The sequence below is a fragment of the Streptomyces sp. NPDC102451 genome (genome assembly GCF_044765485.1).
Classification (GTDB): Bacteria; Actinomycetota; Actinomycetes; order Streptomycetales; family Streptomycetaceae; genus Streptomyces.
Window position 1 is genome coordinate 1 of the sequence record NZ_JBIWKD010000027.1, and the last position, 56,471, is coordinate 56,471.

The window sequence follows — 56,471 nt, forward strand, 5'->3', positions numbered from 1 at the left end:
ACGCCAACCCCGCAACTACCTGGCCTTTCTCGGCCTCGCCGCCGCCCTTTGCTGCTACAAGCGACTCCTCCGACTCACCACATAGGACACGGTCTTAGTTATTTGGCTGGTTAACGACAAGGCGAGGTGGCCGGTCGTTGCTCGCCCTGCGCGCCCGCCCCTGGTGAACTGCGCGCCGGCGTCGACGCCCGCGCCGGCCGGGCCGACCTGGCTGCGTACAGCACCGCGAAGGCCGGACTCCTGGGCCCCACACGATCCGTCGCCCGCGAACGCTGCGGCGACCCACACTTCTCTGCTCGACAACGACCGTGTGAACATCGGGAAGTAGTCCTGTGCCCGCTGCTGCGGCGGGAACGGCGCCTGGTTCGGCCCAGGGCGAGCAGGGCCTGTCGCGAGGCGGGAAGGCGTCGCCACCGAGTCCCGATCTTCCGCCGCTTGGCTGTCAGCTGTCCGGTTAGGAACCGCAAGGTGCGGCTGGACAGATCAATCGAGGGCGGGTGGACAAGCACGCGAAGCTCCTCGTGGACGCGAGTGATCTTGGTCGAGAACCCGTCTGCCAGGAGCTTCGTCGTTGCGCAGGACTGCCCAACTCGCGGTCAGCACCACCAGCTTGTAAACAGCTCACTTGTGCCGCCCGGGGAAGTCAAACGCTCTGCTGTCCTGGGCGCATCTGGCGACGGTCTTTCAGGCGTTCTGCTGTCGGGCGAAGGGCCCGTGCAGGGCTGCCCATTGCAGGAGCAGGCAGGTCTTGCCGTCGGTGATGCGTCCGTCGCGGGTCATGGTGAGGGCCTCGTCAAAGGGAAGTTCGAGGACTTCGATGTCCTCGCCCTCTTCCTCGAGTCCTCCGCCCGTGCCGGTCCGGTCGGCTGGGGTGTAGGGGGCGGCGAAGAAGTGGAGGCGCTCGGTGACGGAGCCCGGGCTCATGTATGCGTCGAGAACGTGGGTGAGCGGGCCGAGTCTGATGCCGAGTTCTTCGGCGCTTTCGCGGCGGATCGCGGTGTGCGGGTCCTGCGAGTCGAGCAGTCCGGCCGCTGCTTCGATGAGCATGCCGTCGGGGTGGCCGTTCACGTAGGCCGGGTAGCGGAACTGGCGGGTGAGCAGGACGCGGCTGCGTTCGGTGTCGTAGGGCAGGACAACGGCGCCATTGCCACGGTCGTAGGTTTCGCGCTGCTGGGTCTCCCACCGTCCGTCGCGGCGCCGGTAGTCGAAGGTGGTGCGGCGCAGGACGTGCCAGCCCTGGGAGGTGAGTTCGACGTCGCGTATCCGGACGTTGGGGTTGCGGTCGAGGTCGCGTCCGGCGAGGTGGAGACCGGTGCGCCCGCGGTGATCGGGGGTGTCGGCACCAGGGCTGTTCGTCACATGCTCTCCTGCGGGGTGCGGCGCGGGATGTCGGCGACGTCGTTGTAGACGGGGAGGCCGCGGCGGCGAGCGGTGGCGACGTCCTGATCGGCGCCGGCGGATTCGCCCGGCAGGCGCAGTACGGCGTCGCAATGGGCGAGCAGCCGGTCTGCGGTCGGGTAGAGAACCTGGTCGGCCAGGGGGGCGGTGGGGCCCGCACCGGCGGAGCGGAGGACAGGCAGGGCGATCCACTCGCCGATCACCGGGAGATGTCCGGCCGCGAAGACGGGCCAGGCCGCGGTTTCCAGGCGGGCGAGGTTGGCGGCCATGGCTTGCGGGTCGCCGTCAGTGCCGGAGCGGTAGGGGCCTGCGATGAGAATGAGCATCGGCTTGTCGGTCATGACGGCTAAGATACATGCAGAATCGTGCAGAAACATGAAGGAACGTGAGACGTGCATGCTGGCTGCTGAACGACGCGAGCACTTGCTCAACCTGCTCGCACGCACGGGAAAGGTCGTGGCCAAGGACGTCGCCGTCGAACTGGGCATTTCTGAGGACAGCGTGCGGCGTGACCTTCGCGATCTCGCCGCCGAGGGATTGTGCCAGAGGGTGTACGGTGGCGCGCTGCCCGCGTCTCCCGCAGTGGCGGGCTACGACACCCGGCAGACGGTGGCCCCGGACGGCAAGCGGAAGGTCGCCTCAATGGCCGCCGCGCTGGTGCGGCCGGGCGGCTCGGTGATCCTGGACGGCGGCACCACCGCCCTTGCTGTGGCGCGGGCCTTCCCGAAGGACCTCGTCTGCACGGTGATCACTCACAGCCCGACGATCGCCACGGCTCTGATCGACCACCCAGGGGCGGATCTCTTCCTCCTCGGCGGGCGCGTCTTCAAGCACTCGGCGGTCACCTGCGGCGCTGCTGCGGTCGAGGCCGCGCAGAACGTCTCCGCCGACTTGTGTCTGCTGGGCGTCACCGGCGTCCACCCCGAGGCGGGACTGACCACGGGGGACGCCGAGGAGGCTGCGATGAAGCGGGCCCTGTCCGCGCGGGCCGCGGACACCTACGTCCTCGCCTCCCGCGAGAAGATCGGTACCGCCTCGCCGTACCGCGTCCTGCCGTGGGACAAGATCACCGGGCTGATCACCGACGCCGACCCTCACAACGCGGTCATCGAGCAGCTCAAGACACTCGGCGTGGAGATCCTCGTGGCCTGATCAGAGCCGCATTCGGCATCCCGGACGACCGGCAGGAGCGTCCGCTGAAGTGCTGGGACCGTAGCCGTCCGCTCACGCACCGCTCACGCAAACGGCCCCGGACGAGAAGTCCGAGGCCGAGTTAGACGCCTCCCTGGGGGATAAACCCCAGGTCAGAGCGGTAACGCGTTGTGCCCCCGGCAGGATTCGAACCTGCGACACCCGCTTTAGGAGAGCGGTGCTCTATCCCCTGAGCTACGAAGGCGGGGCTTGCCGAAACCTTGCCGGAAACCCCGTGGGGAACTCCGGGCGGAGTGCGACGAGCGCCCTGGTCAAGCGGCCTTCTGGCGGTGACGGGGCAGGGGTCCGGAGGGACACCTTCCCGAGCAGGCGCACTGGCAGGTCGACTGACCGCTGACAGCGTAGCTGATGGGGGTCGCGGAGGTCGCCCCCGTTGTCGCCATGCGCGGCCGTGGGTTCATGGCATGACTTCTGAACTGGGACGTTCTCCATGGGGCATGCAGGGCTGGAGCGGGACTCGCAAGGTGAGCGGTGCTCGTGGACGCGCCCGGCTTCCCGCCCGCGTGGATGATCAGCGGCGCGGCGGCGTCGTCCGGCGGGGCAATCGCGGAGATGGATCGTAGGGCGCCGTCGGCCCGACCCCTCAGTGGCCGCGGCCGGAGGCCTTCTCCTCCGTGGTGTCGAACTCCTGCCGTGCCTGCTCGACGCGCGGCAGGTTGTCGGCGGACCAGTCGGCGAGGTGCGCGAAGAGCGGCGCCAGGCTGCTCCCGAGCTCGCTGATCTCGTACTCCACCCTGGGGGGCACCTCGGGGTGGTAGGTGCGCAGGACCAGCCCGTCGCGCTCCATCTGCCGCAGGCGCTGGGTGAGCACCTTCGGGGTGATCGTGCCGATGTTGCGCTGCAGTACGACGAAGCGCTGGCGGCCGAAGGCGTGGAGCGTCCACAGGATCGGCGTCGTCCACCGGCTGAAGACGATGTCGAGCACCGGGGCGATTGGGCACGCCTGCACCGAGGACACCCCGTGCGCGGGGGCGGTCCCGGGGGTGCCCGGCAGTGCGGTGCTGGTGTTCATGCGAGCCCTTCGGATAGTCACTTTCCTCTAGGTACCTACTTTACTCAGGATGCTAGCTTCCTGGAAGACGCCACAGAGCACCGCCGTCGTCACCGACAGTCAGCCATGCCGTTCTCTCCGCGCCACCGGGCTCCGCCCCGGCTCCACCGCTCCGGGCACCACCCGGGACCACCGGTTCCACCCGGTCCACAGGCTTCCTCCGCTCTCTGCGTCCGTCCCCTCATCCGTTCCGCGTTCTCGTAGGAGTTGTCATGTCAGTCCAAGAGTCCCCGAGCACATCCGCAGTGAAGCCGGACGGAGGGCCCGCCCACCGCCCCGGCCTCATCCTGGCCTTCCTCTGCCTGGCCGGCTTCATGACGTTCCTCGACGTGTCGATCGTGAACGTCGCCCTCCCCACCATCGAGGACGAGCTCCACATCTCCCAGACGGCTCTGCAGTACGTCGTCACCACGTACGGCATGCTCCTCGGCGGTTTCCTGCTGCTGACCGGCCGGCTCGCCGACACCCTCGGCCGCCGCCGGATGCTCCGGACCGGTCTGGTCCTCTTCGCCGTGTCCTCACTGCTCGCGGGCCTGGCGCAGAACTCCGCCATGCTGATCGGCGCCCGTGCCGGGCAGGGTCTGGCCGCAGCCTTCATGGCCACCGCCGCACTCAGCCTGCTGACGAACAACTTCGAGGAGGGCCCGGCGCGCAACAAGGCGCTCGGTGTGTGGGGCGCGCTCAGCGGGGTCGCCGCCGTCGCCGGTGTCACCCTGGGCGGGCTGCTCACCGACGGGCCTGGCTGGCGCTGGATCTTCTTCATCAATGTGCCGATCGGTATCGTCGGCGCCGTCATCGCCCCGATGATCGTCGGTGAGAGCCGCTCCGCCGAGCGCACCCGCAGCTTCGACGTCGCGGGCGCCGTCGTCCTCACCGCCGGTCTGATCCTGCTGATCTTTACTCTCGGCCAGACCGTCGACGACTCCGACGTCCCCATGGCCCGTATCTACGGCGGGTTCGCCCTCTCCGCACTGTTGCTGGTCGGCTTCCTGCTCATCGAGCGCCGCGCGGCCGCCCCGCTGATGCCGCTCGGTGTCTTCCGCCGCCCGTCCCTGCGCGCCGCCAACATCATCGCGATCCTGCTCCTGGGCACCTGTGTCAGCCTGTTCTTCTTCGCCAGCCTCTTCATGCAGCAGGTGCTCGACTACTCGGCCGTCACCACCGGTCTCGCGTACGTCCCCCTCGCCCTGACCACCGCGGTCGGCGCGGGCATCGCCTCCCAGGTCGTCACCAAGGTCGCCGCCAAGCCGGTCCTGATGACCGGTCTGACGCTGGTCGGCACCGGCATGCTCCTGCTGTGGAGGGCACCGTCCGACGCGGCCTACCTCGTCGACCTGCTGCCCGCGTTCATCATCTGCGGCCTCGGTCTGGGCGCCTCCTTCGTGCCGCTCCAGATCTCCGCCTTCGCCGGCTCCGAGGAGCACGAGTCGGGTCTGGCCGCCGGCCTCATCAACACCTCCCAGGAGATCGGCGGCGCCCTCGGCCTCGCCGTCGCCGCCACCTACGCCTTCCGCCGGATCGACGAGCTGGAGGCACAGAGCAAGGGCGTCCCCGAGCTGGTCGACCAGGCCCGCACCACGGTCTTCCACGACGCTTTCCTCATCAGCGCCGGATTCGCAGCGGCCGGCCTCCTGGTCACCCTGGTGCTGCTGCCGCTGACCAGGGCCAAGGACCTGCCCGCCGGCGCCCCGGTCGCCTGAGGAACGGAACATGCCATGACGCAGGCACAGACACAGACACAGACACCAGCACTGTCCGCCGAGGCGCAGGCGTTCCTGACGGAGAGCCACCTGTGCACCTTCACCACCCTCCGCCCCGACGGCAGCCCGCACACGGCGCCGGTCCGCTTCACCTGGGACAAGGACACGGGCCTGGCCCGGGTCATGACCACGGTGGCGCGGCGCAAGGCCAGGAACGTGCTGGCCCGGCCGGGCGGCCGGGTCTCGGTCTGCCAGACGGCCGGCTGGCGCTGGATCACGCTGGAGGGCACGGCGACGGTCTCCACCGACCCGGCCCGTGTGGCGGAGGGCGTACGCCTCTACACCCGGCGGTTCTGGTCGCCGCCGCCCCGGCCGCCGGGCCTCGCGGTCATCGAGATCCGGGTCGACCGGGTGCTCGGCGGCTGATCCGGGAGACGAGGGCGCCGCCTGCCACCCACACCGGTGATCCGGCCCGGTCGGAACAGGCGAAGGGGCCGCCGTCCCAGGACGGCGGCCCCTCCCTTCCGGCGTGTCAGGGACGGCGGCCGTACCAGCCGACCAGCCTGTCGATGGCGGGAGCGTCCTCGGGCACCTCGACCACCGGTCCGAACGGGACCTGGCCACCACGCGGTTCGGCCGGCACGGCACGGCGCATCACCGCCAGCGGCGCGGCGAGCAGCTCCGGGGTCCACAGCGGGCTCTGGCCCGTGGCCTCGGCGATGTCCCAGGTGTGCAGCACGAACTCGTTCGTGTAGATCACCGAGGCGACCGCGCCGGGGACCGGACCCCACGGCAGGGCGATCTGCCGGTCCAGGACCGCCGGGTCGGACCACACGGCGTCGAACTCCTTGGCCGCCGCGGTCCAGGCCTCGGCCCACGCGCCGTCGGCGACGTCGGGGGCGAGGTTCGGGACGCTCATGAAGGAGCCGCCGCTGCCGAGCACGGTGACGCGCCGCAGGACCGAGACCAGGTGGTTGGCGAGGTCGCGGACCGAGTACTCGGGACAGGGCGTGCCCTGGTCGTACTGGTCGGGGCGGATGGCGGCGAGGACTCCGGTGGCCAGCTCGACTGCCTTGAAGAGGCCGCCGCGGGGGTCGGCGGGCGGACGGGTGTCGGAAGCATGCGCGGTATCAGTCATCACTTCATCTTCCTTATGAAACAGGTCATCTCATGGCCTATTAGAAAGAGCTGGACAGAATGAAGGCAGACCGTCTGGTGGCGACCCTGCTCTTCCTCCAGGCCCGTGGACGCGTGACGGTGCGTCAGGTGGCGGAGGAGCTCGAGGTCTCCGAGCGCACGGCCCGGCGTGACCTGGAGGCGCTGTCCGCCGCCGGTGTCCCCGTCTACTCGCAGCGCGGACGCGGCGGGGGATGGAGCCTGGTGGGTGGCGCCCGTACCGATCTCACCGGCTTCACCCAGCGGGAGATCGGGGCACTGTTCCTGGCGGCGGGCCCGCTGTCCGCCTCGCCCGAACTCCGCGCCGCTCTGCGGAAGCTGGTGCAGGCCGTGCCCGCCCCGATGCGGACGCACGCCGAGGCGGCGTCCAAGGCGCTGGTCGTCGACGGTCTCGACTGGTCGCGGGCGGCGGTGCGGACCGCGGGCGGACCGCACCACCACGCCCTGGAGCAGGCGGTGCTGGACCGGGTGCGCATCACCGTCGGGTACGCGGACGAGGGCGCCCCGGGCCAGGAGCGGACCGTCGATCCGCTGGGCCTGGTCTGCAAGGCCGGCCGCTGGTACACGGTGGCCGCCGACGGGGAGGGGCTGCGCTCCTTCCTGCACACCCGGGTCACCTCCGTCACCGTCACGGGCGAGCCCGCCCGGCGGCCGGAGGGCTTCGACCTGGCCGAGGCCTGGCATGAGCTCGCGGCCGAGGCCGAGCGCCGGCTGCGCGCCACCACCGTGCGCGCCGCCGCCGAGCCCGCCGCCGTGCCGGGGCTGCGTGAGCTGCTGGGCGACCGGCTCCGTACGGGGGAATCACGCCCCGACGGGCGGTGTGACATCGAGGCCTACGGTCCGTCCGTCGAGACCCTGGTCGCGCAGCTGGCGGGCGCCGGAGCGGGCGTCGAGGTGCTCGGACCGCCCGAGGCGCGCGCCCGTCTGGCGAGGCTCGGGCAGGAGCTCGCCGCCGCCCACGGCAGGGGGCCGGCCGGCGCGATGCCGGCAGGCGGTGAGAGTGCGGATCACCGCCCGGGCCGAGCGCGGCCTGCCGGCCTTCCGGTGGGGGAACGTCCGTACGAGGGACGGTGGCCGCACTCTCCGGGGGCCGCGGCCACCGGCCCGTTCCCGCTCCCGTCGCCGGTTGACGGGGCCGGGGTGCGGGCATAGCGTCGCCGGGTCCCTGAGCCAGTCCGCAGTGCGTGGGAGGCCGTTCGTGCCGCACATCGACCCGAGCAGTTCACCCGACCCGGCGGCCCTCGCCCGTATCGAGGCATCACTGACCGCCCCCGGGGCACCCTTCGCCGTGGTGCGGGCGGAGCACGGCCCCCTCATCTACGCGAACGGCCCCCGCACCCTGCGGGAGTTCGTGGAGACCACCTGGGCCTTCGGTGACCAGCCGTTCCTGATCTCGGGCGAACGGACCTGCTCGTACGGCGAGTTCTTCGCGGCCGCGTCCTCGCTGGCCCGCCGGCTCACCGAGTCGTACGGGCTGCGCCCGGGGGAGCGGGCCGTGGTGGCGATGCGCAACCACCCCGAGTGGCAGATCGCCTTCTGGGCGGCCCAGCTGGCCGGGCTCGTCGCCGTACCGCTCAACACCTGGTGGGCCGAGGGGGAGTTCGGCTACGCCCTCGACGACTGCGAGCCGTCGGTGCTGCTGGTCGACGGGGAGCAGCTGCCGAAGGTGGCGGGCTGGGCCGGTAAGGCGGGGGTGCGCCTCGTCGCCTTCCATGCCGAGGGTGAGCTGCCGGCCGGGGCCGAGCGGTACGCGGATCTGCCGGAGCCCGATCCGTACGCCGCGCCGCCCGAGGCGGAGATCAGGCCCGAGGACGACGCCACGATCATCTACACCTCGGGCACCACCGGCCGGCCCAAGGGCGCCGTGGCCACCCATCTCGCGCAGGCGGGCGCGGCGCTCAACCCGCGCTACCAGGCCGCCGCCTCGGCGCTGGGCCGTGGGGTCGTCCCGGGCCAGGGGCCGTCGCCGGTCACCCTGATGACGTTCCCGTTCTTCCACGTCGCGGCGTTCACCAGCCTGTACGCGGCGATGGCGGCGGGCGGCACCCTCGTCCTGATGCCGAAGTGGGACGCCGACGAGGCCCTGCGGCTGATCCGCAGGCACGGGGTCACCCACTACGCGGGCGTTCCGGCCACCGCGCTCCAGCTGCTCGCGGCGGCGGACCGCGCGGACGACGGTCTGGAGAGCCTGAAGGGGCTGAACACCGGTGGCGCGGCGGCTCCGCCGGACCTGGTCGCCCAGCTCACGGCGCGGCACGGCGAGCGGATCGAGCCGCGCAACGGCTACGGCCTGACCGAGACCAGCGGCGGGGTGCTGGCCGCCTTCGGCGCCGCGTACCGGGCGCACCCGGACTCCGTCGGCACCCCGACTCCGGTCACCGAGGTACGGATCGCGGGCACGGCGGGCGAGGCGCTCCCGGACGGCGAGCCCGGCGAGCTGTGGTTGCGCGGGCAGTCCCTGGTCCGCGGCTACTGGCGCGACGAGGAGGCGACGGCAGAGGCGTTCACCGGCGGCTGGTTCCGTACGGGCGATCTCGCCGTGGTCCGGGACGGCCGGGTGGCGGTCGTGGACCGGATCAAGGACCTGGTGATCAGGGGCGGCGAGAACGTCTACTGCGTGGAGGTCGAGGCCGCCCTGCACGACCACCCGGACGTCGAGGACGCGGCGGTGCTCGGCGTCCCGCATCCGGTGCTGGGCGAGGAGGTCGCCGCGGTCGTCCGGGTCCGCCCGGACTCCGCCGTCACGGCGGACGCGCTGCGGGCGCACGTGGGCCGGGGTCTGGCCGCGTTCAAGGTCCCGGCCCATGTGCTGGTGACCCGGGAGCCGCTGCCGCGGAACGCCACGGGGAAGATCCTCAAGCGGGAGCTGCGCGGCGTGGTCGAGCAGTACGCGCGAGACGGCCTCACTGCCGGGTGATCCGCACCCGGTAGTTCCCGTCCGCGTCCTTCTCCAGCACGGAGACGCGTATGCCGTCGGCCCGGTCGGTGAACGTCTCACCGGGTTCGAACGGGGCGTCGGAGAGCTCGGCGTGGACGTTCGGCCGGCGGGTGCAGCCGCCGCTGTCCTCGGTGCTGTCCTCGACGGAGACCGGGCCCTGCCCGGTGTCCACGTCGGAGGTCACCTTGTAGATGAGGACGCCGGGCCGGCAGACCGCGTCGTCGTTGCCCCCGGCGGTCCGTACCTCGATCGCGTAGCCGGACTCGGCGCTCACCGGCACGAAGACCAGCTTCGGGCCGCCCGCCGTGGCCAGCGGTCCGAGGGTGTGCTCGCTGGTGCCGGGCATGGCGGCGCAGCTGATCTGGTCGTTGTCCAACCAGCCGAGCTTCCACTTGTGCCAGCCCAGGAGGTCGTTGTTGGCCCCCCAGTCCTCGGACATGATGTCCCAGTGCCCCACGGAGCCGCCGCCCTCCATCGTGTAGAGGTCGGGCAGCCCGAAGACGTGGCCGTTCTCGTGGGGCAGGACCCGGTAGCCGGTCTCCGCGTACGATCCCGAGCCGTCGTCCTGGCGGCTGTAGACGAAGGACGTGTTGGCGAGCGGGGTGCCGTCGGCGAACGGGGCGTCGTCGTTGCCGGAGAAGGTCACGGACAGGACGGTGTCCAGCGCTGAGGGTCCGGCGTTCGGGGTGACCAGCACGTTGACCAGGTCGTACGCCGAGAAGTCGACCTTCGGATCGGCGACGGTCACCAGGTCCTTGACCATCTTGCGGTAGCCCGGTTCGTACGGTGAGCCGCGCTCGATGCCGTACTCGGAGAACGGCAGCGGCATCCGCAGCCAGTCCTTCACGGGCGCTTCGGGCAGATAGGTCAGGCGGCCGTAGGAGCTCGTACGGAACCAGTCGGAGGTCTGCGGGAAGAACTCCGCGAGCCGGTCCGCCGCCGGTTCCGTGGCCTGCGCGTCGGGGAAGTCGATCATCAGGTTGAGGGCTCTGACCCGGCCGGTGGAGCGTGCGTAGCCGGGCGGGGTCGGCATGCCCTCCGACATCTGTACGCCCATGGCCGTGGGTATTCGGCACGGCGCGAGCCCGGTTCCGCGCGGGGCGGCCGGCCCGGCGGAGGCGCGGCTGGCGATGGGGAGGGTGGAGCTGGCCGAGGCCATCGTCGCGATGACCAGGGCCGTCGCTCCGGCGAGTGCGAGGGGCCGGCGGCATCCGCGTATCCGGTGGCGGGGCTGCTGCATAGGGCTCGCCTTCGGTCCGCGGCAGCCGGCCGGCCCTGACTGCGCTCTGGCGATCAGCCTCTTCCGGGTGGTGGGGGACCGCTCGCTGGGTGCGCCGATGGAGGGTTTCCGCCGCCCGGATGTTGTGATGCAGGTCACATAAGCGGGGGAAATATCCGGGGAGCCTCTCCCCGTTTGCATCTGTGTCCCCATGAAACGGGGATGCGGTCCCCGGTTCGCCGGAGGGCCGGTCACACACCGGAAGGGAAGCCGTGAAGTCCGTCGCCGACATCGCCGCCTGCGCCGCACAGCGCCGTACGTCCCGCCCGCGGGCCGACGCGCTGCGCAACCGGGAGCGGATCGTGACGGCCGCGCGCGAGATGTTCGTCGAGTTCGGGCCGGACGTGCCGCTCGACGAGATCGCGCGCAGGGCCGGGGTCGGCAACGCCACGCTCTACCGGAACTTCCCCGACCGTGCGGCTCTGGTCCATGAGGTCGTCCTCGCCGTCACCTCCCGCACCACCGACCGGGTGGAGGAGGCCGTCGCGGCCGAGTCCGACCCGTTCGCCGCCCTCAGTCGCTTCGTGCACGCGGCGGCCGACGAACGGATCGGTGCCCTGTGCCCGATGCTGTCCGGCGGCTTCGACACCGACCACCCCGAACTGCTCAGCGAGCGCCGTCGCCTCGAAGAGGCCGTCGAAGGGCTCGTGGAGCGTGCCATGTCCGCAGGGAGGCTGCGCACCGACATCGCCGTCGGTGACGTACTCGTCGCCCTCTCCCAGCTCACCCGGCCGCTGCCCGGCATCGCCTGCCTGGACATAGACCGGTTCACCCACCGCCATCTGCAGCTCTTCCTGGACGGCCTGGAGGCCCCGGCCCGCTCCGAGCTGCCCGGATCGGCGGCGACCTTGGAGGACCTGCGCAGCGGGCGCTGACGTCCGCGCACCGGAGAAACGACCCACAGACCTTCAGCGGGCAGCCCTCGGCGGCCCCACCACAGCCCTGAAGCCGGCCCGGACCTGACGCGTCCGGCCGTCGGCACCGTTCGCCCTTTCCCGGTTCCGCGGACGGGTCCTTCCACGGCCCGTTCACCGAACTCGCAACTCTTCGTGTCCTTAGGTGGCTACTCCCATGTCGAAAACAGCCGGCACCCTTCCGGATCCCAGCCGCTGGAAAGCGCTGGCGTTCATCGCCCTCGCCCAGCTGATGGTCGTGCTCGACGCGACCATCGTGAACATCGCCCTGCCCTCCGCCCAGACCGACCTGGGCATCTCCGACGGCAACAAGCAGTGGGTCATCACGGCCTACGCCCTCGCGTTCGGCGGGCTCCTGCTCTTCGGCGGACGCATCGCCGACCTGTGGGGCCGCAAGCGCACCTTCGTCGTGGGCCTGCTCGGCTTCGCCGCGGCCTCCGCGCTCGGCGGCGCGGCCCAGGGCGAGGCGATGATGTTCGGCTCCCGCGCCCTGCAGGGTGTCTTCGGCGCGCTGCTCGCGCCGGCGGCCCTCTCCCTGCTCGCCGTGATGTTCACGGACGCCAAGGAGCGCGCCAAGGCCTTCGGCATCTACGGGGCCATCGCCGGTGGCGGTGGCGCGGTCGGCCTGATCCTGGGCGGATTCCTGACCGAGTACCTGAACTGGCGCTGGACCTTCTTCGTCAACATCCCGTTCGCGATCATCGCCGCCGCGGGTGCCTACTTCGTCATCCGTGAGCCGGCCGGCGGCCGCAACCGCTCGCCGCTCGACATCCCCGGTGTCGTCCTGTCCACGCTGGGCCTGGTCTCGCTGGTCTACGGCTTCACCCGCGCCGAGTCGGCCGGCTGGTCGGACTCCCTGACCATCGGCATGTTCGTCGCGGCGGCCGTGCTGCTGCTGGCCTTCGTGGTCACCGAGTCGCGCGTGAAGTCGCCGCTGCTGCCGCTGCGCGTCCTGACCGAGCGCAACCGTGGCGGGGTCTACCTCTCGCTGGGTCTCGCGATCATCGCGATGTTCGGGCTCTTCCTCTTCCTGACGTACTACCTCCAGGTCGTGAAGGGCTACACGCCGGTCAAGACCGGCTTCGCGTTCATGCCGATGATCGTGGGCATGATCACCGGCTCCACGCAGATCGGTGCCCGGCTGATGACCCGGGTCCCGCCGAGGCTGCTGATGGGCCCCGGCTTCCTGGTGGCGGCCGTCGGCATGCTGCTGCTGACCCAGCTGGACATCGACACCTCGTACGCGGCCGTCATCCTGCCGGGTCAGCTGCTGCTCGGCCTGGGCATGGGTACTGCGTTCATGCCGGCCATGTCGCTGGCGACGCACGGCATCGAACCGCGTGACGCGGGTGTGGCCTCCGCGATGGTGAACACCTCGCAGCAGGTCGGCGGGGCCATCGGTACGGCGCTGCTCAACACCATCGCCGCCGGTGCCACCACCGCGTACATCGCCGACCACGTGGCCGGTGCGAGCGACCCGAAGCTGCTCCAGCTGCAGGCCATGGTCGCCGGTTTCGCGAGCGCCATCTGGTGGGCGGTCGGCATCCTGGTCGCCGCCTCGGCGATCGCGATGACCCTGATCAACACGGGCCGTCCGGGCTCCGGCGCCGTCAGCGGCTCGGGGGACCTGGCGGACGGGGCCGAGGACGAGTTCAAGATCCCGGTCGTCGCCCACTGAGCGGAGCGCCGGGCCGTCCGGTGCGACACGCACCCGGCCCGGCGCCGAGCCGCCCGAAGGCCCGCGAAGGGTTCTTCTTCTCTGCCCTGGTTCCGCTCAGCGGAGCCAGGGCAGATCCGCGTCCGTACCCTCCGGCTGCAGGCCGGCGGCGATGACCCGCATGATCTCGCCGAGGCTCTGCACCTGCTGGGGGCTGAGCCGGGCGAACATCGCCTGGCGCACGGCCTCGACGTGCCCCGGTGCGGACCGCGCCAGCATGGCGTGGCCCTCGTCGGTGAGGATCGCGTTCTGGCCGCGCTTGTCGGAGGGACAGTCCTCGCGGCGTACCCAGCCGTTCTTCTCCAGCCGGGCGACGGCGTGCGAGAGGCGGGAGCGGGTGATCTTGGCGTCCTTGGCCAGCTCGGTCATGCGCTTCCGCCGCCGGGGCGCCTGGGAGAGGTGGACGAGCAGCCCGTAGTAGACGTGCGGCATGCCGGCATCGCGCTGCAACTGGCGGTCGAGGTGGTCCTCCAGGAGCGTGGTGGCGTGGAGGTACGCGCCCCACACGCTCTGTTCTTCGTCGGTGAGCCACCGGGGCCCGCCGGGGGATGCCGTGGTCATGTACTCCACTGTACGACCTTTTCTTGAAAGTTGAACTAGATAGAGCTAAGGTCTCCGGTAGTTGGAACTTGAAGATTCAAGGACCTGTGTCCGAAGAGCCGGTCCGCCGAATTGCCTGTGCTCACGCAGGTGCCGTTCCCGGTACCTGTACAGAACACACATACCTTGATCGGCGGAGGAATGGGAGCGTCATGACAGTCACCGCGGAACGCATGCCCGCCCTCTACCTGTCCCACGGCGCGCCGCCGCTCGCGGACGACCCGGTCTGGCCCGGGGAGCTGGCCGCCTGGTCGGCGGGGCTGCCGCGCCCCAAGGCGATCCTGATGGTCTCCGCGCACTGGGAGGAGGCCCCGCTCGCCCTGGGCGCCACCGAGACAGTGCCGCTCGTGTACGACTTCTGGGGCTTCCCGGAGCACTACTACGCCGTGCGGTACGCCGCCCCGGGCGCCCCGCAGCTCGCGGACGACGTGCGCAAGCTGCTGCGCGGCGCCGGGACCCCGGTCCAGGACATCCCCGACCGGGGCCTGGACCACGGGGCGTACGTGCCGCTGGTCGAGATGTTCCCGGCCGCCGACATCCCCGTCCTCCAGATCTCGATGCCGACGCTCGACCCGCAGAAGCTGATGGCCATAGGGCGCAAGCTCGCCCCCCTGCGCGACGAGGGCGTGCTGATCGTCGGGAGCGGCTTCTTCACGCACAACCTGGCGGCGCTGCGGCACGCCGGCCCGGCTGCGCCCGGCTGGTCGTCGGAGTTCGACGACTGGGGGCACCGCGCGCTCCAGGCCCAGGACATCGACGCCCTGCTGGACTTCGAGCACGCGTCACCGGCGGGCAAGCTGGCGCATCCCCGTACCGAGCACTTCGCACCGCTGTTCGTCACTCTCGGCGCGGCCGAGGGCGAGCTGGATCAGGGGCGCAGTGTCATCGACGGCTTCTGGATGGGTCTGGCGAAGCGCTCGGTGCAGTTCGGCTGAGCAGCGGCTTCTCGTACCAGGACACGTCCCAGTACCGGCCGAACTTCCGGCCCACCTCCGTGTACGTGCCGACGTGCCGGAAGCCGAACGCGTCGTGCAGCCGGACCGACGGCTCGTTCGGCAGGGCGATCGCGGCGTAGGCGCGGTGGAGGTCCTCGCCGGCCAGCGCCTCGAACAGCTCCTTGTAGAGCAGCGTGCCGATGCCGCGGCCGGTCGTGCCGGGGGCGCAGTACACGCTCACCTCGACCGACGTGCCGTAGGCCGCCTTGGGGCGGTAGGGGCTGCTGGTGGCATAGCCGAGGACATGCGGGGCGTTGTCCCGGGTACCAGGGTCCAGAGCAACCAGGAGCCGGTGGGGGCCGTCCTCCGGATGGGAGCGCAACCAGGGGAGGCGCTGGTCGCGGGTGAAGGCAACCGTGTCGAAGGTGAGCGCGGTCTCACGGACGTAATGGTTGTAGATGTCCGTCAACGCCTCCAGGTCGGCCTCCGTGCCCGGCCTGACCTGCACTTCTGTGGGTATCTGCACCTTGTGTCCTCGTCTTGCGGGCGACAGGGTACTGCATGATCTCAAAAGTGAATGGTCCCCGTGGGAATTCTGTCCGGATTCCAGTCGTTGTTTCCATCGGATGCAGGGCACCCGGGAGGGTGTCGCGACCTACTCAGCAAGGGAGCACGCATGGCAACCCGTGCCGTCGCCCGTCGTTCGTCCGCCAGCACCGGCGGGACCGACCGGGCAAACAGTGTTCGCGCCGTGGGCGGGGAGATCGCCGATCGCGACCTGGTCGGCATGTACCTGGACGAGATCGCTCGCACACCGCTGCTCGACGCCGCGAAGGAGGTCGAGCTGTCCCAGACGATAGAGGCGGGCGTCTACGCCCAGCAGATCCTCGCGGGCGAGGTGGAGAGCGAAGCCGGCGGAGCGAAGCGTGAGGAGCTGGAGGCGCTGGTCGCCGAGAGCGAGCGCGCCAAGGACATATTCATCCGCTCCAACCTCCGCCTCGTCGTTGCCGTGGCCAGGCGCTACCCGAGGGCGGGCCTGCCCCTGCTCGACCTGATCCAGGAGGGGAACGCGGGCCTGGTGCGCGCGGTCGAGAAGTTCGACTACGCCAAGGGCTTCAAGTTCTCGACGTACGCCACCTGGTGGATCCGGCAGGCCATCACCCGTTCCATCGCCGACCAGTCCCGCACGATCCGGCTCCCCGTGCACCTCGTGGAGGAGCTCGGCAGGATCAGGCGTGTGCAGCGCGAGTTCAACCGTGAGCACGGGCGCGACCCGGACCACACGGAGATCGCCTCCGAGCTCGACTCCAACGCCGAGCGCGTCGGCAACGTCCTGGACTGGGCCCGTGACCCGGTCAGCCTGAACATGTCCGTGGACGACGACGGCGACACGCAGTTCGGGGACCTCCTGGAGGACACCTCCGCCGTCTCGCCCGAGCAGTCCGTGATGACTCTGCTGCGCAGCGAGGAGCTGGAGGACCTGATCGGCAAGCTCGACAACCGCACCGCCTCCATCATCAAGATGCGGTACGGCATCGAGGACGGCCGTGAGCGGACCCTCACCGAGGTGGGCAAGCAGCACGGTCTGACACGGGAGCGGATCCGCCAGATCGAGAAGCACGCACTGCTCGAATTGAAGCGAATGGCTCACGACACGGGCTTTGACGCTGCGGCGTGAGCGAATAACCCGTAATCTCCCCATCAAGCCGGTTCGCACCGGCCCGACGACCGGTCTCCTTCCGGTCCCCTGAGCTGAGTCCCGGCGCCCACCCCCCCCCGGCGCCGGGGCTCATTCATGTCCGCTCCTCCACCGGCCCCGGCGAAGCGGCGCGCGTCAGGCGCGCGCCCAGGGCGCTGAGGTGCTCCACCAGGTGGGCGGGCCCGTGCACCTCGAACTCGCAGTCCACGAGCGCCAGCCGCAGTGCGACCCACTCCAGCGAGTCCACGGAGACCGTGCGCAGCCGGCAGCTCTGCTCGCCCGTCGGCTCCACCGCGCCGAGCGCCGCCGGCAGTCGTGCCGTCACGAAGCCCGCCGGGGCCCGGAAGGTCACATCGAGGCGCAGCTCGGGCTGCGTGCGCGACATCGACCGGGTGAAGAACTCCGCGGCGTCCCCGCTCCCGGTGGGCAGCTCGCGCGGGGTGAAACGGGATCCGGTGGCGAGCGGGTCGCTCACCCGGTCCACCCGGAAGGTCCGCCAGTCCTCGCGGTCCAGGTCGTACGCCACGAGGTACCAGCGGCTTCCCGTGCTCACCAGCCGGTACGGCTCGGCCTGCCGCTTGGAGGCGGTGCCGTCCCCCGAGCGGTAGGCGAAGCGCAGCCGTTCCCGCCCGGTGACCGCCGAGGCGATCGCCGTGAGCGTGCGGGGGTCGATGGTCGAACCGTCGCCGCGGGTGAGCGGCACGGTGGCGTTCTGCAGGGAGGAGACCCTGTGCCGCAGCCGCGACGGAAGCACCTGCTCCAGCTTGGCCAGGGCCCGTACGGACGCCTCGTCGACGCCCTCGATGGCGTGACCGGCCCCGGCCCGCAGCCCCACCGCGATGGCCACCGCCTCCTCGTCGTCCAGGAGGAGCGGCGGCATGGCGGAGCCCGCGACCAGGCGGTAGCCGCCGACCGAACCGCGCGACGCCTCGACCGGATAGCCGAGGTCACGCAGCCGGTCGATGTCGCGGCGGATGGTGCGCGGGGTGACGTCGAGCCGGCCGGCGAGCTCGCTGCCCGGCCACTCGCGCGGCGTCTGGAGGAGCGACAGCAGTTTCAGCAGTCGTGCCGGGGTGTCGGTCATGGGTCCAGGATGCCCGCCCATTAGGTCATTAACTGACCTGTTGGACCTCTAGCTTCCTCCCATGACTTCATCCGAATCCCTGCCGGGCACGGCAGCCGCCCGCACGGCACCGACCGGGCCGGCCACGCCGCAGGACCCGGCGGACCGGCGCCGCTGGTTCGCGCTCGCGATCGTGATGACCGCGGCCTTCATGGACCTGGTCGACGTCACGATCGTCAACATCGCCATCCCGAGCATCACGCGGGACACCGGCGCCTCGTTCACCTCGATCCAGTGGATCACCGCCGGATACGCGCTGGCCTTCGCCGCCGGGCTGATCACGGGCGGCCGGCTCGGTGACATCCACGGCCGCAAGCGGCTCTTCCTGATCGGCATCGCAGGCTTCACGGTCGCCTCCGCCCTCTGCGGCTTTGCCGTGAACCCGGAGATGCTGGTCGCCTCGCGCATCCTTCAGGGGGCGATGGCCGCGCTGATGGTGCCGCAGGTGCTGTCGATCGTGCACGCCACCTTCCCGGCGCACGAGCGCGGCAAGGTCTTCGGTCTCTTCGGGGCGATCGTCGGGCTCGGTGCGGTGTCCGGGCCGCTGCTGGGCGCGCTGCTCACCGAGTGGAACCTCTTCGGTCTCGAATGGCGGCCGATCTTCCTGATCAACCTCCCGGTCGGCATCGCCGGACTGCTGCTCGGCCGGAAGTTCATCAGCGAGTCCAAGGCCCCGAAGGCACTCCGGCTGGACCTGGCCGGTGTGGCCCTGGTGACCCTCGGCCTGCTCATGCTGCTCTACCCGCTGACCCGGGGGCGCGAGCTGGGCTGGCCGCTGTGGGGGCACCTGTCGATGGCCGCCAGTCTCCTGGTGTTCGCCGCGCTCGTCGTGTTCGAGCGCCGGAAGGCGGACCGGGACGGCTCCCCGCTCATCGAACTGTCGCTGTTCAGGGTGAAGAGCTTCGCGGCCGGCACCGCCGTGCAGCTGACCTTCGGTATCGCCCTGGGGATCTTCTTCCTGGTCTGGACGCTCTACCTGCAGATGGGGCTCGGCTGGAGCGCGCTGCGGGCCGGTTCGACGGGCATCCCGTTCTCGATCGCCGTCTCGGGCGCCGCCGGCATCTCCGTGCAGAAGCTGGTGCCCCGCTTCGGCCGCAAGGTGCTGCAGGCGGGCGCCCTGCTGATGATCGCCGGGCTGCTGCTCTACATCTGGGAGGCCGGACGGTACGGACTGGGGATCAGCCCCTGGCAGATGGCACTCCCGCTGGTCGTCATGGGCGTGGGCATGGGGCTGATCGTGGCTCCGCTGACCGACGCGGTGCTCTCCGGAGTGCCGAAGGAGCACTCCGGCTCGGCATCCGGGCTGATCAACACCGTCCAGCAAATGGGTACGGCACTGGGGCTCGGCCTCGTCTCGGTCGTCTTCTTCGGCGCGATCGGCGACCGGCTGCCGCAGGAAGCGATGGGCGCGGCGTTCGTGGACGCGTTCCAGCAGTCGCTGTGGTGGGTGGCCGGGGTGCTCGCGGTGATCTTCCTCGTGATGTTCGCCCTGCCGGCCCGGCCCCGGGTGCATCTGGAGGGCGGCGGCGAGGACGACGCGGCCCCCGGGGAGCCGCAGGACGACGGGACCCGCAAGGAGCCCGCACTGACGGGCTGACTCGCCGACGGGCTGAACCGCACGGCTGGGCCGGACCGGACGGCCGGGTCAGCAGATCCGGGTGCGGTCCTCCATGGCCAGACGCGCGGCCTGCTCGTCGTCGTACACCTCGCACATGTGACGGCCGTCGGGTGTGGCCGTGTGTTCGACCTCCCACAGGCTGGTCTCGCTGCCGTCCAGCAGGAGGAAGGCGTGCTCGTACAGCGTGAACCCGGCGTCCCGTCCGTCCACGTGGTACTGGCGGCCGAAGACCTGGGTGATGTGGTGGGCGAAGGCGGCCCGGAGGAGCCCGGCCGTCGCTGCGCCCGGCCGGTCGCCGTTCTCCGCGCGGCGCAGGACGCGGCGGGCGTGGTCCGCCGAATTGTCCGGGGCGTACATGCGGGGCAGCGGGGCCGGGGGGACGCTCATCAGCAGGGTGAGCGCCTCCAGGTCCTCCCGCAGGCTGTCGTCACCGAGGGCCGGGGTGTCCCAGAAGCTGCCCGCGAGGCGGGCGGCGGCGAGCTGTGCGTCGCCCTCGTCGTCGTACAGCTCGTGACGGCGAGGGGCCGGGACGTCCCTGCCGCCGCCGTGGATCAGCTCCCACAGGGTGAGCGTGGTCCCGTCGGAGAGCAGGTAGGTGTGCCGGTAGGTCTCGCGGTGCAGTACGGAACTGTGGTGGGACGAGTGCAGGGCGGAGCTGTGTGCCAGCGCCGTCCCGAGCCGGCCGACCGTGCTGTCGGAAAGGTCGAAGGAGTTCAGGGCGCATCGCAGGAGTCGCTCGAGGTGCTGCTCGGTTGTCTCGTACGGATCGCTCAAGGTGCTGTCTCCAGGCCGTCGCCGCGTGTTACCTGATGCGTGCATAACGTAGTCCCTGGGTCTGACATCGTGACCGGGGTTCGCAAAAAACGTACCGCGCACGCAGAAAGTTCCCCGGCTCTCCGGGACAGGACGCAAGAGGTTCCCGGCCTCTTCAGGATGCGCCGTAGAGCTCGCTGTACGAGGGGAACGTGCCTCCGGGGCCGTCGGCGCCCCGGGCCGCCCTGACGGCCTTCACGATGGCGCGGGCCAGGGCGTCCGCCCCTGCCGCCAGGACGGCGTTGAGCGCGGCGGTGGGTTCCGCGGGCAGGGGCAGCCGGCCGGTGGAGAGGGCGAAGACGGTGTCCCCGTCGGTGAGCAGGTGAACCGGCCGGACGGCGCGCGCCAGCCCGTCGTGCGCCGTGCCCGCGAGCTTCTGCGCCTGGGCGCGGGTGAGGGCGGCGTCGGTGGCGACGACGGCGATCGTGGTGTTGAAGACCCCGCCGGCCTCTTCCTCCCGGCTTCCCCGTGCGCCCCGGATCCCGGCCAGCCGCCGGCGCGCGGCCTCGTGCACCGCGGGCGCGGGGTGCGCGGGCGGCTCTCCCGCGCCGTACTCCCCGTACAGCACCCCGGTCACCGGATCGAGGACGGAGCCCGCCGCGTTGACGACGACGAGCGCGGCGACCGTGGCCCCGGAGGGCAGGCGCACGCTCGCCGTACCGACACCGCCCTTGAGCTGCCCGGCCACCGCTCCCGTACCGGCGCCCACCGAGCCCTCGGGGACCTGTGCGCCCGGCTCGGAAGCGGCTGCGGCCGCCACGGCGGCACGGCCGGTCGAGGCGTCGGGGCGGGCCCGCCAGTCGCCGCCGCGGCCCAGGTCGAAGAGGCAGGCCGCAGGCACCACCGGCACCACCTGGGAGGGGTCCGGGCCGACCTGGACGCCGCGCCCCTGCTCCTCCAGCCAGGCCATCACGCCGGAGGCCGCGTCGAGTCCGTACGCGCTGCCGCCGGTCAGGACGACCGCGTCGATCCGCTGCACCAGATTGCGAGGGTCGAGTGCGTCCGTCTCCCTGGTGCCGGGGCCGCCCCCGCGTACGTCGACGGCGGCCACGGCCCCGCCTTCGGGGGCGAGGACCACGGTGGTCCCGCTCAGCGCGCCCTCGCCCGGCACCCGGGCGTGCCCGACGCGGATCCCGGCCACGTCCGTCAGCGCGTCCAGCGGTCCCTGGCCCGGCAGTTCCTCGGTCATGGCGAGCTCCTCGTGAGTGCGGGGGTGCCGTGCACCGCGAACGTACAGGTGCAGGCGGGGGAAGTGGGGCGGGCCGGGAACGCACCACGCGGGCGCTCCCCGAACCGCTCGCCCGTCCGTCGCGGCCCGTGGGCCTCCCGGTCCGACGGGGGTCCCGGATAGACTCGCCCGTATGGTCCGACCGTCCCGTGGCGACGCGCGCCCCGGGATGTGGAGGCGCGAGGCGGGCACTGTCGTGCGCCGGGTGGAGCCGCTCGCCGAGGAGGCCACGGCACCTTTCGCCATCATCGCGGGGCTGCGGATACCCCCTGTTCCCACCGAGTGGGCACCCCACGCGCACGCCCTCCACGAGCTCGTCTGGGTACGCGGGGGGACGCTGACGTCCCGCGTGGAGGACCGCGTCTTCACCGTGTCCGAGGGGCACGGGCTGTGGATGCCCGCGGGGCTGGTGCACGGCGGCAGGGCGACGGCCGGCGCCGAGTTCCACGACGCGTTCTTCGTCCCCGGCCGTGTGCCGATCGCGTTCGAGGAGCCGCAGGCGATCGCGATGACGCCGCTGCTGGAGTCACTCCTGTCGCATCTGTCCCGTACGGACCTCGACGAGGCGGCCAGGACGCGGGCCGAGTCGGTCGTGTTCGACGTGCTCCAGCCCTCGGAGCGCCAGTTCGTGCTGCCGCTGCCCGGCGACGCCCGGATCGACGCCATCGCGGAAGCCCTGCTGGACGATCCCGCCGACTGCCGCTCGCTGGAGGAGTGGGCGCGGCGGCTGGGGGTGAGCGAACGCACGATCACCCGCGCGTTCCGCCATGCGACGGGCCTGTCCTTCGCGCAGTGGCGGCAGGTGCTGCGGGTGCACCGGGCGCTGACGCTCCTCTCCGAGGGGTTCGACGTGACGAACGTCTCCGAGATGCTCGGCTATGCGCAGCCCAGCACCTTCATCGCCTCTTTCCGGCGGGTCATGGGCACCACACCGGGCGCTTACTTCGAGACGGCCGACGGTTCTCCCGAGGATGTCCGGAATCCCGTATTGCCTGTCCAAAACTCCTGATTGCCGACAGGACAAGCGGAACATACCCTTCTCGGAGTTAGGCAACCCTTAGTTCTTGCTCGCCGTGCGTGGTTCTCCGTTTCTCCGTGCGTGGAGGAGTCCGCTGCCCGGCCGGTGAAAGCCGGACGGAGGGTGCCCGCAGTCCCTGCCCCTCCGAGCGTCCGGACCCACCGATGTTCACAAGCACCTCCCGGCGAGCCGGTCGCCCCGCGGCCGACCCCGCCACGCCGGTGGCCGCCCTCAACGGGCACGACCTGGTCCTGCGGTACAACGGCACACCGGTCGTCCACGGCGTCTCGATCGCCCTGGAGCCAGGCCGGGCGACCGCTCTGGTGGGGCCGAACGGCAGCGGGAAGTCCACGCTGCTGCGCGCGCTCTCCCGCCTGCACCGGGTGGACGGCGGCCGGGTGACGCTCGGTACCCCCGGCGAATCCTCCGAGCGTGACGCGGCCCTGCTCAGCGCCCGTCACTTCGCCCGCGAGGTCACGCTGTTCTCCCAGTCGAGGCCGTCGCCCCAAGGGCTGACGGTCGCGGAGGTCGTGGCGTTCGGACGCCACCCGTACCGGCGGGGCTTCGCCGGACCGACCGCCGAGGACCGGAGCGCCGTCGACCGCGCCATGGGCGTGACCGGCGTGCGGGACATGGCCGGCCGGCCGGTCGGGGAACTCTCCGGCGGGGAGATGCAGCGCGTCTGGCTCGCGGCCTGCCTGGCCCAGGACACCGGCGTCGTACTGCTCGACGAACCGACCAACCACCTGGACCTGCGCTACCAGATCGAGACGCTCGACCTGGTGCGCGATCTCGTCGAGGAGCACGGCATCGCGGTCGGGATCGTGCTGCACGACCTCGACCAGGCGTCCCGCGTCGCGGACACGCTGGTCCTGATGCGCTCCGGCCGTGTGCACGCGGCGGGCGCACCCGCCGACGTCCTCACCGCGCAGAACATCGGCGACGTCTACGACATCCGCGTCGAGGTCGGCGTCGATCCCCGTACGGGCCGCCTCCGCATCGACCCGATCGGGCGCCACCCCGGCTGAACCGGTCGTACGGCGCCCCGCGCAACGCACTCCAACGCATGTCAATGCATCTCGACGCATCTCGATACTTCGCTTCGCATCGTAAGAAAGAGGATCCTCCATGAACCGTGCCCATCGCCTGGCGGCGTCAGCCTCCACAGGGCTCATAGTCCTCGCCGCAACGGCCTGCGGCACGACCACCGTCGACAAGGCCGGAGCCGGCAGCAGCGCCAGCGCGTCGCCCGCCTCGGAGAGCTGCGCCGACGACACCACGACCACCTCGACGAAGCCGGTCTCCTTCAAGGACGGCGTGGGCCGACAGGTGAAGCTCGACAAGCCCGCCAAGCGGATCGCAGTCCTGGAGTGGCAGCAGGTCGAGGACGCGCTGACGCTGTGCGTCACCCCGACCGCGGTCTCCGACGCGAAGGGATACAGCACCTGGGTCAGCGCGGAGAAGCTGCCCGGTGGCGTGACCGACATCGGCACCCGTGAGGAGCCCGATCTCGACACCCTCTACGCGGCGAACCCCGACCTCATCGTCGTGGAGGCGTTCGACGCCGACGACGAGACCCTCGCCAAGCTGGAGAAGCGAGGCGTCCCCGTGATGGCCACGCGGGGCGCGAACCCGAAGGACCCGATCGGGAACATGCGCGAGGTGTTCAGCATGATCGGTGAGGCGACGGGACGCACCGAGCGGGCCGACCAGGTGCTCAAGGAGTTCGACGACCACCTCGCGACGGCGAAGAAGCAGGTCACCGACGCCCAACTGCCGACGAAGGACTTCCTGTTCTTCGACGGATGGCTGGAGGGCGGCAACCTCACCGTCCGCCCCTACAGCAAGGGCGCCCTGTTCACCGAGATCGGTGAAGAGCTCGGCATGAAGTCCGCGTGGACCGACGACGTCAACAAGGCCCACGGTGACGGGGGCGTCGATCCCTCCTACGGCCTCGCGCAGACCGACGTCGAGGGACTCACCTCGGTGGGCGACGCCAACCTCTTCTACGCCAACGACGAAGGCGCCGGCGGGTACGTCGCCGCGATGGAGAAGAACCCGCTCTGGAAGAGCATGCCGGCCGTGAAGGAAGGCCGCGCGCACGCGTTCCCGGCACGGGTGTGGGGCGCCGGCGGTCCGCGCTCCTGCGAGCAGGCGATCGACGCGTACGTCGACGTACTCGACAAGAAGTGAGCAACAAGAAGTGAGCACAGCGCGGACATCGGCACTCCGAGGGCAAGCGCTGCCGCGCGCCGGGAGCGGCGGCGGCCCCACCGGAGTGGCCGTCCTGGCCCTCCTTCTCGTCGCCACCGTCCTGGTGGGCATGTGGCACCTGACGCAGGGGACATCCGGTGTCGGCGTCGGTGACCTGGTGCGGTACCTCGGCGGGGAGCGGGAGAGCACCGGTGGGGCGCCGGTCGGTGAGATCCTCACCGGCTCGCGCCTGCCGCGCCTGTTCGCGGGGGTGGCGGTGGGCATCGCCCTCGGCGCGGCCGGGGCGCTGCTCCAGTCCGTCACGCACAACGCGCTCGCCTCCCCCGACACCCTCGCGGTCACGGCCGGGGCCTACTTCACGCTCTCGCTCGTCGCCGCCTTCGGCCTCGCCGTGCCGCTCTGGGCGTCGGGCGCCGTCGCCTTCGCCGGCGGCCTGGCGGCGGCCGCGCTCGTGCTGCTCCTCGCGGGCCGCGCCGCCGGCACCACGGGCACCCGCCTGATCCTCGCCGGATCGGCGACGGCGTTGGCCCTGGACGCTGCGACCGCGATGGTCCTCATCCTGTTCAAGGAGAACACCACCGGTCTCTTCGCCTGGGGGAGCGGTTCGCTCGCCCAGATCAACATCGACGCGTCGATGCGCGCCTTCCCCCTCGTGGCCGTGGTGCTGTGCGCCGCCCTGGCGCTGTCCCGCAGGCTCGATGTGATGAACCTCGGCGACGACGCCGCGTCCACCCTCGGTGTGCCGATCCGGGCCACCCGTGTGATCGCCGTGATCTGCGCGGTGGTCCTGACCGGCACGGCCGTGACTCTCGCGGGCCCGATCGCCTTCGTCGGCCTCGGTGCCCCGGTGTTCGCCCGGCTGATCGCGGGACGGGTCCGGGCGCTGCGCCGGCACATCTTCCTGGTGCCCGCGGCCGGGCTGCTCGGCGCGCTGCTCATCCTGCTCGCGGACGCCTCGCTGCGCGCGGTGCAGGGCGCGGACGGGGCCGCGTCCATCCCCACCGGTGTGCCGACCGCGCTGCTTGGCTCCGTCGTGATCGTGATCCTCGCGCTCCGCCTCCGTGACACGGGCCGGCTGCGGCAACCACCGCACGCCCGGGTCGCCGCACGGTCCCGCCGCGCCTTCCTGCTCGTCGTGTTCGGCGCGGTGGCACTCCTGGCCGCGGCCGCCCTCGTGGCGGTCCTGGCGGGAAGCCTCTGGCTGCGGACGGGGGACATCGCGCTCTGGGTCCAGGGCACCGCCCCGGGCCTCATCGGGCAGGCGCTCGACGACCGGGTCCCGCGCGTGCTCGCCGCGATCCTCGCCGGGGCGGCCCTCGGCCTGGCCGGATGCGTCGTACAGGGTGCGGTACGCAATCCGCTGGCGGAGCCGGGCGTGCTCGGCATCACCGCGGGCGCCGGGCTGGGTGCGGTGGCCATCGTCACCTCGGACCTGCCCGGCGGGCGGCCGCTGCTCATCGCGGCCGCCGTCGTGACGGGACTCGCCACGTTCGGGCTGATCGCCCTGCTGTCCTGGCGCGGCGGCTTCCTGCCCGACCGGTTCGTACTGATCGGCATCGGCTGCGGGTACGGCATCAGCTCCATCACCACCTTCCTCCTGCTGCGCGCCGACCCGTGGAACACGCCCCGGATCTTCACCTGGCTCTCCGGCACGACCTACGGGCGTACGTTCCCCGACGTCGTACCGGTCGCGGTGGCCCTGGCGCTCGCGCTTCCCGTGCTGCTCGCCATGCGCAGCCACCTCGACCTGCTCGCCGTCGACGAGGACACCCCGCGCGTCGTCGGCGTCAGGCCGGAACGCACGCGTTTCGCCGCGCTGGCCATCGCCGCGGTGCTAGCGGCACTCAGCGTGATCGCTGTCGGGGTCGTCGGCTTCGTGGGGCTCGTCGCCCCGCACCTCGCACGGTCGCTGGTGGGCGCTCGGCACGGGCGGTCGATCCCGGTCGCGATGCTGCTCGGCGGGGTGCTGGTCTGTGTGGCCGACGCCCTCGGCCGCACGCTCGTCGCACCTGCCCAGGTGCCCGCGGGCCTCATGATCGCCCTGGTCGGCGCCCCGTACTTCGTCTGGGTGCTCCGGCGGTCCCGCGCATGACGCCGGACGCCGGCGCGCCCACGCCGGGCGGCGTCCCCTCCCTCACCCCTCCGACCCGTAAGGAGCGCCCCAGAATGCCCTCACCGCAGTCACCGCAGTCACCGCAGTCACCGCAGTCCTCGTCGTCTCCGCGGTCCCGGCAGGAAACGGCCGTGACGAGCGTCGTCGTCCCGTTCGAGCCCGACACGTCGCCGACCTCGCTGGGGCGGCTCGGGCGGCTGGGGCGCGAGGTGCCGGAGCGCTGGCACACGGTCGACCGCTCCGCCCACGCCCCCCACATCGTGGTCGTTCCGGGTGACGACGGCGCGGACCCGGTCGCTGCCGCGCTCGTGACGGCGCGCCCGCACACGGCCTATCTCAAGATCGTCGACGCGGTCGGTGATGTGCCGGCAGCCGTCCGGGCCGTCGTCGCGCACGCACGTGACCGAGGGCTCGTGCAGGTCAAGTGGGAGGGATGGACGGCGACCCCGGAGGCCGCCGCTGCCGCCGGCTTCGCCCCGATGCGTCCTCCGCTCGCACCGGCGGAGGACGGGGCGGGGCCCGATGCCGGTTACGTTCGCTGGCTGGGCGAGGGCCCCGGCACCGAGCCCCCGTACTACGGGCAGACCACGCACTTCACCTGCGGCGCCGTCACCGCTCTGGTCGCGCAGGCGCACGCGGGGGCCCTTCCGCGGGAGGCGCTCGACCGTGAGGCGGAGCTGACGCTGTGGCGTGACGCGACCAACTTCCCGTCGTGCGAACCGGTCGGACTGGGCGTCGCCGTGCGCCGGGCGTGGCCGTCGTCGCCCGTCACGGTCCACCTCGACACGGACCGGCCGGTCCTGCTCGACCACTTCCCGGAGAAGGAACAGGAGTGGCGTGCCCTGCTCCAGCGCACGTCGCGTACGGAGGCCGGACGGACCGGCGTCCCGGTCGACCCGGGACATCTCTCCCTGGCCGCGATCCGGAGCGCGCTCGACCGGCGGGAGCACGTGCTGCTCCTGGTCTCGCTCGCCGGGATGCTGGGGTTCGACGTGCCGCACTGGGTGCTCTGCCACGGCGTCGTGCCGGGCGCCGTCGTGATCGAGGACCCGTGGGCCCAAACGGTCGCCGGGGACACCTGGGTCGACGCCCATCTGCTGCCGGTCACCGACTCGTCGCTCGACACGATGTCGGTCCTCTCGGCGGACCGCTTCCGCGGCGCCGTGGTGGTCGGCCGCCCGCAGTGACGCGCCGCGACCCCGGCCGTGGCCGGACCGGTCGACGCGTAGCCTCCGCGACCCGGGCCCGTAGCCGCTGCGGCCCGGGGCCGCCGCGGCCTCGGCCCGACCGAGCCGGTGGCGCGGGCCACCTGGGCGACGCGCTCACACCATAGAGGCATATAACGGGACCAAACGCCTATCGCGGCCCTACGGTGGCCGGGTGACCGAGCCACCAGAACCCGCCGCAGCCGAGCAGCCCGAGACCGATGCCCGCACCGGCACGACCGGTGGGACGGCCGGCCGGCCGACCGGACAGGGGCCCAACGTCGTCGCGAGGGCCGCCGGGCGCCTCCCGCGCTCCGTCTCCGGACGCGCGGCCCTGGCCGGTGCCGTCGTCTCCTGCCTGCTGATCCTCGCGATCGTGTTCGGCAGCCGCCTGCTGCACGACTTCGACTCGGCGCTGCTGCCGTACGCCGTCGCCACCGTCTTCCTCGCCTTCGGGGTCGCCTACCGCTACACGGTCTGGGTCTCGGCCCCCGGGGCCCGACGGCTCTTCAAGAACGGCTGGCGCAGCCTGTTCTCGACCGAGAACTTCCGCAGGACTCCCACCGCCCTGCCGAAGATGATCGCGACCTATCTGGGCTTCCAGAAATTCCTCGGCGCCCGCTCCCACGCCCGCTGGGCCGCCCACCAGCTGATCTTCTGGGGCTGCATCCTCGCCGCGCTGATCACCTTCCCGCTGACCTGGGGCTGGTTCACCTTCACCTCCGACAGCGGCGCGGGGCCCGGCTACGCGATGCGCATCTGGGGCATCAAGGTCCTCGGCTTCGACTCGCTGAGCTTCATCGGCTGGGTGATGTTCCACGGCCTGGACCTCGCGGCCGTACTCGTCATCCCCGGCGCGGGGTACTTCCTCTGGCGCCGCATGAAGGACCGCGGGGCCATCACCGGACAGCGGTTCGCCTACGACATGGTGCCGCTGCTCGCACTGATCGTCATCTCCGTGACCGGTCTGCTGCTCACCTTCTCCTCGATCTTCCTGCACGGCGGAGGCTACGAGTTCCTGGCGATCCTGCACATGGTGTCGGTGGTCTTCACCCTCATCTACATCCCGTTCGGGAAGTTCTTCCACATCGTGCAGAGACCGGCGGCGGTCGGCATGCAGCTCTTCAAGTACACCGGGCGCCAGGACGACGAGATCTTCGCCTGCCGCCGCTGCGGGGAAGCCATCGACACCGGCCCGTACGTCGAGAACCTGCGCGGCACCATGCGTGACCTCGACCTCGGCTTCGACGCCTGGGCCGAGTACTGCCCGCGCTGCAAGCGGGTCCTGCGCGGCAACGCCTATCTCACCCAGGTCAAGAAGGGTTTCAAGTGACCGCGGACCCACGCGCAGCCGACGGCCGTACCGTCGTCCCCCTCGACCCCTCGCTCGCCCCTCCGGGCACCCGGGGCTTCCGGGACGCGGGCGGCATTCCGGCCGACCAGTGGCACGCCGACCAGAACGGAGAGACGCTCGTCCCCACCCACTGCTGCTTCTGCGGTGTCCAGTGCGGGATGTATCTCCGCGTGGACCGCGGCGGCAAGGTCTTCGGCGTGGAGCCCCGCAACCACGACATCAACCGCATGCGGCTCTGCCCCAAGGGCATCAACGCCTACCAGCAGGTCAACCACCCGGACCGGCTCACCGCCCCCCTCATGCGCCGCTCCCGCGACGAGGAGCTGCGGGAGGTCTCCTGGGACGAGGCGCTCGACTTCACCGTCTCCGAGATCAGGCGCATCCAGCAGGAGCACGGGCGGGACGCCTTCGGTGTGCTCGGCGGGGCCAGCCTCTTCTCCGAGAAGACGTATCTGGTGGGCAAGTTCGCCCGGGTCGCGCTGAAGACCAAGCACGTCGACTACAACGGCCGGCTCTGCATGGTCAGCGCTGCGGGTGCCAACAAGCTCGCCTTCAACATCGACCGGGCCGGCAACCCCTTCTCCGACATCCTGCTCACCGACTGCCTGCTGCTCGCCGGGGCCAACGTCGGCGAGTGCTTCCCCGTGCTCACCCAGTACGTCTGGGGGGCCCGGGACCGCGGCGCCACCCTGATCGTGGTCGACCCGCGTGAGACCGCGGTCGCGCGCACCGCGGACATTCATGTCGCGCTCAAGTCGGGCACGGACTCCGCCTTCTTCAACGCCGTGCTGAACGTCATCATCGAGGAGGGCCTCACCGACGAGGCCTACCTTGCCGCCCACGCCACCGGCTGGGAGGAGGTCAAGGCCAACGTCGCCCAGTACCCCCCGTCCCGCGCCGCCGCGATCTGCGGGATCCCCGCGGAGCAGGTCGTCCAGGTCGCCCGCGCCTTCGCCCGCGCCCCCAAGGCCATGGCCTTCCACGCCCGGGGCATCGAGCACCACACCCAGGGCGTCGAGAACTGCCTCAGTGTGATCAACGTCTGCACCGCCACCGGCCACATCGGCAAGCCCGGCGCCGGCTACGGCACCCTCACCGGCCAGGGGAACGGTCAGGGGGGCCGTGAGCACGGCCAGAAGGCCGACCTCCTCCCCGGCGGGCGCTCGATCCTCAACGAGGAGCACCGCCGGCAGATCTGCGAGATCTGGGGCATCGAGGAGTCCGAACTCCCGGCCGCCGGAACCTCGATGATGGAAATGGTCTGGCAGATGCAGCGCCAGGAGATCCGCGGCCTGATCGGCATCTGCAACAACCCCTTCGTCTCGCTCCCCAACTACGCCGTGGTCAAGGAGGGGTACGACACCACCGAATTCCACGCCCAGTTCGACTTCTTCCTCTCCGAGACCGCCGCCAACGCCCACGTCGTCTTCCCCGTCACCATCTGGGCCGAGGACGAAGGGGTGATGGCCAACGCCGAGGCGCGCGTCGTCAAGCACAACAAGGCCCAGGAACCGCCCTCCGGGGTGCGGACCGACACCTGGGTGATGTGCGAGATCGCCCGCCGCCTCGGCGCCGGGGACAAATTCGCCTTCGGCAGCTCCCGCGAGGTCTTCGACGAGCTGCGCAGGGCCTCCGCGGGCACCGTCATCGACTACTCCGGCATCACCTACGAGCGGCTCGAGGAGACCGGCGGGATCTCGTGGCCCTGCCCGTCCACCGATCACCCCGGCACCCCCCGGCTGTTCGAGGACGGCACGACCTACCACACCGACGGCAAGATCCATATGCAGGTCGTCGAGTGGCACCCTCCGGCGGACCCGTACGACGAGGAGCACCCGATGACGCTGACCACCGGACGCACCGTCGCCCATTTCCTCTCCGGCAACCAGACCCGCCGGCTGGGCGCGCTCGTCGAGCAGACCCCGCGGCCCTGGGCCGAGGTCCACCCCTCCCACGGATTCCGCAACGGCGAACCCGTCCGCGTCGTCACCCGGCGCGGCAGCGAGGTCTTCCCCGCCCTGGTCACCGAGGCGATCCGGCCCGACACGGTGTTCATCCCCTACCACTGGCCCATCCCGACAGCTGCCAACGCACTCACCATCGACGCCCTCGACCCCCGCTCCAAGATCCCCGAGTACAAGGTCTGCGCCTGCCGCATCGAGCACGCCGAGGCGATCGACGAGGTCCCCGCGCCACCGGTCGCCCCCGGCCACGTCGCCTACCCCGAGACCCAGGTCTCCCGCACCGACCCGCTGCCGCCGACGGCCCCGCAGGGCCGCGGCACCTCGGAAAGGAGCTGATGCCCCGATGATGGGCAGAACGATGTTCATCGACCCGGGGCGTTGCATCGGCTGTCAGGCCTGTGTCTCCGCCTGCCGGGAATGCGACTCGCACCGCGGCAAGTCGATGATCCACCTCGATTACACCGACGAGGGCTCCTCCGTCGCCTCCCTTCCCACGGTCTGCATGCACTGCGAGGACCCGGTGGCCCCCTGCGCCGAGGTCTGCCCGGCCGACGCGATCCTGGTCACCGCCGACGGCGTCGTGCAGCAGGCCGACACCACCCGCTGCATCGGCTGTGCCAACTGCGTCAACGCCTGCCCCTTCGGCGTACCGAAGATCGACCTCCAGGCGAAGCTGCAGCTGAAGTGCAACCTCTGCTACGACCGCACCGCCTACGGACTCGCCCCCATGTGCGCCACCGTCTGCCCCACCGGCGCCCTCTACTACGGCACCATCGAGGAGCTCCAGGCGGAACGCCCCGGTGTGCAGGTCGCCGACACGTTCGTCTTCGGCGAGAGCGAGGTCCGCACCGGCGTGGCCATGGTCGTGCCCGCGGAGCGCGTCCAGTGGCCGGTCCCCGGCGGACTCCCCGTCGTCGAGATCAACGGTAAGGACGTCCGTCGATGAGCGTCACCGAACAGCAGCAGCCGGGCCCCGACCACGGCTCCGGAAGCGACCCCCGTGAAGCGCTGCAGGACCGGATCGCCGCCGACTCGCTGACCACCCGGCGCGACTACCTCCGGATCGTCGCCACCGTGTCCGGCGGCCTCGCCGTCGGCGGTCTGGCCGTCGCGGGCGGCATCCTCCACCGGCACGGCGAGACGGAGGACGGGAAGGCACCGCCCCCGAAGCGGATCGCCGCCCAGCTGCCGCCCGGCGAGTCCCTCGCCTTCCGCTACCCCGGCGACGAGGACCGGGCGGTCGCCGTGCGGATGGACGACGGCACCCTCGTCGGCTACTCCGCCGTCTGCACCCACCTGGCGTGCGGAGTGCTCTGGCGCAAGGACCGCGGTACGGAGGGCGAGCTCTACTGCCCCTGCCACGAGGGAGTCTTCGACGCCCGCACCGGTGAGGTCACAGCCGGCCCGCCGCCCCGCGGACTGCCCAAGGTGGCGCTGACCGAGCTGGAGGACGGGAGCGTCTGGGCCGTCGGCACCACCCGCTCGGGGGAGAGCATCGAGGAAGGGCTCTGCCGCCAGCTCGCCGAGGACCGCCCGGATCTCGCCGAACGGATCGGCTGCCCCGGCACCGGGGGCGGCGCGGAGGCGCCACCCGCGCCGGCCACGTCCGGCGCCGCGTCCACCGGGAGCCGGTCATGACCGAACCCATGGACCCGGTCGAGCCGCCCCGGCCGCCCCGCCCCTCCGGAACGGCGTACCCCGACTACCACCCCGGCAGCGCGCGGGCCGAGCTGAACCGCCCCCTCCACGAGCGCTACCCCCAGATCCGGCCCACCAGCGGCTACGCCGACCCCCGGGTGCGCCACACCGGCCCTGGGCCCGGGGCGGGATCGGAGCAGGAACCCGAGCGGTCCGCGAAGCTGACGGCCCGGCTGGTGCTCGCCATGAGCGTCGTCGTCGGACAGCTGTGGGCGCTGACCGAGGTCGTCAACGTCTGGATGGAGGGCGACACGGGCACGGCCTGGTGGGGCGCCGGATTTCTGTGCCTGTCGTTCCTCGTCGTGCTCGGGCTGTGGCTGCTCGACCCCAAGGATCGCTGAGCTCCGCCGTACCCTGGACCTATGAGTACCGCCCCCGCCTCCGGACCGCGAGAGACGAAGCCCCCGGAGCCCCAGCAGAGGCCTCCGCAGGAGTCCAGGTCCGAGCCGTCGGCTCTGGTCTTCGACGATCCGCTGGACCGGCAGTCCGCGGACGACACGGACCAGGGGTGGGGCGAGCGGGCTCCTGCCGGCAGCGCGTCCGAGCTGGCCCGCTTCCTCGACGAGAAGCCGCCCCACCACATCTGACACCGGCGGTCGGCGACGGGGCCCGTCCCTGCGGACAGGGCCCCAGACCTGACCCCGCCGGGTGACCGGCACATCCCGGACCTCCTGCGGCACCTCCAGCATCCCCGTTCGCCCCCTATCCGGCACGGGACACCGCCACCGAGAGCAGCCCCGACGCACCGGCACCCGCCAGGGCCGCGGCGGTGTTCCGCTCCACGGCCAGGACCACCAGGGCGCCGTGCCCCATGCCCGCCCCGCCGTCGGCCTCCGGGAACGGCGCCTCCCCCTCACCCGCACCGCGTGGAACCTCCGTCACCCGTACGTTGCGTGCCACCACGTCGGCCCCGGACTCCCCGTTGACCGCGGCGATCACATCGACGCGGTCGCCCGGCCGCAGCAGCCCGACCGTCGCCGCGTCGGCGATCCGCACCGGAGCGGACACCAGACGTGGGGCGGCCCGATCGAGCCCCGGCGGCCCGCCCCCGGCGACGGCCGCCGCGCCTCTCTCACCGCTCAGCCCCGAAGCGGCGAGCACGGCGGAGGCCAGCGCGAAGCCCACCGCCAGCGCCCTGCGCTGCCCGCGCAGCGCCCGCCGCAGCCGCCGCCCACCGCCGCCCCGTACGCGCAGGGGTCCGAAGAGCGGGACCCCGCAGGGTGCGGGAGGTGCGGGACGTGTATCGGGCACCGAGGGGAACATGGCCAACACCACCTGCCGTGAGGGGAGTCCCGCGGGAGACCCCGCCGAACTCCCCTCACGATCCACCCTCCACGAAGATCCCGCCCGGCCCTGTGGACAACCCCGGCGATGTGGACAACTCCGCCACCCGTACGAGTCGACGCGGCCCCCCAGGAGCCGCCTACGGCAGCTCGATCCCCGTCTCGACCCCGTCCAGCGCATGCGCGCAGACGCAGTCACGGCCGTCGTTCGAAGGCAGCGCGGCCACCGCGTCGAAGAGCACCGACCGCAGCCGGTCCACATTGGCCGCGAACACCTCCAGCACCTCCGTGTGGCTGACGCCCTCACCGGCCTCGGCCCCCGCGTCGAGGTCCGTCACCAGCGTCAGCGTCGTGTAGCAGAGGTTCAGTTCACGGGCGAGAACCGCTTCCGGATGGCCCGTCATCCCGACGACCGACCAGCCCATCGCGGCGTGCCAGCGCGACTCCGCGCGGGTCGAGAAACGCGGGCCCTCGACCACGACCAAAGTCCCGCCGTCCACCGGCTCCCAGTCGCGACCGCGCGCCGCCGCCAGGGCCGCCTTACGGCCCTCGGGGCAGTACGGGTCGGCGAAGCCGAGGTGCACCACGTTCGGCCGGCTCCCGTCGGCCAGGGGCTCACCGTCGTAGAACGTCTGCGTGCGGGCCTTGGTGCGGTCGACCATCTGGTCCGGTACGAGCAGGGTGCCCGGACCGTACTCCGGTCGCAGGCCGCCGACCGCGCACGGGCCGAGCACCTGGCGTACGCCCACGGAACGCAGGGCCCAGAGGTTGGCGCGGTAGTTGATCCGGTGCGGCGGGAGGTGGTGGCCGCGGCCGTGGCGCGGGAGGAACGCCACCCGGCGGCCCGCGAGCTCACCGAGGAAGAGGGAGTCGCTCGGCGCTCCGTACGGGGTGTCCACCTGGATCTCGGTCACGTCCTCCAGGAAGGAGTAGAAGCCCGATCCGCCGATGACACCGATGTCCGCCGTACCCGTTTCCGCATTCACCATGCGATCACACTAACGGGACGCGCACGGCCAGGACCCCGCCGAGTCGATCAGCGGGGTCCGGTGGAACGTGTGGTGCGGGTGCGTGGCCTCAGGCGGCCGACGTACCGCTCGACGACGTGGAAGAAGCCGAGGAGGAGGACGACGCAGCCGAGGCGGCCGGCTTCGCGTCCGCCTTGGACGAGGACGACGACGAGGACGACTCGGACGACTTGGCGGACGAGTCCGACGTCTTCGAGGACGACGACGTGGCCGGCGTGCTGCTCGACGAGGAGCCGCGGCTGTCGTTCCGGTAGAAACCGGATCCCTTGAAGACGATGCCGACGGCCGAGAACACCTTCTTGAGGCGTCCCTCGCAGTTCGGGCACACGGTCAGGGCATCATCGGTGAACTTCTGCACCGCTTCGAGGCCCTCGCCGCATTCGGTGCACTGGTACTGATAGGTCGGCACTTGCTCCTCCTGGCACTCTCACTCAATGAGTGCTAACGACGCTCCATACTGACGTATTCCGAGCGATCAGTCCACCGTGACCGGCTCGCGGTGACCGATCCCACGTGCCACCGTCCGCCCCGCGGCCCTCGGCGTCAGCCGTGATCGCAGGCTCAGCAGGGTCGCCAGGGCCATCGCCGTACCGCCCAGCGGGACCACGAAACCGGTGCTCGCGCCGTGGGCGTCCGCGAGCTGACCGGCCACCGTGACGGCCGCCGCCTGGCCGAGCGCCACGGCGCCCGTCAGCCAGGTGAAGGCCTCGGTCCTGGCGGACGCGGGCACCAGCGCCTCGACCAGGGTGTAGCCGCTGATCAGCGCGGGTGCGATGCAGAGCCCGACCAGCAGTCCGAGGCCCGCCAGCAGCGGTACGGAGTGCACGGCCCAGAGCCCGGACGCGGTCAGTGTCAGGGCCACGTAGCCGACGATCAGCCGGCGGCGCGGGCTGCTCTTCCAGGCGATGGCCCCGCAGGCGATACCGGCCAGCATGTTGCCGGCCGCGAAGACCCCGTACAGCAGCCCGTTCACGCCGGGCCGGCCGATCTCCTCGGAGAACGCCGTCAGGGAGACCTGCATGCCGCCGAAGACGGCGCCGATACCCAGGAAGGTGATCGCGAGGACCCGCACCCCGGGGACCGAGAGCGCCGAGCGGTGCGGCTCCGCCTCCGTGGCGGCGCCCCGGGGAGCGGGCTGGGTGGAGCGCTGCGCGGCGAACAGGGCACCGCCCAGCAGTGTCAGTGCCGCCTCGGCTATCAGTCCGGCCGCCGGGTGCACGCCGGTGCACAGCGCCGTCGTGAGCACGGGGCCGACGACGAAGGTGAATTCGTCCGTCACCGACTCGAAGGCGGCGGCCGTGCTCATCAGCGGGGAGGCAGGGCGTCCCGGGGCCGCACCGAGCCGGGCCGCCCAGCGGGCCCGCACCATCGGCCCGACCTGCGGGATGGAGGCACCGGTGGGAACCGCCGCCAGGAACAGCGCCCACAGGGGCGCGTCCGCGAGGGCGAGTGCCGTGAGGGCGCCGACGGAGGCGGCGTGGACGAGGACGCCGGGCAGGAGCACGGCGCGCTGGCCGAACCGGTCGGCGAGCCTGCCGCTCTGCGGCGCGAACAGCGCCATGGAGACGCCGGAGACGGCGGCCACGGCGCCCGCACTGCCGTACGAGCCGGTGGTGTGCTGGACCAGGAGCACGATGCCGATGGTCAGCATCGCGAAGGGCTGCCGGGCGGCGAAGCCCGGGAGGAGGAAGGTCCACGCACCCGGGGTGCGCAGCAACTGCCCGTAACCGGGGCGGTCGGAGACCGTGGACGCCACGGTCCATGCCTTTCTGCCGCCTGGTGGCCGTGCTCCCCGGGACGGTCCCGCACCGGGGTGCGGAAGGCGTGCGGGGGCTGCCGAGAGCTGTCCTCTTCGCGCGGGACTGCGGTAGATGCCGGGCGCTCGCTCCAGAGGCGAAGGACGCCACGACCGCCATACGGTCGCGCCAGCTCTGCATCAGACAGAGTTGGTCGATCAGGGTTGGTCGATCACGTTCACATCGAGTGGATCACAGGATCCGGTCCTTCATCTTACAGGCCTCGACCCCGGCACACCTGCGATTGTGTCCGGGGCACCCCTCGCCGCCTCCGCTCAGTGCGGAGCGCGGCTGTCGTCCGCCTTGTCACCCGTACGGCTCTCGTCGCCCTTGCCCAGCTTCCTGGCGAGCTTCGCGAGGTGCGGCATCTGCACCGTGCCGGTGTCCGGTCCGGCCTGCCCGCCCGTGCCGAGCCAGCCGGCCAGCTTGCCGCCCTGGCCGACCGCCCGCAGCCGGGCCTCCGCCGCGTCCCGCACCGGATCGGTCGCGACGACCAGCAGCTCGTCCCCGCGGCGCAGCACGGTCGAGGGCGCGGGGACGAAGCTCTTGCCGTCCCGTACGACGAGGGTGACCGCGGCCCCGGCGGGCAGCCGGAGCTCCGCGACCTCGACGCCGTGCATCTTGGACTTGTTGGGGACCGCGACGGACAGCAGATGGCCGCGCAGCCGTTCCAGGGGGGCCGACTCGATGCCGAGGTCGGCGGTCTCCGACGGGTCGTCGGAGATCTTGAGCGTCTTCGCCAGCCAGGGCAGCGTCGGTCCCTGGATCAGCGTGTAGACGATGACGAGCACGAAGACGATGTTGAAGACCCGGGTGCTGCCCTCGATCCCGGACACCATGGGGATGGTCGCCAGGATGATGGGGACGGCGCCACGCAGACCCGCCCAGGACATCAGGGCCTTCTCGCGCCGTGGCAGCCGGAAGGGCGCCAGGCTGATGAAGACCGACAACGGCCGGGCCACGGCGGTCAGGACGAGCCCCACGACCACGGCGGGCCAGAAGTCGGCGATCAGGTCGTGCGGGGTGACCAGCAGGCCGAGCAGGACGAACATGCCGATCTGCGCGAGCCAGCCGAGCCCGTCGGCGAAGCCCCGGGTGGCCGGCCAGTGCGGCAGCTTGGAGTTGCCGAGGATCATCGCGGCCAGGTAGACGGCCAGGAACCCGCTGCCATGCGCCATGGCACCCGCCGCGTACGCGGACACCGCGATGGCCATCACGGCGATCGGGTAGAGCCCGGACGCGGGCAGTGCCACATGACGGATCCCGAAGGCGCCGAGCCAGCCCACCGCGAGGCCGATCGCCGCACCGATGGCCAGCTCCAGGGCTATCTCGCCGACGAGTACGTACCAGTGCTCCACGGGGCCGACGGCGGAGAACGCCACCACGAGGATGACCACGGGGGCGTCGTTGAAGCCGGATTCGGCCTCCAGGACACCGGTGATCCGGGAGGGGAGGGGGACCTTGCGCAGGACGGAGAAGACCGCGGCCGCGTCGGTGGAGGAGACGACGGCCCCGATGATCAGGGCCTGCCGCCAGTCGAGGCCGACGAGGTAGTGCGCCGCGCTCGCGGTGACGCCCACGCTGATGCCCACGCCGATGGTCGACAGCACGGCTGCCGCCGGCAGCGCGGGTTTCACTTCTTTCCACTTCGTACCCAGGCCGCCCTCGGCCAGGATGACGACCAGGGCGGCGTAGCCGATCACCTGGGTCAGCTCGGCGTTGTCGAACTTGACGTCGAAGATGCCGTCCTGCCCCATGGCGATACCGATGCCGAGGTACAGGAGCAGGCTGGGGAGCCCGCTGCGGGACGAAATGCGTACGGCCGCCACGGCGACCAGCAGGACGAGCGAGCAGACGAGCAGAAGTTCGTTGAGCGCGTGGACAGTCAGGGTCCGTTCCTTCCCTGCGTAGGAGCATCCGGTAGTCGGAGGGCGGCGTCCCGGGGCTCCTTCTTCCGCCCACGGCTGCCGGATGCTCTGAGCCTTCCGGAACGTCCTCCGGCGGCCAGTACTTCGTTACCTTACCTAATCTTTAACGTTTTCTTGACGCCTTCGAGTGTTCGTACGAACCAGTGCGCAAATGGATGCATCCCCATACCGCGTCCGAGTGGCTTCTGCGGGGCGCCTATGGTTGCTCCTGCACTCCCAGGACCACCCTGCCCCTCGAAGGACAGCGATGCCCGCCAACACAACCGCCCCTTCCGGGTCTTCCGATGCGAAGAAGACCGGCAGGAAGAAGGGGCGACGCGCCCGCCTGTTCGTGATCGTCCTGGTGCTGGCGCTTGTCGCGGGTGTCGGATACGGCGCGTACTGGTCCGTTTCCACGGTCCGGGCCTCGTACCCGCAGACCACCGGCTCGATCGAGCTCAAGGGTCTGTCCGGTGACGTCGACGTCAAGCGCGACGACTACGGGATCCCGCAGATCTACGCGGACACCGACAGCGACCTCTTCCGCGCCCAGGGCTTCGTCCAGGCCCAGGACCGCTTCTGGGAGATGGACGTACGCCGCCACATGACGTCGGGCCGGCTCTCCGAGATGTTCGGCTCCGGCCAGGTCGAGACCGACTCCTTCCTGCGCACGCTGGGCTGGCGCAAGGTCGCGCAGGAGGAGTACGACACGGTCCTGGACGAGGACACCAAGAAGAACCTCCAGGCCTACACGGAGGGGGTGAACGCGTATCTGGACGGCAAGGACGGCAAGGACATCTCCGTCGAGTACGCGGCGCTCGGGCTGACCAACGACTACAAGCCCACCAAGTGGGACCCGGTCGACTCGGTGGCCTGGCTGAAGGCGATGGCCTGGGACCTGCGCGGCAACATGCAGGACGAGATCGACCGTTCGCTGATGACGAGCAGGCTCACCGAGAAGCAGATCAAGGACCTCTACCCGGACTACCCGTTCGAGAAGAACAAGCCGATCGTCGACCAGGGGGCGGTCTCCCCGGTCACCGGCAAGTTCGACCCGGAGGCCGAGCCGTCGGAGAACATCGGCTCGGGGACCGTCGAGGGCGCGACCGAGGGCCTGAACACCCAGCTCTCCGCGCTCTCCGACACCCTGGACGAGATCCCGGCGCTGCTCGGCCCCAACGGCACCGGCATCGGATCGAACTCCTGGGTCGTCTCCGGTCAGTACACGACGACCGGCAAGCCGCTGCTGGCCAACGACCCGCACCTGGCGCCCCAGCTGCCCTCGCTCTGGTACCAGATGGGGCTGCACTGCCGTCAGGTCTCGGCGTCTTGCCAGTACGACGCGGCGGGCTACACGTTCTCCGGGATGCCCGGGGTGATCATCGGCCACAACCAGGACATCGCCTGGGGCTTCACGAACCTCGGCGCCGACGTCACCGACCTCTTCCTGGAGAAGGTCTCGGCCGACGGCTACCAGTACGACGGCAGGACCCGGGCCTTCACCACCCGCAAGGAGACCATCAAGGTCGCGGGCGGCAGGAGCAGGACGATCACCGTCCGCGAGACCAACAACGGTCCGCTGGTCTCCGACCGCAGTGCCGAGCTGGAGAAGGTCGGCAAGAAGGCGCCCGTCACCACCTCCGCGCCCGACCGCGGCGAGGGATACGGGGTCGCCCTGAAGTGGACGGCGCTGAGCCCCGGCAAGTCCATGGACGCGGTCTTCGAGCTCAACCGGGCCAAGGACTTCACGACCTTCCGCAAGGCCGCCTCGCACTTCGAGGTGCCGTCGCAGAACCTCATCTACGCGGACACCGAGGGCAACATCGGCTACCAGGCGCCCGGCACGATCCCGGTCCGCCTCAAGGGCGACGGCACGATGCCGAGTCCGGGCTGGTCCCGCCAGTACGGCTGGGAGAAGGACCCCATCCCGTTCGACGAGCTGCCGTACGAGTACAACCCGGACCGTGGCTACATCGTCACCGCCAACCAGGCCGTCATCGACGACAGTTACGAGCACCTGCTCACCCAGGACTGGGGTTACGGCGCCCGCAGCCAGCGGATCAACGACCTGATCCAGGACAAGATCGACCGTGGCGAGAAGATCTCGACGGACGACATGCAGACGATGCAGATGGACAACCAGAGCCGCATCGCCGCCAAGCTGGTGCCCGAGCTGAAGAAGATCAGCATCTCGGACAAGAACGTCCGCGAGGCACAGAAGCTGCTGGAGGGCTGGGACTACACCCAGGAGCCCGATTCGGCTGCCGCCGCGTACTTCAACGGCGTCTGGCGCAACATCCTGAAGCTGGCCTTCGGCAACAAGCTCCCCAAGGAGATGCGGGCCGAGGGCGACTGCATCTACGTGAAGCCGGTCGCCGGCACCGGGCCGGTGGACGAGCAGGACAAGTCCGTACGCGAATGCGGTCAGCGCGACCCGGACGCGGCGCAGCCGGACGGCGGCGACCGCTGGTACGAGGTCGTCGAGAGCATCCTGGACGACCAGGACAACGAGTGGTGGAAGGCCCCGGCCCAGGGGCGCGAAGAGGCCATCGACAGCCGTGACGAGCTCTTCGCCCGCGCCATGGAGGACGCGCGCTGGGAGCTGACCGCCAAGCTCGGCAAGGACATGTCCACCTGGAGCTGGGGCCGGCTGCACCGGCTGACCCTGCGCAACCAGACGCTCGGCACCGAGGGCCCCGACCTCCTCCAGCGGGCCCTGAACCGGGGCCCCTGGGACCTCGGCGGCGGCGAGGCCGCGGTCAACGCGACCGGCTGGAACGCGGCGGGCGGCTACGAGGTCATCTGGGTCCCGTCGATGCGGATGGTCGTCAACGTGGGGGACTGGGACAAGTCCCGCTGGATCAACCTCACCGGCGCCTCCGGGCACGCGTTCAGCGCGCACTACACCGATCAGACCGACAAGTGGGTCGACGGTGAACTGCTCGACTGGTCCTTCGGGGAGGCAGCGGTGAAGGAGTCCACCGTCGACTCCCTGACGCTCAAGAAACCCTAGGCCCGGAAGCGCCGCGCTCCGGCGGGCGTGACCACGGCATCCACGGGGTGGTCGTGCGGTTCCTCAGGGACCAGCGCGACCACCTCGTCGTCGTACAGCAGGACGATCAGGGCGGGGTCCGCCCCGGCCGCCGCGAGCCGGGCCAGCACCCGGTCGTAGCTCCCTCCGCCGCGCCCCAGCCGCGTTCCCAGCCCGTCCACGGCCAGTCCGGGCAGCAGGACCGCGTCCGCGTCCAGGACAGCCTGCGGCCCCAGGCGTACGCCGTCCGGCTCCAGGAGGCCCCGGTCGGCGGGCACGAGGTGCTCCGCGCCTTCGAACACCGCCCAGTCCAGGTCGTTGTCCGCCATGAGCACCGGCAGCAGCACGCGTACGCCCCGCGCCCGCAGAGCGTCCAGGAGGACGTGCGTGCCTGGTTCGCGCCCCACGGACACATAGGCCGCCACCGTCCTGGCACCGGTCAGCTCGGGAAGATCCTGTGCGGCCGAGGCGAGAACCGTAGCGGCGTTTCTGACGTCTTCCGAGGCGAGAAGCCTTCGCGCGGCGAGCAGTTCGCGCCGCAGGGTGGTCTTTCGGGACATGTCATCGTTCAACGGGTGCTCACATGGTTCGCTTATGTGGATGTATGAGGACGAAGTTAACCGGACGCTCATCTTCCGCCCATACGCACCGGTTACAGTTCTGGGCATGACTCAGTCGCACCCCAGGATCAGCAAAGCTGTCATCCCAGCTGCCGGCCTCGGCACCCGGTTCCTGCCGGCCACCAAGGCCACTCCCAAAGAGATGCTGCCTGTCGTCGACAAGCCCGCCATCCAGTATGTGGTCGAGGAGGCGGTCGCCGCCGGTCTCTCCGACGTGCTGATGATCACCGGTCGCAACAAGCGTCCCCTGGAGGACCACTTCGACCGGAACTACGAGCTGGAGTCCGCACTGACCCGCAAGGGAGACGCCGAACGGCTCTCCAAGGTCCAGGAGTCCAGCGACCTGGCCACCATGCACTACGTACGCCAGGGAGACCCGCGCGGCCTCGGCCACGCCGTCCTGTGCGCCGCACCGCACGTCGGCGACCAGCCGTTCGCCGTGCTCCTCGGCGACGACCTCATCGACCCGCGCGACCCCCTTCTCGCCAGGATGGTCGAGATCCAGGAGCGCGAGGGCGGCAGCGTCGTGGCGCTGATGGAGGTGGACCCCGCGCAGATCCACATGTACGGCTGCGCGGCCACCGAGGCCACCACCGACAGCGACGTCGTCCGGGTCACCGGACTCGTGGAGAAGCCCGACCCGGCCGAGGCGCCCAGCAACCTCGCGGTCATCGGCCGTTACGTCCTGGACCCCGCGGTCTTCGGCATACTGCGGAGGACCGAGCCCGGCCGCGGCGGCGAGATCCAGCTCACCGACGCCCTCCAGCTGCTGGCCGAGGACGAGAAGATCGGCGGCCCGGTGCACGGGGTCGTCTTCAAGGGCCGCCGCTACGACACCGGTGACCGCGGTGACTATCTGCGTGCCATTGTCAGACTCGCGTGCGAACGTGAGGACCTGGGCCCGGACTTCCGGACCTGGCTGCGCAGTTACGTCGACGAGGAGTTGTAACAGCTTGAGCAGCACGATCTGGTCGGTGGACGAGCACCTGGACGACATCCTCGCCGCGGTGAAGCCGCTCGAACCCATCGAGCTGCAACTGCCCGACGCCCAGGGCTGCGTCCTGGTCGAGGACGTCGTGGTGGAGGTGTCACTGCCGCCCTTCGACAACAGCTCGATGGACGGGTACGCCGTCCGGATCTCCGATGTGGAGGGCGCCGGCGAGGAGTTCCCCGCCGTCCTCACCGTCATCGGCGACGTCGCGGCGGGCGACGGGGGCCTGGCCGACGGCCGGTCCGTCGGCCCCGGCGAGGCCGCGCGCATCATGACCGGCGCCCCGCTGCCCGCGGGCGCCGAGGCGGTCGTCCCGGTCGAGTGGACCGACGGCGGCACGGGCGGCGGCCCCGCCACCACCATGCGGGCCCACAGCGACGCCCCGGAGGGCGCGAGCGGCGAGGTCCGCGTATACCGCCCGGTCAAGCCGCGCGCCCATGTCCGGGCCAAGGGCAGCGACGTACAACCCGGTGACCTGGCGCTGCGCGCGGGTTCGGTCGTCGGGCCGCCGCAGATCGGAATGCTCGCCGCGATCGGCCGCTCGACGGTGCGGGTGCGGCCCCGTCCGCGCGTCGTCGTGCTGTCCACCGGCAGCGAGCTGGTGCAGCCGGGCGAGGAGCTCACCGGCGGCCGGATCTACGACTCCAACAGCTTCGCCCTGACCGCGGCCGCCCGGGACGCGGGGGCCATCGCCTACCGGGTGCCGGCGGTCGCCGACGACGCCGAGACGCTGCGGGCCACGATCGAGGACCAGCTGATCCGCGCCGACATCGTCGTCACCACGGGCGGGGTGAGCGTCGGCGCGTACGACGTCGTCAAGGAGGCCCTGTCCTCCGTGGGCGACGAGGACGAGCCCGGCAGCGGGGTCGACTTCCGCAAGCTCGCGATGCAGCCGGGCAAGCCGCAGGGCTTCGGCTCGATCGGCCCCGACCACACACCGCTGCTGGCGCTGCCCGGCAACCCGGTCTCCTCGTACGTCTCCTTCGAGCTGTTCGTCCGGCCGGCGATCCTGACGCTGATGGGTCTCGAGGACGTCCACCGACCCACGGTGCGGGCCACGCTGAGCACCGGTGAGACGCTCGCCTCGCCGTCCGGCAAGCGTCAGTTCCTGCGCGGGACCTACGACGCCGAGGCGGGCACCGTGACCCCCGTCGGCGGACCCGGATCGCATCTGATCGCCGCCCTCGCCCAGGCCGACGCGCTGATCGTGCTGCCCGAGGACGTCACCTCCGCCGAGCCCGGCACGGAGACCGAGGTGATCCTCCTCCGCTGACCCGGGCGCGGTGGCGGTACGGTATCTGGCGCTGTGCCTTACCCGGGGAAGCCCCCGGGCCCCCCGGCCCGCCCCTCGGCGCGGGACGGGCGGGCAGCCGGCGCCCTACCGCTAGGCGGAGTGAGTTGAGTACGCAGAACAGGCTGACGCACATCGACGAGGCGGGCGCCGCCCGCATGGTCGACGTGTCGGAGAAGGACGTCACGGCACGTGTCGCCCGCGCGAGCGGCCGGGTCCTCGTATCACCGCGTGTCGTCGAACTCCTCAGGGGCGAGGGCGTCCCCAAGGGCGACGCGCTCGCCACCGCGCGCATCGCCGGGATCATGGGGGCCAAGCGCACCCCGGACCTGATCCCGCTCTGCCACCCGCTCGCCGTCTCCGGGGTGAAGGTCGACCTGAGCGTCGCCGACGACGCGGTGGAGATCCTGGCCACCGTGAAGACCACGGACCGCACGGGTGTCGAGATGGAGGCACTGACCGCCGTGTCGGTTGCCGCGCTCACGGTGATCGACATGATCAAGGCGGTCGACAAGAGCGCGGTGATCACGGACGTACGGGTCGAGGCGAAATCCGGCGGTAAGTCCGGCGACTACCGGCGCCCCGCACCGGAGGGGGCGGACGCATGACCGCGCCCGGCAGCGCCCCTGCCCCCGCCGGATACCGCGCCCTCGTGGTGACCGCGTCCAACCGCGCATCCGCCGGCGTGTACGCCGACAAGGGCGGCCCCATCATCGCCGAGGCCCTCACCGGCCTCGGATTCGCCGTCGAGGGCCCCCAGGTCGTACCCGACGGAGATCCGGTGGAGGCGGCCCTCCGGGCCGGAGCCGCCGCGGGCTACGACGTGATCGTCACCACCGGCGGTACGGGCATCTCGCCCACCGACCGCACCCCCGAGGCCACCCGCCGCGTCCTGGACCGCGAGATCCCGGGCATCGCCGAGGCGATCCGCGCCGAGGGCCGGGACAAGGTCCCCACCGCCGCGCTCTCCCGCGGCCTCGCGGGCATCGCGGACCGCACTCTCATCGTGAACCTGCCCGGCTCGACCGGCGGCGTACGCGACGGGCTCGCGGTCCTCGGCAGGCTTCTGGTGCACGCCGTCGACCAGCTGCGCGGCGGCGATCACCCCCGACCGGGGAGCCCGAGCTGAACGTCCGGACCTGGCCGGTGGTTCTTACCGACGGCGCCGTCACCCTCCGCCCGATAAAGCTGCGCGACCAGAGCATGTGGCGCGAGGTCAACCGGCGTAACCGGGACTGGCTGCGCCCCTGGGAGGCGACCGTCCCGCCGCCCGCCCCCGGCGGCCCCGTGGCCCAGCGCCCCACCTACCGCCAGATGATCCGTCACCTGCGCGCCGAGGCGAACGCGGGCCGGATGCTGCCCTTCGCCATCGAGTACGAGGGACGTCTCGTCGGGCAGCTGACGGTGGCGGGCATCACCTGGGGCTCGATGTGCTCGGGCCACGTCGGTTACTGGGTCGACCAGGACGTGGCGGGCCGCGGCGTCATGCCGACCGCGGTGGCGCTCGCCGTCGACCACTGTTTCCGTACGGTCGGACTGCACCGGATCGAGGTCTGCATTCGGCCGGAGAACGCCCCCAGTCGCAGGGTCGTGGAGAAACTCGGATTCCGTGCGGAAGGACTGCGTCCACGCTATCTGCACATCGACGGAGCGTGGCGCGATCATCTGATCTTCGCCCTCACCGCGGAGGAAGTGCCCGACGGGCTGCTGCGACGTTGGCGCAGGATGCGGCCGGGTACGTCCGGAACTCCGCGCACGCCCGGGGAAATGAAATAAGTGTTCGAATTTGATCGCTCTCTGACGGTAATCAAGCTCACTTTCGGCGACTGTTGACCCGAACAATCGCAAAAAAAGTCCGTCATATCAGCCGGATCGTGCGACACACCGGGCCAATTGGCGGATGCCGCCGTGCAAACCCCTCTACGGTGTGAGCGTGAGCAGCAGCGGCCTCATCTACGCAGTCATCGTCGGTGCATGGGCCGCCTACTTGGTGCCGATGTGGCTCCGCAGGCAGGACGAGCTCAATGAAGCCCGTCCGACGGAACGCTTCAGCACCGCCATCCGGCTGCTGTCCGGACGGGCGGCCATGGAGCGCCGTTACGCCAAGGAGCTGCGGGAGCGGGATGCCGAGGAGGCGCCTGGCGACGTGGACCCGGATGCCGTCACGGACCGATTGGAGTCCGTCGACGTCCGGGCCTTTTCCGCGCCCCCGGCACATACGGAAGCGCGGTTGCGCGTCCCCGCGCCCGGCCGGCCGGACCAGGAGCGTCCGCAGGAGCGGGCGCCCCGCCCGGCGCCCGCGCGGCGCCCGCGTCCGACCGGTGCCGAGACCGAGCGCGAGCGGCGCCGGCGCTTGCAGGTCCTGGCGCGCCGACGGCGTACCACCACGGTCCTCTTCATGGCGTTCACGCTCGGCGCGGTCGTCGCGGCGGTGGGCGGACTCCGCTTCCTGTGGGCCCCGGCCGTCCCTGCCGTGCTGCTGAGCACGTACATCGTGCATCTGCGCGCCCAGGAGCGCCGCCGGTTCGTCTTCACCATGGACCGGCGCCGGGCCGAGGTGGCCGCGCAGCGCCTGCGCGAGAACCGGCCCCGCAGGCACCAGCCCGCGTCCTCGGCTCCCGCCGAGCCCGACGAGGAGCCCGAAGCGGCCGCTCCCGTACCCACGGTCTCGCCCCAGGAGGCGGGCCGCCGCGCCCTCGTCGAGCAGACGGACCACGCGGAGTGGGTCGACCAGCAGCGCGAACGCGGACCGGCCCAGGGCGACAGCTGGGAGCCGGTTCCGGTCCCGCTGCCGACCTACGTCACCGCGCCGGTCGCCCCGCGCGCCACGGGCGGGGTCGAGGTCGGCGACCCGGAGACCTGGAGCGCGGCGCGCTCCAGCCCCGCGGAGCCCACCCGGACAGGCAGCCGTGACGCCCAGGACGCGCCCGCCGCGCCCGAGGCCGAACCGGCCCCGCGCCGCCGGGGCACGCCGCCCAAGCGCACCCGCGACCGAGGCCGGACGCCCCTCTTCGACCAGTACGACGACGAGGACCGGCCGCGCGCGGCCAACGAGTGAGCCGACGGTGAACCCGACTCGGTGACCTGCCGGGATACGGATTTCCGAGCACCCCGATGAGGGTGCTAGAGTTTCACTCGTTGCAAGGGCCTGTGGCGCAGTCTGGTAGCGCACCTCGTTCGCATCGAGGGGGTCTGGGGTTCAAATCCCCACAGGTCCACCGCACAGGGCCGTTCACGGGTTCATCCCGGAATGGTTCACGAGATCCCGGTCAGACGGTCACCGTCTGACCGGGATCTCGTCGTTTGAGCTCCTTCTTGTGTGAAAGTCAGCCTGCCGGGCCGCCGGGAAGCGCGGCGGCCCGCGTCGGAACGGACCGGGGGTCGGGATGCGGACATGCCGCGGGGACCGCAGGCGTGGAGGCAGGCTCCTGCGGTCTCGCGACGTGTCGATCTTCAATTACCCGGAACGTGCCCGCTCAGGGGCTACGGCTCAGCGCCTGGGAGCGGGGCGGGACCGTCAAGCTGATCGTCGGGTAGGGGAGAAGTACGTCGTTCGGCTCGAGGTCGAGGCCTGTGATCGCGCTCTGCTTGCTCGCGGCCAGGTACTGCTCGAGTTCCTTGATGTCGTGGACCATGACGGTGATGGCGGACAGGAGCGTCTGGGCGACGCGACCACGAGGCTGACGCCTCTCGCGAGCGTGCAGGGCGGAGTCGACGGACTTCAGCCGCCCGTTGCCGCCTTCGATGTGAGCACGCAACGTCTGGTAGGCCAGGGCCCAGGAGGGCGTCTGCCAGGGCAGCTTCTGGCGCGTGCGGGGCATGACGTGCGCCTGCACGGTGACGGAGGACTGGCGGCAACACCTGGGGCGTTCGGCGAGCGGCAGGGTTGGGGGCTCCACGGTGGGCCGGCTTGCGGGGTGCGTGGTGCGCTCCCTGTGGGCATCGAGGTTGATGACGACCGGCACGGGCTCCTTCTTCGGTGGTGCGCCGCGGCTCTCACGCTCTTGTGCCCAGGGGCAGTTGAGCTTGGTGATGGGGCAGGCGAACCGCTCGGTTCCGCGATCGTCGAGTGTGTCCTTACGGGTGAGTGTGTACGCCTCGATCTCCTGCAGCCGCTCTCGAAGCGGGATGCGTTCACGCTCGTTCCTGGCGCTGCGGATCTGGGCGTACAGGTCGAGCAAGCGGCGTGGCGTGAGGGGGCAGAAGAGCCGGCCGGCTTTCGTGATCGCGCCCTGGTGATGGCCTTCCGCCCTGGCGGAGGTGACCTGGGGACCAGTGAAGTCGAGGACGGGCATGTAGCCGAGGGCGCGCATCGGCCGGTGGAAGTTCTCGGGGAGGAGCTTGGTGTAGGCGCGGTCGGCCGCCGTGAAGCCACGGAGCTCGGTGATCTGCGCCAGCACAGCGCTGACGTAGTGGGCGTGGCGGCCCATGTCCTTCTCCGGCGTGTGCAGCAACATGCCGAGGATCAGCTGTGGGTAACGGCCGGCTCGGTCTGGGTCGGCGTGGGCCGCGATGGCGAGCGTGGCGCTGTGGCCGAACTCCCGGTCGCCACCCCCCTTGTAATGCCAGTTGGCGCTCGCCTCCAGAGAGGAGCGCTTGCGTGTGTGGCGACGGGCCCAAGTTGGCACGCAGGTGGTGTCGATCGCAGTGTCGCCGCGCCAGTGACGCATCAGACCTTTCGCGAAGGCGATGCGGGCCGGTGCGGTGACCAGCCGGTTGGCGAGTTCTTCCAGACGGCGGAGAGCGGGCTGTCCGTGTTCACCGTTCCACTGAGCGGCCACTTTGCGTCCTGCCGCCCGGGGAAGCCGACTGCGGCGCTGGTGCGGTGCAGCGTCCAGCAGCCGGTTCATGCGCGTCCATGCGCGGTGGAAGCGATTGTAGAGCGCGTTGACCGCGGCCTGGTCCTCGATGTCGCAGGTCGGAATGGCGAGGTGGGCGCGCAGCCGCTCGCTGGTGCCGAACGTCATGATCTCGAAGGTGTCGTCCGCTACCTCTCCACCGAGAGCATGGACAGCCTCTATCCGGACAGCACCACCCACCTGCCCGGCACAACCGAGTGATCATCTACACCACGTCACGGGACATGACCACCGCTACAGCAGAACTCGGCTGAGCCTGCCGGTGTTTCGGACGTTCAATCCACGATTGTTGGCCCAGCGGCCGTCGTCGTGCCGGCGCCGCTGGCCCCGCTTCACCGCCCGTTGGCCCTGGACCGGTGTGATCACCGCCCGACCCAGTGACTCGGAGCCCTGTCGAACCCCGGCTGACCAGCGGATCCGACCGTCCCGACGGGCCGCAGCAACACCCCGGGTCGTGAACACCGCCGCCTTCGGCCACCCTGCTGTGAAAGCTGCCGGTCGCCGGTCGGGTCTCAGCACTGCCCCGGTACTGACGTAAGCGAGGCTTCGGCCGGATGTCAGTCAGCTGACGGAGGCTGTCGGCACGGCGGCCGAGCCATTCTCGTGGAGACATCGAAACCGCCCGGTACCCGGGCGAGACCACGAGGAGCCGACCATGGACACCATCGCGCAGCACTGGATCAACGGACAGTGGACTGGCTCCGGCTCGGTTCTGGAATCGATCAACCCGGCCGACGGCACCGTCGTCGGCTCGTTCTACGACGGTGGCGAGGCGGAGGCCTCGGCCGCCGTGGACGCCGCCGCCGCCGCGTTCGCGACCACCGAATGGGCGCGCAGTCCCTCGCTCCGGGCGACCGCACTCAGCCGGCTGGCCGACGCCCTCGAGGCCCGGGTACCCGAGGTTGCGGCCATGTTGTCCCGGGAGAACGGCAAGCTGCTGGGTGAGACCACGTGGGAGGTCAGCGGTGCAGTCGGGTGGCTGCGGTACGCGGCGGCCTCCGCGCGCACCCAGACCGCCGGGCGCGCCGCCGAGACGGCACCCGGCCAGTACACCCACTCGGTGCCCGAGCCGCTCGGTGTCGCCGGGATCATTTCTCCATGGAACTCCCCCATCATGCTGACCGTGCGGGCACTGGGCCCGGCGCTGGCCGCCGGCTGCACCGTCGTGGTCAAACTTCCGGCTCAGACGGCACTGACCAATGAGCTTTTCGCGCAGGTCCTGGCCTCGGTCCCGGAGATCCCGGCGGGCGTGGTCAGCGTGTTCACCGAGTCCGGCAACACCGGGGCCCCGTTCCTGGTCTCCTCGGACAAAGTCGACGTGATCAACTACACCGGCAGTACGCCGGTCGGGCGCCATATCGCGGCCGCGGCCTCCACCACACTCAAGCGTCTCGGTCTGGAACTGGGCGGCAAGGCGCCCATGGTGATCTTTCCCGACGCCGATCTGGACATGGTGATCCCCACCGTGGTGCAGTCGCTGGTGCTGATGAACGGGCAGTTCTGCTGCACCGGCTCGCGTGTACTGGTTCACCGGGACATCGCCGACCAGGTGCGCACTCGGCTTACCGCCGCGCTCGCGCAGGTGCGGCTCGGGTCGGGCGACGACGAGAAGGCCCAGCTCGGCCCGGTGATCGACCGGGCGTCCGCCCAGCGGGTGGACGCGATCGTCGAGGAAGCCGCCTCGTACGGCACGGTGCTGCTGCGCGGCGGTGTGGTCACCGACGGCCCGCTGGCCGCCGGCGCGTTCTACCGGCCGAGCCTGATCGAGGTGGACCGCACCGACGTTCGGATCGTGCAGGAAGAGGTCTTCGGTCCGGTCCAGACGTTCGAGGTCTTCGACGACGAGGACGACGCCGTGGCCAAGGCGAACGCCACCATTTACGGCCTGGCCGCCTCGGTGTTCAGCTCGGACTCGATGAAGGCCCGCCGGATCGCCCGGCGCATCCGCACCGGCACGGTATGGATCAACACCTGGGGAGCCATCAGCGAGGACTTCGAGGAGGGCGGCGTCAAGGGAAGCGGTTACGGCTACCTGTGCGGCCCGCGCGCAATCGAGGAGTTCCAGGCCCTCAAGGTGTACGTGGAGCAGGACCACACCCAGTCCGCTCACTGATCGGATCATGATCTGGCCCGGCGCCCACCTGGGCGCCGGGCCGTCGGCCTTGACCCCTGCACGGGAGGGTTGCACCAGGCATCGATTCTGATCACCGGAGCGACGTACGGTCTTGGTCTCGCTCTGGCTGAGGAGCTTGCGGAAGCCGTGCATCAGTTACTTCTGCACGGTCGTGCCCCGCGGCGACCGGCGCCGATCGCCCAGCGTGTCGGGGCCGAGCACTACATCGCCGACCTGTCCGCTCTGGCCGAGACCCAGCGAAACCGTCTGAGCCCTGTGCAGCTCACCAGGCAACTGCTGCCGCTGTCGCGCGCGGGCAGCCCATCCCGCAGCGCCGACATCACCTCGGTCGCGCAGGAACCGATGGAATTAGAACGATACGCAGCATTTCGATTTGGAGTGGTCCATGAACGAGAGAATTGTTTCCCATGCCTACGGTGCCGACGATCCTGGACTGCCAAGCCCACCGGCAGTGACAGACATCCGGCGCACGCTCCAGGAGCAGAGCCGGAACGCGTCCGCGAACGCCGAACCCCGGCTCGGCCCCACCGTTCCGGCCGCCGTCCGGCGTTGGAAGCTGTGGCTCCTCACTGTGTGCGGTATCTACCCCACCATCGTCCTGCTGGGTCTGGCCACGAACCCTGTTCTGGAGGATCTGTACCTGCCGGTGCGACTCGCTGTACTCGTCCCGGCGGCGGCAGCGGCGATGGTCTGGCAGATCAATCCCCGACTGCAGCGGCATTTCGGAGATTGGCTCACCAGATGACAAGCACCCCGGCTCCGCCGCAGGTGTCCGCCGCGGCGCCCGCACACCACGGACCACTGCGCAGGCTCACGGCGCGAGGCCGCGACGAGACCCACCGCGGCGTCTCCTCACTGGAGCTCTTCTTCGACCTGTGCTTCATCGTGGCCATGGCCCAGGCAGGCGCCCAGTTGGTGCACGCCATGGTCGAGGGACACGCGGGCGAGGGGATCCTCAACTACTTGATGATCTTCTTCGCCATCTGGTGGGCGTGGATGAACTTCACGTGGTTCGCCTCGGCTTACGACAACGATGACGTGCTGTACCGGATCGTCACGCTGATCCAGATAGCCGGCGTGCTCGTCCTGACGGCAGGCGTCTCCCAGGCGTTCGAGGAACACGCGTACCTGGTCGTCATCCTGGGCTATGTGATCATGCGGCTCGCCATGACGGCGCAGTGGCTGCGCGTGGCGCGGTCGAGCCAGGGCTCCGAGCGGACGATGGCGCTGCGGTACGCCATCGGGCTGTGCCAGATCGGCTGGCTGGGGCTACTGGCCCTGCCGGAGGCCGGCCGCCCGTGGGTCTTCCTGGTGATGGCGCTGCTGGAGATGGCCGTACCGCTGTATGCGGAGCAGGCCCACTCCACGGCGTGGCACCCCCACCACATCGCCGAACGGTACGGGCTGCTCACGCTCATCGCGCTCGGCGAGACCATCGCGGCGGCCACCGTCGCCGTGAAGTCGGGGATCGACGAGCACGAGGCCCTGGGTGAGTTGCTGCCCATCGCCGCCGGCGGACTGCTGATCATCTTCGCCGCCTGGTGGGTGTACTTCGCGGTCCCCATCCACGGGCACCTCCGGTCCAACCGGCAGTCCTTCCTCTGGGGCTACGGCCATTACCTGATCTTCGTCTCGGGTGCCGCGATCGGGGCCGGCCTGGAGGTGGCGGTGGAGCAGACGGTAGGCAAGGCGCACCTTTCGGTGCTGTCGGCGTCGGCGGCGGTGACGCTGCCGACAGCGCTGTTCCTGCTCACGGTGTGGGCGCTGCACTCGCGCTTCTACAAGGTGGGGATCGCTCAGCAGTCGGTGCTGCCGGCCACGGCGCTGCTGGTGGTCGTCTGTACGTTCCTGGGTCAGTGGGCGGTGCTCGCGGCAGGACTGGTGGCGGCGCTGGCGGTGGCAGCCGGGGTGACGCTGACGGCGCTCGGGGCGAGCCCGGAGCGCGGGAGGGGCGAGGAAAGCGTCGCGGTGCCACTTCTGTGAGGGAACCCTCGCCGCCGCGGGAACCTGGCCGGCACGGCGTACGAGGGCGCCCGTGCCGTGCGTCCGGTGCACCTGCTCAACGACGGCGACACGTTGTTCACGCCGACGACGGGGACGCACCCGCTCGGCACCTCACTGGCCTGGGCATCGGTGGCGATCCGGGCGATGTCAGGGCGTAACGGGGAGGCTAGTGAGGTGCCGCGAGTACGTCCCGAAGTACGCTCTCGAGCGTGACGCGGGCCAGCTCGTGTCTCAGGGTGCCCTCGATGCCCTACCGGCCGGGTCTTTACCAGGCCGGGGGAGAGACCGGCACGATGACCCGCGTGACCTTCGTGCTGTCGTTGCGGTGGGGCCGCAGCGCCCGACGGGTGTTCTGCATGATCTTCGTCTGGGAGCTGCGGGTGGCGGCGAAGCAGATGGCTTCACACTCCGTTTGCCGGTGGGTGCGATAATTGCTGGTCAAGTGCGTGGCCGGTGGTTCGACTGCCTCGCGAGGCATAGCGAGGGACACGGCGGATGTGGGCGAAGTCAAGGACAGGCATGGGTGTCGGCCCGACTGGGCTGGTCGGCCGGGAGGGCGAGCTCGCCGAGCTTGCGGCCTTCCTGGACACAGTCGGGATGGACGGAGCCGTCCTGCTGCTCACCGGTGATCCGGGCGTGGGGAAGACGGCGCTCCTGGACACGACCGCCGAGCTGGCGGTGGCGAAGGGAGTGCGGGTCGTCCGCGGGAGCGGCTACGAGTACGAGACGGACATCAGCTTCGCGGGGCTCCATCAGCTCGTCGGCTCGCTGCCGGACGAGCTCGGCCGTCTGCCGCGTTCCGTGCGGGAGGCCCTCGAGGTTGCCCTCGGTCTCGGCGCCGGTCCCGCGCCGAGCCGGATCGCCGTCCTGAACGCGGCACTGTCCCTGTTCGACGAGGCCGCGAAGGAGCGGCCGTTGCTCCTTGTGGTCGATGACCTTCATGCCGTCGACCAGGCGAGCCGGGCTGCGGTGGGTTTCGTCGCCAGAAGACTGGGGGGCCGCCGCATCGGGCTGCTCGGAGCGCAGCGGGCGGAGTCCGGCGAATCCTTCCGGTCCACCGGTCTGCCGGAGCTCGAGGTCGCGCCGCTGGATGACGCGGACGCCCTGCGGCTGCTGTCCCGTCGCTTCGCCCACCTCCCCCATCGGGTCCTTTCGACCGTGGCGCACGAGGCGCAGGGAAACCCCCTGGCGCTGCTCGAGTTCGCCGGGTCCACCGGGGCGTCCGGCGACCAACACGGCCAAGGGGCGGGGTGGGTGAGCAGCCCGGGACGGGACGTGCGCGCGCTGTACGGCGCCCGCGTCGGACGACTGCCGCAGGCAACGCGTGAGGTACTGCTGCTCGCGGCTCTTGAGGGCTCCGGCGACATCGGCGTCCTTGAGGCGGCCGGCGGGCCGGGCAGCCTTGAAGAACTCGCTCCCGCGGAGCGTGACCACCTGGTCATGGTCGCGGAGAACGGCCGCGCGTTGCGCTTCAGGCATCCGCTGGTCAGGTCCGCGGTAGTCGACGGTTCCACCGGTGAACAGCGGCGCGGCGCCCACCGCCGACTGGCCGACGCGCTGGCCGACCAGCCCGAGCGGCGCGGTGATCACCTCGCGAGAGCCACGACGACGTCCGACGAGGCGGTCGCCGCCGTCGTGGAGTCGGCGGCCCGGACCAGCCTGCGGCGCGGTGACGCTGACGGCGCGATCGCGAGATTGCGGCGCGCTGCCGAGCTGAGCCCCGACCGAGCGGACCGCAGGCGCCGCCTGTCGCAGGCCGCCTATGCCGCCGCCTGGGTCGCAGGCCATCTGGAGGTCAGCCACGAGATCATGCGTGAGGTCGAGGGAGATCCGGCGGCCCGGTCGCTCTCGGCGGCCGCGGCGGCCGGCTTCCTGGTGCTCGTCAGGGAAGGCGACGCCGATACGGCCCATGCACTCCTGATGGAGGCGGTCGAGCAGGCCCCGGTGATGCCCGGACCGCCGCGTGAGGAGCTGGAGACCGCGCTGTTCACCCTCACCCTCGCCAGCCAGTACTCGGGCCGGCCCGAGCACTGGCAGCCTCTGGTCGACGTGCTCGCCCGGTTCCCCGAGGCGGCGCCCGCCACTGCGGCGGCGCTGGGGCGCGTCCACCACGACCTCGGCTCCGTCACGGACGGCATGCTGCGCCGCCTGGACGAGGAGACCGCGCGGCTGAGGGACCAGAGTGACGCCGACGTGGTCATCCGCACCGCCCTGACCGCCTCGTACCTCGACCGGCTTCCGGGCTGTCGCGAGGCCGTGTCCCGGGTCATACGCGACGGCGGCGCGGTGGGGTCGAGCATGCCGGCCCTGATGTTCGTCGCGCTGGACGACCTGTACGCCGGCCGGTGGCAGTCCTCGGCCGACGCCGCGGACGAGCTCATCGCACTGTCCGAGGAGATGGGGTACCACCTGTTCGCCCAGGTGGGGCACTACGTCGCTGCAATGGCCGCGGCCCAGCGCGGCGACCTCGACGCGTGCCGCCGCCACTGCGAGGCCGTCTGGGGGTGGTCGGGGCCCAGAAGACTGCGACGGCTGGAGAACTGCGCCCACCAGGCGGCGG

49 protein-coding genes, 2 tRNA genes and 2 pseudogenes (1 of these 53 running past the window's edge) are annotated in these 56,471 nt (G+C 71.0%); 33 read left to right on the forward strand and 20 right to left on the reverse strand.

The genetic code is table 11. The annotated features are described in order from the left end of the window. Positions 1–359 precede the first annotated feature (359 nt). The 3 genes and pseudogenes from ACIRD8_RS35300 to ACIRD8_RS35310 all read right to left on the reverse strand — a co-directional run. Positions 360–509 (reverse strand): annotated as a pseudogene (locus ACIRD8_RS35300) (IS5/IS1182 family transposase); the annotation flags it as partial. Between the two features lie 175 nt (positions 510–684). Then, positions 685–1,359, reverse strand: coding sequence for an NUDIX domain-containing protein (locus ACIRD8_RS35305; protein WP_404001089.1), 675 nt, complete (start codon positions 1,357–1,359; stop codon positions 685–687). Then, positions 1,356–1,739, reverse strand: coding sequence for a DUF4406 domain-containing protein (locus ACIRD8_RS35310; RefSeq protein ID WP_404001092.1), 384 nt, complete (start codon positions 1,737–1,739; stop codon positions 1,356–1,358). The genes ACIRD8_RS35305 and ACIRD8_RS35310 overlap by 4 nt, the downstream gene beginning before the upstream one ends. Before the next feature lie 55 nt (positions 1,740–1,794). Here ACIRD8_RS35310 and ACIRD8_RS35315 point away from each other — a divergent pair, with 55 nt between their 5' ends. Continuing rightward, positions 1,795–2,550 (forward strand): DeoR/GlpR family DNA-binding transcription regulator, encoded by a 756-nt coding sequence (locus ACIRD8_RS35315; protein WP_404001094.1) that lies wholly within the window; start codon positions 1,795–1,797, stop codon positions 2,548–2,550. A gap of 171 nt (positions 2,551–2,721) precedes the next feature. On the opposite strand, the gene ACIRD8_RS35320 is transcribed toward ACIRD8_RS35315, so the two are convergent. Continuing rightward, positions 2,722–2,794, reverse strand: a tRNA-Arg gene (locus ACIRD8_RS35320). Positions 2,795–3,193: 399 nt separating this feature from the next. Beyond that, on the reverse strand, positions 3,194–3,622 hold the full coding sequence (locus ACIRD8_RS35325) for a winged helix-turn-helix transcriptional regulator (protein WP_404001097.1): 429 nt from the start codon (positions 3,620–3,622) through the stop codon (positions 3,194–3,196). Between the two features lie 251 nt (positions 3,623–3,873). Between ACIRD8_RS35325 and ACIRD8_RS35330 the strand changes: the two genes are divergently transcribed. Further along, the gene (locus ACIRD8_RS35330; RefSeq protein ID WP_404001100.1) at positions 3,874–5,361 is read left to right on the forward strand and encodes an MFS transporter; all 1,488 of its coding nucleotides are present in this window, start codon (positions 3,874–3,876) and stop codon (positions 5,359–5,361) included. A gap of 15 nt (positions 5,362–5,376) precedes the next feature. Beyond that, the gene (locus tag ACIRD8_RS35335) at positions 5,377–5,787 is read left to right on the forward strand and encodes a pyridoxamine 5'-phosphate oxidase family protein (RefSeq protein ID WP_404001102.1); all 411 of its coding nucleotides are present in this window, start codon (positions 5,377–5,379) and stop codon (positions 5,785–5,787) included. Positions 5,788–5,893: 106 nt separating this feature from the next. Here the strand turns inward: ACIRD8_RS35335 and ACIRD8_RS35340 are convergent, their stop codons facing one another. Next, on the reverse strand, positions 5,894–6,499 hold the full coding sequence (locus ACIRD8_RS35340) for a TIGR03086 family metal-binding protein (RefSeq protein WP_404001105.1): 606 nt from the start codon (positions 6,497–6,499) through the stop codon (positions 5,894–5,896). A 59-nt stretch (positions 6,500–6,558) separates the two neighbouring features. Here ACIRD8_RS35340 and ACIRD8_RS35345 point away from each other — a divergent pair, with 59 nt between their 5' ends. Together ACIRD8_RS35345 and ACIRD8_RS35350 are read left to right on the forward strand one after the other, a co-directional pair. Next, positions 6,559–7,689, forward strand: coding sequence for a helix-turn-helix transcriptional regulator (locus ACIRD8_RS35345; protein ID WP_404001108.1), 1,131 nt, complete (start codon positions 6,559–6,561; stop codon positions 7,687–7,689). Between the two features lie 46 nt (positions 7,690–7,735). After that, entirely contained in the window at positions 7,736–9,454 is a 1,719-nt protein-coding gene (locus ACIRD8_RS35350) for a class I adenylate-forming enzyme family protein (protein ID WP_404001111.1), read from the forward strand. Here ACIRD8_RS35350 and ACIRD8_RS35355 read toward each other — a convergent pair. Continuing rightward, the gene (locus ACIRD8_RS35355) at positions 9,441–10,715 is read right to left on the reverse strand and encodes a M6 family metalloprotease domain-containing protein (RefSeq protein WP_404001114.1); all 1,275 of its coding nucleotides are present in this window, start codon (positions 10,713–10,715) and stop codon (positions 9,441–9,443) included. The two genes, ACIRD8_RS35350 and ACIRD8_RS35355, sit on opposite strands and share 14 nt — an antisense overlap. Positions 10,716–10,966: 251 nt before the next feature. On the opposite strand from ACIRD8_RS35355, the gene ACIRD8_RS35360 reads away from it, so the two are divergent. Both ACIRD8_RS35360 and ACIRD8_RS35365 read left to right on the forward strand, forming a co-directional pair. Next, positions 10,967–11,629, forward strand: coding sequence for a TetR/AcrR family transcriptional regulator (locus tag ACIRD8_RS35360; RefSeq protein WP_404001117.1), 663 nt, complete (start codon positions 10,967–10,969; stop codon positions 11,627–11,629). 196 nt (positions 11,630–11,825) lie between these two features. Beyond that, positions 11,826–13,346: an MFS transporter gene (locus ACIRD8_RS35365; RefSeq protein ID WP_404001120.1), complete on the forward strand. Its 1,521-nt coding sequence runs from the start codon at positions 11,826–11,828 to the stop codon at positions 13,344–13,346. 96 nt (positions 13,347–13,442) lie between these two features. Here the strand turns inward: ACIRD8_RS35365 and ACIRD8_RS35370 are convergent, their stop codons facing one another. Continuing rightward, complete coding sequence (locus tag ACIRD8_RS35370) at positions 13,443–13,955, reverse strand: MarR family winged helix-turn-helix transcriptional regulator (protein ID WP_404001123.1); 513 nt, start codon at positions 13,953–13,955, stop codon at positions 13,443–13,445. Positions 13,956–14,137: 182 nt separating this feature from the next. Here ACIRD8_RS35370 and ACIRD8_RS35375 point away from each other — a divergent pair, with 182 nt between their 5' ends. After that, on the forward strand, positions 14,138–14,920 hold the full coding sequence (locus ACIRD8_RS35375) for a dioxygenase (protein WP_404001126.1): 783 nt from the start codon (positions 14,138–14,140) through the stop codon (positions 14,918–14,920). Here ACIRD8_RS35375 and ACIRD8_RS35380 read toward each other — a convergent pair. Further along, the gene (locus ACIRD8_RS35380; protein WP_404001129.1) at positions 14,868–15,446 is read right to left on the reverse strand and encodes a GNAT family N-acetyltransferase; all 579 of its coding nucleotides are present in this window, start codon (positions 15,444–15,446) and stop codon (positions 14,868–14,870) included. The two genes, ACIRD8_RS35375 and ACIRD8_RS35380, sit on opposite strands and share 53 nt — an antisense overlap. A gap of 150 nt (positions 15,447–15,596) precedes the next feature. On the opposite strand from ACIRD8_RS35380, the gene ACIRD8_RS35385 reads away from it, so the two are divergent. Further along, the gene (locus tag ACIRD8_RS35385; protein WP_404001132.1) at positions 15,597–16,598 is read left to right on the forward strand and encodes an RNA polymerase sigma factor RpoD/SigA; all 1,002 of its coding nucleotides are present in this window, start codon (positions 15,597–15,599) and stop codon (positions 16,596–16,598) included. 115 nt (positions 16,599–16,713) lie between these two features. On the opposite strand, the gene ACIRD8_RS35390 is transcribed toward ACIRD8_RS35385, so the two are convergent. Then, positions 16,714–17,703 (reverse strand): helix-turn-helix transcriptional regulator, encoded by a 990-nt coding sequence (locus tag ACIRD8_RS35390; protein WP_404001135.1) that lies wholly within the window; start codon positions 17,701–17,703, stop codon positions 16,714–16,716. Positions 17,704–17,764: 61 nt separating this feature from the next. Between ACIRD8_RS35390 and ACIRD8_RS35395 the strand changes: the two genes are divergently transcribed. Beyond that, the gene (locus ACIRD8_RS35395; protein WP_404001138.1) at positions 17,765–19,339 is read left to right on the forward strand and encodes an MFS transporter; all 1,575 of its coding nucleotides are present in this window, start codon (positions 17,765–17,767) and stop codon (positions 19,337–19,339) included. A 48-nt stretch (positions 19,340–19,387) separates the two neighbouring features. On the opposite strand, the gene ACIRD8_RS35400 is transcribed toward ACIRD8_RS35395, so the two are convergent. Together ACIRD8_RS35400 and ACIRD8_RS35405 are read right to left on the reverse strand one after the other, a co-directional pair. After that, the gene (locus ACIRD8_RS35400) at positions 19,388–20,134 is read right to left on the reverse strand and encodes a DUF6227 family protein (protein ID WP_404001140.1); all 747 of its coding nucleotides are present in this window, start codon (positions 20,132–20,134) and stop codon (positions 19,388–19,390) included. Positions 20,135–20,288: 154 nt separating this feature from the next. Then, on the reverse strand, positions 20,289–21,362 hold the full coding sequence (locus tag ACIRD8_RS35405; RefSeq protein WP_404001143.1) for a P1 family peptidase: 1,074 nt from the start codon (positions 21,360–21,362) through the stop codon (positions 20,289–20,291). Positions 21,363–21,534: 172 nt separating this feature from the next. Between ACIRD8_RS35405 and ACIRD8_RS35410 the strand changes: the two genes are divergently transcribed. The 11 genes from ACIRD8_RS35410 (at position 21,535) to ACIRD8_RS35460 (ending at position 33,554) form a co-directional block, all read left to right on the forward strand. Further along, positions 21,535–22,410, forward strand: coding sequence for a helix-turn-helix domain-containing protein (locus ACIRD8_RS35410; protein ID WP_404001146.1), 876 nt, complete (start codon positions 21,535–21,537; stop codon positions 22,408–22,410). Positions 22,411–22,583: 173 nt separating this feature from the next. Further along, entirely contained in the window at positions 22,584–23,447 is an 864-nt protein-coding gene (locus ACIRD8_RS35415; protein ID WP_404001149.1) for an ABC transporter ATP-binding protein, read from the forward strand. A gap of 100 nt (positions 23,448–23,547) precedes the next feature. Continuing rightward, positions 23,548–24,612: an iron-siderophore ABC transporter substrate-binding protein gene (locus tag ACIRD8_RS35420; RefSeq protein ID WP_404001151.1), complete on the forward strand. Its 1,065-nt coding sequence runs from the start codon at positions 23,548–23,550 to the stop codon at positions 24,610–24,612. Positions 24,613–24,622: 10 nt separating this feature from the next. Next, positions 24,623–26,725 carry an iron ABC transporter permease gene (locus tag ACIRD8_RS35425; protein WP_404001154.1) on the forward strand — a complete coding sequence of 701 codons (2,103 nt, stop codon included), beginning with the start codon at positions 24,623–24,625 and terminating at the stop codon, positions 26,723–26,725. Positions 26,726–26,799: 74 nt separating this feature from the next. Continuing rightward, positions 26,800–27,933 (forward strand): peptidase C39 family protein, encoded by a 1,134-nt coding sequence (locus ACIRD8_RS35430; RefSeq protein WP_404001156.1) that lies wholly within the window; start codon positions 26,800–26,802, stop codon positions 27,931–27,933. A 193-nt stretch (positions 27,934–28,126) separates the two neighbouring features. Further along, the gene (locus ACIRD8_RS35435) at positions 28,127–29,284 is read left to right on the forward strand and encodes an MFS transporter (protein WP_404001159.1); all 1,158 of its coding nucleotides are present in this window, start codon (positions 28,127–28,129) and stop codon (positions 29,282–29,284) included. After that, positions 29,281–31,605, forward strand: a complete 2,325-nt coding sequence (locus tag ACIRD8_RS35440; protein ID WP_404001162.1) for a molybdopterin oxidoreductase family protein — start codon at positions 29,281–29,283, stop codon at positions 31,603–31,605. Before ACIRD8_RS35435 ends, ACIRD8_RS35440 begins: the two co-directional genes overlap by 4 nt. Positions 31,606–31,612: 7 nt before the next feature. Further along, positions 31,613–32,215 carry a 4Fe-4S dicluster domain-containing protein gene (locus ACIRD8_RS35445; protein ID WP_129263968.1) on the forward strand — a complete coding sequence of 201 codons (603 nt, stop codon included), beginning with the start codon at positions 31,613–31,615 and terminating at the stop codon, positions 32,213–32,215. Then, positions 32,212–32,907, forward strand: coding sequence for a ubiquinol-cytochrome c reductase iron-sulfur subunit (locus ACIRD8_RS35450; RefSeq protein WP_404001165.1), 696 nt, complete (start codon positions 32,212–32,214; stop codon positions 32,905–32,907). The genes ACIRD8_RS35445 and ACIRD8_RS35450 overlap by 4 nt, the downstream gene beginning before the upstream one ends. Then, positions 32,904–33,308: a hypothetical protein gene (locus ACIRD8_RS35455; RefSeq protein ID WP_404001168.1), complete on the forward strand. Its 405-nt coding sequence runs from the start codon at positions 32,904–32,906 to the stop codon at positions 33,306–33,308. Before ACIRD8_RS35450 ends, ACIRD8_RS35455 begins: the two co-directional genes overlap by 4 nt. 21 nt (positions 33,309–33,329) lie before the next feature. Next, positions 33,330–33,554 carry a hypothetical protein gene (locus tag ACIRD8_RS35460; RefSeq protein WP_404001171.1) on the forward strand — a complete coding sequence of 75 codons (225 nt, stop codon included), beginning with the start codon at positions 33,330–33,332 and terminating at the stop codon, positions 33,552–33,554. Positions 33,555–33,669: 115 nt separating this feature from the next. Here the strand turns inward: ACIRD8_RS35460 and ACIRD8_RS35465 are convergent, their stop codons facing one another. The 5 genes from ACIRD8_RS35465 to ACIRD8_RS35485 all read right to left on the reverse strand — a co-directional run bounded on the left by ACIRD8_RS35465 (position 33,670) and on the right by ACIRD8_RS35485 (position 38,903). Next, complete coding sequence (locus tag ACIRD8_RS35465) at positions 33,670–34,230, reverse strand: RcpC/CpaB family pilus assembly protein (RefSeq protein WP_404001174.1); 561 nt, start codon at positions 34,228–34,230, stop codon at positions 33,670–33,672. Positions 34,231–34,390: 160 nt separating this feature from the next. Further along, a complete protein-coding gene (locus ACIRD8_RS35470; protein WP_404001177.1) occupies positions 34,391–35,239 on the reverse strand; it encodes an S-methyl-5'-thioadenosine phosphorylase in 849 nt (282 codons plus the stop codon). Positions 35,240–35,327: 88 nt separating this feature from the next. Then, positions 35,328–35,687 (reverse strand): FmdB family zinc ribbon protein, encoded by a 360-nt coding sequence (locus ACIRD8_RS35475; RefSeq protein ID WP_404001179.1) that lies wholly within the window; start codon positions 35,685–35,687, stop codon positions 35,328–35,330. A gap of 66 nt (positions 35,688–35,753) precedes the next feature. Continuing rightward, the gene (locus ACIRD8_RS35480; protein WP_404001181.1) at positions 35,754–37,034 is read right to left on the reverse strand and encodes an MFS transporter; all 1,281 of its coding nucleotides are present in this window, start codon (positions 37,032–37,034) and stop codon (positions 35,754–35,756) included. A 315-nt stretch (positions 37,035–37,349) separates the two neighbouring features. Then, positions 37,350–38,903, reverse strand: coding sequence for a potassium/proton antiporter (locus ACIRD8_RS35485; protein ID WP_404001183.1), 1,554 nt, complete (start codon positions 38,901–38,903; stop codon positions 37,350–37,352). 346 nt (positions 38,904–39,249) lie between these two features. On the opposite strand from ACIRD8_RS35485, the gene ACIRD8_RS35490 reads away from it, so the two are divergent. Further along, positions 39,250–41,994 (forward strand): penicillin acylase family protein, encoded by a 2,745-nt coding sequence (locus tag ACIRD8_RS35490; protein ID WP_404001185.1) that lies wholly within the window; start codon positions 39,250–39,252, stop codon positions 41,992–41,994. Here the strand turns inward: ACIRD8_RS35490 and ACIRD8_RS35495 are convergent. Continuing rightward, complete coding sequence (locus ACIRD8_RS35495) at positions 41,991–42,572, reverse strand: 5-formyltetrahydrofolate cyclo-ligase (RefSeq protein WP_404001188.1); 582 nt, start codon at positions 42,570–42,572, stop codon at positions 41,991–41,993. The two genes, ACIRD8_RS35490 and ACIRD8_RS35495, sit on opposite strands and share 4 nt — an antisense overlap. Positions 42,573–42,678: 106 nt before the next feature. Between ACIRD8_RS35495 and galU the strand changes: the two genes are divergently transcribed. The 7 genes from galU to ACIRD8_RS35530 all read left to right on the forward strand — a co-directional run bounded on the left by galU (position 42,679) and on the right by ACIRD8_RS35530 (position 48,132). Beyond that, the gene (galU, locus tag ACIRD8_RS35500) at positions 42,679–43,581 is read left to right on the forward strand and encodes a UTP--glucose-1-phosphate uridylyltransferase GalU (RefSeq protein WP_124277402.1); all 903 of its coding nucleotides are present in this window, start codon (positions 42,679–42,681) and stop codon (positions 43,579–43,581) included. Positions 43,582–43,585: 4 nt separating this feature from the next. Then, the gene (glp, locus tag ACIRD8_RS35505; RefSeq protein ID WP_404001191.1) at positions 43,586–44,896 is read left to right on the forward strand and encodes a gephyrin-like molybdotransferase Glp; all 1,311 of its coding nucleotides are present in this window, start codon (positions 43,586–43,588) and stop codon (positions 44,894–44,896) included. A gap of 125 nt (positions 44,897–45,021) precedes the next feature. Further along, entirely contained in the window at positions 45,022–45,522 is a 501-nt protein-coding gene (moaC, locus tag ACIRD8_RS35510) for a cyclic pyranopterin monophosphate synthase MoaC (RefSeq protein ID WP_031098527.1), read from the forward strand. Beyond that, positions 45,519–46,043 carry a molybdenum cofactor biosynthesis protein B gene (locus tag ACIRD8_RS35515; protein ID WP_404001195.1) on the forward strand — a complete coding sequence of 175 codons (525 nt, stop codon included), beginning with the start codon at positions 45,519–45,521 and terminating at the stop codon, positions 46,041–46,043. Before moaC ends, ACIRD8_RS35515 begins: the two co-directional genes overlap by 4 nt. 17 nt (positions 46,044–46,060) lie before the next feature. Then, complete coding sequence (locus ACIRD8_RS35520) at positions 46,061–46,690, forward strand: GNAT family N-acetyltransferase (RefSeq protein WP_099177365.1); 630 nt, start codon at positions 46,061–46,063, stop codon at positions 46,688–46,690. Positions 46,691–46,814: 124 nt separating this feature from the next. After that, positions 46,815–47,972 (forward strand): gephyrin-like molybdotransferase receptor GlpR, encoded by a 1,158-nt coding sequence (gene glpR / locus ACIRD8_RS35525; protein ID WP_404001199.1) that lies wholly within the window; start codon positions 46,815–46,817, stop codon positions 47,970–47,972. 86 nt (positions 47,973–48,058) lie between these two features. Continuing rightward, positions 48,059–48,132 (forward strand) — tRNA-Ala (locus tag ACIRD8_RS35530). Between the two features lie 258 nt (positions 48,133–48,390). Here ACIRD8_RS35530 and ACIRD8_RS35535 read toward each other — a convergent pair. After that, the gene (locus ACIRD8_RS35535) at positions 48,391–49,881 is read right to left on the reverse strand and encodes a hypothetical protein (protein WP_404001202.1); all 1,491 of its coding nucleotides are present in this window, start codon (positions 49,879–49,881) and stop codon (positions 48,391–48,393) included. Positions 49,882–50,428: 547 nt separating this feature from the next. Between ACIRD8_RS35535 and ACIRD8_RS35540 the strand changes: the two genes are divergently transcribed. From ACIRD8_RS35540 to ACIRD8_RS35550, 3 genes are all read left to right on the forward strand, one after another. Continuing rightward, the gene (locus ACIRD8_RS35540; RefSeq protein ID WP_404001205.1) at positions 50,429–51,886 is read left to right on the forward strand and encodes an aldehyde dehydrogenase family protein; all 1,458 of its coding nucleotides are present in this window, start codon (positions 50,429–50,431) and stop codon (positions 51,884–51,886) included. 406 nt (positions 51,887–52,292) lie between these two features. Beyond that, positions 52,293–52,652: a hypothetical protein gene (locus ACIRD8_RS35545; protein ID WP_404001208.1), complete on the forward strand. Its 360-nt coding sequence runs from the start codon at positions 52,293–52,295 to the stop codon at positions 52,650–52,652. After that, entirely contained in the window at positions 52,649–53,890 is a 1,242-nt protein-coding gene (locus ACIRD8_RS35550; RefSeq protein WP_404001211.1) for a low temperature requirement protein A, read from the forward strand. The genes ACIRD8_RS35545 and ACIRD8_RS35550 overlap by 4 nt, the downstream gene beginning before the upstream one ends. 187 nt (positions 53,891–54,077) lie before the next feature. Here ACIRD8_RS35550 and ACIRD8_RS35555 read toward each other — a convergent pair. After that, positions 54,078–54,161, reverse strand: a pseudogene (locus ACIRD8_RS35555) (transcriptional regulator); the annotation flags it as partial. A 269-nt stretch (positions 54,162–54,430) separates the two neighbouring features. Here ACIRD8_RS35555 and ACIRD8_RS35560 point away from each other — a divergent pair. Further along, a protein-coding gene (locus ACIRD8_RS35560) for an ATP-binding protein (RefSeq protein ID WP_404001214.1) crosses the window boundary here: on the forward strand, positions 54,431–56,471 show its 5' portion. Its footprint extends 719 nt past the window's final position; only the first 2,041 of its 2,760 coding nucleotides appear in the window; it begins with the start codon at positions 54,431–54,433; its stop codon lies beyond the right edge, outside the window.

Bases quoted from the DNA above. Each gene is read 5' to 3' on its own strand.
- ACIRD8_RS35310 (WP_404001092.1), bottom strand. From the start codon at position 1,739: ATGACCGACAAGCCGATGCTCATTCTCATCGCAGGCCCCTACCGCTCC.
- ACIRD8_RS35315 (WP_404001094.1), top strand. From the start codon at position 1,795: ATGCTGGCTGCTGAACGACGCGAGCACTTGCTCAACCTGCTCGCACGC.
- ACIRD8_RS35325 (WP_404001097.1), bottom strand. From the start codon at position 3,622: ATGAACACCAGCACCGCACTGCCGGGCACCCCCGGGACCGCCCCCGCG.
- ACIRD8_RS35330 (WP_404001100.1), top strand. From the start codon at position 3,874: ATGTCAGTCCAAGAGTCCCCGAGCACATCCGCAGTGAAGCCGGACGGA.
- ACIRD8_RS35335 (WP_404001102.1), top strand. From the start codon at position 5,377: ATGACGCAGGCACAGACACAGACACAGACACCAGCACTGTCCGCCGAG.
- ACIRD8_RS35340 (WP_404001105.1), bottom strand. From the start codon at position 6,499: ATGACTGATACCGCGCATGCTTCCGACACCCGTCCGCCCGCCGACCCC.
- ACIRD8_RS35345 (WP_404001108.1), top strand. From the start codon at position 6,559: ATGAAGGCAGACCGTCTGGTGGCGACCCTGCTCTTCCTCCAGGCCCGT.
- ACIRD8_RS35355 (WP_404001114.1), bottom strand. From the start codon at position 10,715: ATGCAGCAGCCCCGCCACCGGATACGCGGATGCCGCCGGCCCCTCGCA.
- ACIRD8_RS35365 (WP_404001120.1), top strand. From the start codon at position 11,826: ATGTCGAAAACAGCCGGCACCCTTCCGGATCCCAGCCGCTGGAAAGCG.
- ACIRD8_RS35375 (WP_404001126.1), top strand. From the start codon at position 14,138: ATGACAGTCACCGCGGAACGCATGCCCGCCCTCTACCTGTCCCACGGC.
- ACIRD8_RS35385 (WP_404001132.1), top strand. From the start codon at position 15,597: ATGGCAACCCGTGCCGTCGCCCGTCGTTCGTCCGCCAGCACCGGCGGG.
- ACIRD8_RS35390 (WP_404001135.1), bottom strand. From the start codon at position 17,703: ATGACCGACACCCCGGCACGACTGCTGAAACTGCTGTCGCTCCTCCAG.
- ACIRD8_RS35395 (WP_404001138.1), top strand. From the start codon at position 17,765: ATGACTTCATCCGAATCCCTGCCGGGCACGGCAGCCGCCCGCACGGCA.
- ACIRD8_RS35405 (WP_404001143.1), bottom strand. From the start codon at position 21,362: ATGACCGAGGAACTGCCGGGCCAGGGACCGCTGGACGCGCTGACGGAC.
- ACIRD8_RS35410 (WP_404001146.1), top strand. From the start codon at position 21,535: ATGGTCCGACCGTCCCGTGGCGACGCGCGCCCCGGGATGTGGAGGCGC.
- ACIRD8_RS35415 (WP_404001149.1), top strand. From the start codon at position 22,584: ATGTTCACAAGCACCTCCCGGCGAGCCGGTCGCCCCGCGGCCGACCCC.
- ACIRD8_RS35420 (WP_404001151.1), top strand. From the start codon at position 23,548: ATGAACCGTGCCCATCGCCTGGCGGCGTCAGCCTCCACAGGGCTCATA.
- ACIRD8_RS35430 (WP_404001156.1), top strand. From the start codon at position 26,800: ATGCCCTCACCGCAGTCACCGCAGTCACCGCAGTCACCGCAGTCCTCG.
- ACIRD8_RS35445 (WP_129263968.1), top strand. From the start codon at position 31,613: ATGATGGGCAGAACGATGTTCATCGACCCGGGGCGTTGCATCGGCTGT.
- ACIRD8_RS35450 (WP_404001165.1), top strand. From the start codon at position 32,212: ATGAGCGTCACCGAACAGCAGCAGCCGGGCCCCGACCACGGCTCCGGA.
- ACIRD8_RS35455 (WP_404001168.1), top strand. From the start codon at position 32,904: ATGACCGAACCCATGGACCCGGTCGAGCCGCCCCGGCCGCCCCGCCCC.
- ACIRD8_RS35460 (WP_404001171.1), top strand. From the start codon at position 33,330: ATGAGTACCGCCCCCGCCTCCGGACCGCGAGAGACGAAGCCCCCGGAG.
- ACIRD8_RS35465 (WP_404001174.1), bottom strand. From the start codon at position 34,230: ATGTTCCCCTCGGTGCCCGATACACGTCCCGCACCTCCCGCACCCTGC.
- ACIRD8_RS35470 (WP_404001177.1), bottom strand. From the start codon at position 35,239: ATGGTGAATGCGGAAACGGGTACGGCGGACATCGGTGTCATCGGCGGA.
- ACIRD8_RS35490 (WP_404001185.1), top strand. From the start codon at position 39,250: ATGCCCGCCAACACAACCGCCCCTTCCGGGTCTTCCGATGCGAAGAAG.
- ACIRD8_RS35495 (WP_404001188.1), bottom strand. From the start codon at position 42,572: ATGTCCCGAAAGACCACCCTGCGGCGCGAACTGCTCGCCGCGCGAAGG.
- galU (WP_124277402.1), top strand. From the start codon at position 42,679: ATGACTCAGTCGCACCCCAGGATCAGCAAAGCTGTCATCCCAGCTGCC.
- ACIRD8_RS35515 (WP_404001195.1), top strand. From the start codon at position 45,519: ATGACCGCGCCCGGCAGCGCCCCTGCCCCCGCCGGATACCGCGCCCTC.
- glpR (WP_404001199.1), top strand. From the start codon at position 46,815: ATGCCGCCGTGCAAACCCCTCTACGGTGTGAGCGTGAGCAGCAGCGGC.
- ACIRD8_RS35535 (WP_404001202.1), bottom strand. From the start codon at position 49,881: ATGACGTTCGGCACCAGCGAGCGGCTGCGCGCCCACCTCGCCATTCCG.
- ACIRD8_RS35540 (WP_404001205.1), top strand. From the start codon at position 50,429: ATGGACACCATCGCGCAGCACTGGATCAACGGACAGTGGACTGGCTCC.
- ACIRD8_RS35545 (WP_404001208.1), top strand. From the start codon at position 52,293: ATGAACGAGAGAATTGTTTCCCATGCCTACGGTGCCGACGATCCTGGA.
- ACIRD8_RS35550 (WP_404001211.1), top strand. From the start codon at position 52,649: ATGACAAGCACCCCGGCTCCGCCGCAGGTGTCCGCCGCGGCGCCCGCA.